The organism is Clostridium mediterraneense (genome assembly GCF_900091705.1).
In the GTDB taxonomy this organism is placed as follows: domain Bacteria; phylum Bacillota; class Clostridia; order Clostridiales; family Clostridiaceae; genus Sarcina; species Sarcina mediterraneense.
The window spans coordinates 1672357-1730027 of record NZ_LT594785.1 but is presented as its reverse complement, the minus strand read 5'-3'; the positions used below and the strand labels follow the sequence as shown (position 1 = coordinate 1730027).

The following is a 57671-nucleotide window of genomic DNA, read 5'->3' as shown; positions in this document are numbered from 1 at the left end:
GAAATCTATCGAAATTAATACCGAGTAAAGGTAGTCCAAAAAATATAATAACAAGTTGAAGTAATAAAGGAGTTCCTCTCATTATCCAAATATAAATTCCACTAAGCCAATTTATTATTTTTATACTAGAGATTCTGCAAAGAGCAGTTAATATTCCAAGAGGTATTGAAAATAATAGTGTAATTGCAAAAACCTTAAGGGTTATTATAAGACCTTCAATCATAGAAGGCATTAGTGTAGCTATATATTCCATAAAATTAACTCCTTTATTTTTTTATTTAAACCATTTATTTTTTATTTCATCAAATTCTCCATTAGATTTCATTTCATTTAATGTTGAATTTAATTCTTCTAAAAGTTTAGTATCATCTTTTCGAAGGCCTACGCAATATTCTTCATCACCAAGATTATCTTTTAAAATTTTATAATCTTCAGGATTTTTTTGTCCTATATAATATCTAGCTAAAATTTCATCAGCTACTAAAGCATCAACTCTTCCAGCTTCTAGATCCATAAAAGCTTCATTGAAAGTGTCAAATAAAATAGGCTGTCCATTTTTTAGACCTTCTATTAGGCCAGCTGTTTTTTCCATAGCTTCAAGAGAACTAGATGCAGTTTGGGTAGCAACAATTCTTCCTTTTAAATCATCTATAGTATTAATATCAGAATCTTTTAAAGTAATAATAGCTTGTGTATTTTTAAAGTAAGCATCTGTAAAAGCTACTTTTTCTTCTCTTGCAGGAGTTTTAGTATATCCATTCCAAATAGCATCTATAGTTTTATTATTTAGTTCACTTTCTTTCATATCCCAGTTTATTGGCTGAAATTTAACTTTATACCCCATTTTTGAAAAAGCTTTTTTAGCAACATCAACATCAAATCCAACAATTTCTCCATTTTCATCTTTAAATCCCATAGGAACGAAAGTATCATCAAGTCCAACTGTTATTGTCTTTTCTTGTTTTTGAGTTTCTTTAGAAGCTTTAGTATCTTTAGAAAAAATATTAGAAGAAAATAATAAAATAGCTCCGATAATTATAGCAGCAACAAGTACTAATAAAGGTTTAAATAAAGCTTTCATAAAAATACCCCCTAATTGGTAAAATTTTATAATTTAGTTATTTAATACTTTAACACGTTAAAGTATCAGGAGTCAATAGTCCCTTAAAATAAAAATAAAGTAATTAGTTTATAAAAAATAACTGTAATAATAAATAGATATGTGATAATAATTAATATATGACGAATATACGAAAAAGGAGAATAAAATTTTTGAGTTTTTATAAAGAGATAGATTTAAATAATATAGAAATTATTTCTGTACTTAGTGAAAATTTATTTTATAATACCCCAGAGAAGAATATTTCTAGAGGGAAGAAGGTACATATTAGAAATAAAAATGTAGAGTTAAATATAGAAAAGAAAAATACACTTATAGAGGTTGAGACTAAAATATTTTCAGAGCAGGGGTTTGGAAGATATAATGTTGACTTTATAATTCAAAGAAATACAAAGAAATTTTTAAAATCACAATGTTCTTGTATAGATTATAAAAAATATTCCTATAAAAAAGATTACCTATGTAAGCATTTAGTTGCAGCGGTATTTCGCTTTTTTGATATATTAGCTAGTAAAAATTATTTTAAGGAAGATAAAAAGGCAGATCAATTATTTTTAGAGATATTTAAGGATAAAGAAACTCATAAAAGAGAAAAAGTAAATCTAGAGACTATTTTAGAATTTAACCTTGATAATATGAGTCCTTATTTTGATTTAAGTTTTAAAATAGGAAAAGACAAGCTTTATATCTTAAAAGATATAAATGAATTTATAAAAGTAAGAAAGACTGAAGAAGATTATCCTTTAGGAAAACAATTTATATATAATATAAAAAATCAATATTTTTCAGAAAAAGCAGAAAATATTATAAGTTTTATAGAAGAACAGTTTGTTTTAACTGAAAGATTTAAAGCTTTATATCCTAGTAGAACTTCAAAAAATATAGGAGTAAAGGGTAAAACAATAAAGTTACCACTTGAAAATATAAAAGCAATCTTAAGATTATTAGATATAGATAATGCAACTATAATTATAAATGGAACTATTATGGATGAGATTAAAATACTATATGAAGATTTACCATTAAATTTTAAGATTAAGGAAGAAGAACAAATAATAATTAGAACAGATGAAGTTTTAACTATCTCAGAAGAATCAAGTGTATTTTTATATGACGGAAATATATATATACCAAGTTATGAGCAGTCAAGGTATTTTACAAAGATTAATAGGATTGTGGAAAGAGAAGGAGATATAAGACTTCCAAAAGATAAAGGAATGGAGTTATTTACTGAAATTATTCCAAGACTTAAGAGTATAAGCTCCAATCTTATTTTAGATGAAAGTATAAAAGAAAAGATTGAAGATGGAGATATTTTTGCTCAGTTCTTTGTTGATAGAGATAGAAAAAATATATTATTAGAAAGTAAGCTATCTTATGGAGAAACAGATATTAATACTAAAACTAATAAATATATAATAAGAGATTTTAATAAGGAAAAAGAAATAAATGATACTTTAAATGATTTAGGATTTATAAAAAACGAAGATTTTTATAAGTTTAATGGACATGATGAAGAGTTATTTGAGTTTTTAAATTCTGGAGTTAAAAAGCTTAAGAAATATGGTGAAGTATTTTATTCTGAAAACTTTAAGAAATATAAAATAGTATCTAAACCAAGTATTAAAGCTGAGATAAAAGAAAAAAGTGATTATTTAGATTTTAATTTTGATATTAGTGGAATAGAGAGTAAACAAGTTTTAGGAATTTTAGAGGCTTTTAAGGATAATAAGAAATTTTATAAGCTTGATGACGATAGTTTCTTAGATTTATCAAATAGAGAACTTTATAATTTTATTTCTCTTTTAGATAATGTAAACTCTATAAAAAATCTTAATGATAAAAATATAAAAATAGAGAAGAATAAAGTATTTTATTTAAATAATTATATAAGTGAAAAGAAACTAGACTTTATAAAGGGAAAAAATTATTTAGAAGATATTTCACAAAAGTTTAAGTCTATAAAGAATATGGAATTTGAAGTTCCTAAAAATCTAAAGGCTAATTTAAGAGAGTATCAGGTAGAAGGATATAAGTGGTTTAAGACACTTAGTCATTACGGATTTGCAGGTATATTAGCAGATGAGATGGGACTTGGTAAGACTATTCAAACAATAAGTTTTATTTTATCTGAACAAGGTAAGAAATCTCTAGTAGTAACTCCTACAGCTCTTATATATAATTGGAAAAGCGAGTTTGAAAAATTTGCTCCAAGTTTAAAAGTAGTGATTTTACATGGAACTAAAAGGGAAAGAGAAAAGATAATAGGTAATATAGATGAGTATGATGTTATTTTAACTACTTATGGGACTTTAAGAAATGATATAGAGAGTTATGAGAATATAAATTTAGATATTATGATTATTGATGAGGCTCAAAATATTAAAAATGTATCAGCAAGAACAACTTTAGCAGTTAAAAATATTAACTCTAAATTGAAATTTGCTTTAACAGGCACTCCAATAGAAAATAATCTTTTAGAGCTCTGGTCAATATTTGATTTTATAATGCCTAATTATCTTTATAGTAGAGCTAAATTTACTGATAAGTTTATAAATACTAATAGTGATTATGATGAACTTAAAAAAGCCATAGAGCCTTTTATTTTAAGAAGAGAGAAAAAGGAAGTAATAAAGGAATTACCAGATAAGATTGATAAAAAATTCTTTGTAGAGCTTTCAAAACAGCAAAAGAAATTATATGCAAGTTATGTTAAAGAACTAAAGAAAGAGATGAGTAGTAAAGATGAAAATAAGACTAAGATAGAAGTTTTTTCATATCTTATGAAGCTTAGACAATTATGCCTTGATCCATCAATAGTTATAGATAATTATGAGGGAGAAAATAGTAAGCTAGATATGGCTTTAGAGCTTATAGAGCAATATGTAAGTGAAGGACATAAGATTTTATTATTCTCACAATTTACAAAGGTACTTGCAGTATTGGAGAAAAATTTAAAAGAAAGAAATATAGATTATTCATATATAGATGGTTCGGTAAAAGCTAGTGATAGATTAGATTTAGTTAATGAATTTAATGAAAGTGAAAATAAAAAGGTATTTCTTATATCTTTAAAAGCTGGGGGAACAGGCTTAAATCTTACAGCAGCTGATATAGTTATACATTTTGACCCTTGGTGGAATCCTGCAGCAGAAAATCAAGCTACTGATAGAGCTCATAGAATAGGACAAAAGAATACAGTTGAAGTTATAAAGCTTATTTCAAAGGGGACAATAGAAGAGAAAATATTAAAATTACAGGAAAGTAAAAAGGATATTATAGATAAGGTTATGACAGGAAACCTAAGTAATGGAGGAATCCTATCAAACCTTTCAGAAGAGGAGCTTATAAATCTATTTGAATATAATTAATTTAAAATAGATTTAAGGCTTTCTATTAGAAGTTTATTTTCAGAAGGTTTCAAGACACAAACTCTAAAGTAATATTCTGAAAGTCCTTCAAAAGAAGCACAATCCCTTATTATTATTTTTTTTGCTATTAATTTTTCATAAAGCTCTCTTGCAGTTAAATCTTTATCTTTAAGTTTACATAAGATAAAGTTACCATAGCTATCAAACACTTTTATTTTAGAAAGAGATTTTAATTCTTTAAGAAGATAATCTCTTTCTTTTTTTATCTTTATTGAAGTATCTTCTATGTATTCATTATCAGAAAACATTATTTCACCCATTAAAGTAGCAAAAATATTTATATTCCAAAGATCTAATTTCTTGCTTATATTATTTAGTATATCTGCATTTGAAGTTAAGCCATAGCCAAGTCTTATACCGGGTGTTGAGAAAAATTTAGAAGTTCCTCTTATTACAAATAATTTTTCAAAATCATCCACAAGAGAAGTACTTGAGAAATAGTTCATATCTGTAAATTCTATATAAGTTTCATCAACCATTACAAATGTGTTTGTATTTTGAAGAAGTTTTTTTAATTCTTCTTTATTAAAAGCAAATCCAGTTGGGTTGTTTGGATTACATATTATTATAAGTTCAAACTTTTCTTTATTTATTTCTTTAATTAAATCATCTACATCTATTTTAAAATCTAATTCTTCTTTTGCAAAATATTTAGATATATCACAAGAAATTTTATTTAATTCTTTTTCATATTCAGAATAAGATGGAGAGAGAAGTAATGCTTTTTTAGGCTCTATAAAAGAAATAAATGATGATATAAGTTCTGTAGCACCACTTCCAAGTAAGATATTCTCTTTTTTACAAAGACAATATGAGCTAATACTTTCTTTTAATTTTTTATATTCAGGGTCAGGATATAAAGATACCATATCTATATTATTTACTATATAATTTTTTGCTTTTTCTGATGAGCCAAAAGGATTTATATTAGAACTGAAATCCATAAGCTCTTCTTTTTTAAATCCATATAATTCACAAAGTTCAAAAATATTTGCACCATGTTTAGTAGTCATGAGCTAACCTCCTAGATAAAATATTAACTTATATAAGTGTAACTCTAATAGTTCTATAAATCAAAAAATATTTAAGAATCTTATTAATAAAGATATATGTTATGTATTAAATTTTTATAAAAATAGAATTTTGAATGACAATAAGAGAAATTAATAGTTATAATAAATATATGTATAGGTTGTATGAAAGGAATTTAAGTTATATGGAGAAAAAATATTTAATGGCTTTAGACCAAGGAACGACAAGTTCTAGAGCTATAATTTTTGATAAAAGTGGTAAAGTAGTTGCATCTGCGCAGCAAGAATTTGAACAAATATATCCAAGAGCTGGATGGGTTGAACATAATCCTATGAAAATCTGGGGAAGTCAAAGTGGTGTTTTAAGAGAAGTAATAGAAAGTAATGGTATAGAGCCAGGAGAAATTGCTGCAATTGGTATTACAAATCAAAGAGAAACAACTATTGTTTGGGATAAAAATACTGGTAGACCTATATATAATGCTATTGTTTGGCAGTGTAGAAGAACAGCTGATATTTGTGAAAAATTAAAAGAAGATGGATATGAAGAAATAATAAAAGAAAAAACAGGACTTATAGTTGATGCATATTTTTCTGGGACAAAAATTAAATGGATTCTTGATAATGTAAAAGGTGCTAGAGAAAAAGCAAAAAGAGGAGAATTATTATTTGGAACAGTTGATACATGGCTTATTTGGAATTTAACTAGAGGTAAAGCTCATGTAACTGATTATAGTAATGCTTCAAGAACTATGATTTTTAATATAAATACTTTAGAGTGGGATAAAGAATTATTAGAAATTCTTGATATACCAATAGAAATGCTTCCAGAGGTAAAATCATCAAGTGAAGTATATGGAACAACAGATGAACATATGCTTGCTGGAGCTGAAATACCAATAGCAGGTTGTGCAGGAGATCAGCATGCTGCTTTATTTGGACAAAATTGTTTTGAAGAAGGTACAGCTAAAAATACTTATGGGACAGGCTGTTTTATGTTGATGAACACTGGAGAAAAAGCAGTAAAATCAAAGAATGGATTACTTACAACAATTGCTTGGGGAGTAGATGGAAAAGTTAAATATGCTTTAGAGGGAAGTATATTTATAGCTGGAGCAGCAATTCAATGGTTAAGAGATGAGCTTAAAATAATTTATGATTCTAAAGAGTCAGAATATCTTGCATGGAGTGTTAAAGATACTGATGGAGTTTATGTAGTTCCAGCATTTACAGGACTTGGAGCACCACATTGGGATATGTATGCTAGAGGTTGTGTTGTTGGTTTAACCAGAGGATCTAATAGAGAACATATAGTTAGAGCAACTCTTGAATCAATAGCCTATCAAACTAAAGATATTTTAGAAGCAATGCAAGAAGATTCAGGGATTGAGCTAATAAGTCTTAAAGTTGATGGTGGAGCTTCAGCTAATAATTTCTTAATGCAATTCCAGTCAGATATTTTAAATATCCCAATAATAAGACCTAGTGTTGTTGAAACAACAGCACTTGGAGCAGCATTTTTAGCTGGACTTGCAGTTGGATTCTATAAAGATAAAAATGAAATAAATAACTCTCTTAAAATAAATAAAAAGTTTAATCCTATAATGAGAGAAGAAAAAAGAAATCTTTTATATAAGGGATGGCTTAAGGCTGTAACTAGAGCTTATGATTGGGCAAGAGAGGATGAAGAGTTTAGGCAAGAACTCAAAAATATAAACAATAGTTGATAGAAAATTTATAAATCTGTATAATTAAGAACGAATAATAATACTGGAGTGATGTTTAAACATGAGAATGAGAAGAAAACCATGGGCTAGACCAGAATTAGAAGCAAGTAATTTCTTTGTTGCAAATCCTAGCCAAAATAAAGGTAAATGGAAAGATACATTTAAGGATAATAAAAAGCCTTTACATTTAGAGCTTGGAGCTGGTAAAGGAACATTTATGGCAGTTCTTGCAGCAGAAAATCAAGATGTAAATTACATGGCAATAGATATAAAAGATGAAGTTTTAGTTATTGCTAAAAGAAATATAGAAGAATCATTTAAAGAACATAATATTGAAAGTGTTGATAATGTTAAAATAATGGCTCAAGAAATTGCATTAATTGATGAAGCTATATCTAAAGATGATAGGATAGAAAGAATTTATATAAACTTCTGTAATCCTTGGCCAAAGGAAAGACATAAAAAGAGAAGACTTACACATCCAAGACAATTAGAAAAGTACAAACAATTTTTAGTTAAGGGTGGAGAAATAAGATTTAAAACTGATGATGATGAATTATTTGAAGAATCATTAGAATATTTTAAAGAATCAGGATTTGAAATAAACTATATAACTTATGATTTACATAATAGTGATTTTAAAGGAAATATAACAACAGAACATGAAGATATGTTTTCAGCAAAGGGAATTAATATAAAATTCCTTATAGCTAAGTATGTATAGTAAATATTATAGAATAAATTTGTAAAAATCATTTACAACAAAAGTTTATAGCTTTATAATATTAGTTGATAAATAAGAATAGTTAGAAACGTCGAGGGGCTATTGCTTAATAAGTTTAAGAAATATTATGAAATTGTAAATGGCAACCTTTCGTCCTGATTCTATGTTGGGATGGAAGGATTTTTTTTTATTTGAAAATAACTTTTAAATTAAAGAAATAAAAATTTCTTTAATAGATATAAAAGTGTTGAAAGGAAGATATAAATGAGTTTTGAAAAATTAGCAGAATTAATATTCCCAAATGTTGATAAAACACCAGAATATTATTTTGAAAAGTACCCAAAAAGAGAATTAAAGGAAGGTGCTAAAGTTTTAAGATATGCACCAAGTCCAACAGGATTCCAACATATCGGGGGAGTTTATGCTGCATTAATAAATGAAAGACTTGCTCACCAAAGTGAAGGTATTTTTTATTTAAGAATTGAAGATACTGATCAAAAAAGAGAAGTTGCAGGAGCTATAGATGATACTATAAAGACAATGCATAACTTTGGAATGGACTTTGATGAAGGTGTTACAGGAGAAAATAGTGAAAAAGGAATCTATGCTCCATATAAGCAAAGTCAAAGAGCTGAAATATATAATACATTTGTTAAGGACTTAATTAAAAAAGGTCTTGCATATCCTTGCTTTATGACAGCTGATGAACTTGCTGAATTAAGAGAAAAACAAATAGCAGAAAAAATAACACCAGGATGTTATGGAATCTATGCAAAATATAGAGATTTAGCACCAGAAGAAGCTATAAAGAAAATTGAAGCTGGTGAAGAATATGTTATAAGAATGAAATCTCCAGGAGATGAAGAAAAGAGAATTGAATTCAAGGATATGATAAAAGGAAAAGTTTCATTCCCTGAAAATGTTCAAGATACTGTTATCATCAAAGGAGATGGACTTCCAACATATCACTTTGCTCATGCAATAGATGACTATTTAATGGGAACAACTCATGTTATAAGAGGAGAAGAATGGTTATCATCACTTCCAATTCACCTTCAAATGTTTAGAATCCTTGGATTTAAGGCTCCTAAATATGCTCACGTTCCTACAATAATGAAGCTTGATGGAAGTTCAAAAAGAAAGCTTTCAAAGAGAAAAGACCCAGAAAGTGCTGTATCATACTATAGTGAACAAGGTTATCCAACAGCATCAGTTGTAGAATATTTATTAAATATAATAAACTCATCATTTGAAGATTGGAGAAAGGCTAATAAGACACTTTCATACAATGAATTCACAGTTGAATTAAATAAGATGAGTAAGAGCGGAGCATTATTTGATTTAGTTAAACTTCATGATGTAAGTAAAGAAGTTATTTCTAAGATGAAGGCTACAGAAGTTTATGATTTATATCAAGCTTGGGCTAAAGAGTATGACGAAGAAATGTTTAGATTAGTTTCAGAAAATAAAGATATTACTATAGCTATGATAAACATAGATAGAGAAGGTGCTAAGCCAAGAAAAGACTATGGTAACTGGAGTGAAGTAAGAGCAAATATCTTCTACTTATATGATGAATTATTTAATAAGGAAACAGCAGAAAATGTTGAACTTCCAAAAGGAATGGAACTTGAAGATGCTAAGAGCATTATAGAAGTTTATTCAAAAGTATATGACTTTAGTAAAGATGCTACAGCATGGTTTGAACAATTAAAAGAAGTTGCTGTAGAACTTGGATATGCAACAGATAGAAAAGCATATAAAGCTAATCCAGAATCATTTAAGGGAATGGTTTCAGATGTTGCAGGAGCAGTAAGAGCAGCTGTAACTCACAGAACTAATACACCAGACCTTTACACAATAATGCAAATACTTGGAGAAGAAAAAGTTAAGGAAAGATTTGAAGCTTTCTTAGCGCTATAATAGATAAAAAATGAGCTATCTCTTTTGAGTTAGCTCATTTTATTTATATTAGTTATCTTTAAATATTCTTTTATAATCTCTTGATATCATTATTGTTGCAACTAAGAATGAAACAAAATCAGAAATAGGAAAAGCAAGAAATATACCAAGCATACCTATGTTAAATAAATATGGTAATAATATTGCAACAGGTATAAATATTAAAAATCTTCTAAATAAAGATAATCTAAATGATTTTTTAGCTTGACCAAGAGATTGATAGAATCCTATTATAACAATGTATATACCAGTAAAAGGTCTGGCCATTATTATTATTTTTAAGAAATTACTACTTATATTAATTAAAGTTTCATTATTAGTAAAGATACTAAATATATAATGTGGGAAGAATATACCACCAAGAGTCATTAATAAAGCCATTATAAAAGATAAGATTAATGAAATTTTTAATGCTTCTTTTATTCTATTAAAGTTTTTAGCACCTAAATTATAACTAACTATTGGTTTCATTCCATTTGATATTCCAGATAGTGGAACTCTTATAAGTCCTGTAATTTTTGAAACTACACTATAAGCAGATATATCAAAATTAGATCCATAAATTAAAAGTAAGTGATTCATTAATATTGTTACTATACTTGCAGATCCTCTTCCAATAAAGCTAGATGAACCTATAGGTACAGCTTTAAAAGTATATTCTTTATTAAATTTCAGATATTTTAAACTTATTTTTAAAGATGATTTAAATTTAAAGTAATAAACAAAATATAAGAAACTACAGAATTCTGCAAGGGAAGTAGCATAACCAGCTCCGGATATACCCATTTTAAAAACTGCTATAAATATGTAACAAAAAAGTATATTTGTACTCATACCTATAAGTAAGGCGTACATAGAATATTTAGCATTTCCTTCAGCTCTTACAGTTGCATTTAAAGGAAATGTTATTGATAAGAATAAAAGTGAGAAGAACATAGACCTAGCATATTCTACTGCTAAAGATATTGAAACTGTATCAGCTCCAAATAAGAATAGAATTGGTCTTGCAAAGATAAAAACTAATACAGATGAAAATACAGCTATTATAAGAACTATAAATAGTAAATTTCCAAATAGATAATTAGCTTTTTTATGGTCTTTTTCTCCAAAAGATTTAGAAATTAATGTGGCAGTTCCCATGCCTATAAGTATAGTAAAAGCTATAATTATTTTTTGAATAGGAAGATAAATAGAAACTGATTCAAGGCCAATAGTTCCTATATACCTTCCTATAAAAATAGTATCTACTATGTTATAAAATACATTTGCAAATAAAGCTATGGCAGATGGAATACTTAGTTTTAAGAGAGCACTAAGCATATTCTCCTTCTCTAGTAAATAAGTTCTATTCATAATTTTTCTCCTTCGTTAATTCAAATATTTATTATATTTTAATAATAAAGAAATATCAACAACAGAAAAATATCAATAGATAAATTAATTATTCTTTTTGTTTTGTTGGAGCTATTACAACTTCTCTTAAACAGATATTTTGAGGCTGATTATATATATATGAAACCATATCAGCTATATTTTGAGCTTCAAGGCCACCACCCATTGATTTTTTCATTTGGATATAATCATTTTTTATTTCTGTATCAGTTGTATGAGTTAAAAGTCCAGTTTCAACAACCCCAGGAGCTATGACTGTAACTCTTACATTATGTTTTGAAAGTTCTTCTCTAATACTTTCAGAAATAGCATGAACAGCAAATTTTGTTCCTGAGTAAACAGCATGATTATCAAAAGTTTTTCTACCAGCTAAGGAGCTTATATTTATTATGGTTCCAGATTCAGATTCTTTCATAGTTTTTATTACAGTTTCTATTCCATTTAGAACACCTTTTATATTTATATCAATCATATTATTCCATTCAGAAATATTTTGAGTAGATGTTTTTCCAAGTAACATAATTCCTGCATTATTTACAAGTAAATCAGTCTTTCCATAAATACTTTCAGCTTCTGTAACTGCCTTTTTAAATTCAGTAAAATTAGTTACGTCTACAGATTTACATAGAGTATTTGGTAAGTTAAGTTCTTCTAAAAGATGTTTTCTTCTAGAGATAAGTAGAAGAGGGTGACCTTCACTGGAAAGTTTTATAGCAATAGCTTTTCCAATTCCAGAGCTAGCACCAGTTACAATAGCTAATTTTTTCAAGATAGATCATCTCCTTTAAATATAATATTAATTTTTAGTATTTCCTTATATGGTAGCTTTATTCTATTTCTTGGATATTAGGAAGGTATACATATTAAGGTAATATATTATATTTAAAGTTCAAATTTAATATTACATATTAATGATAAGTTTATATTTAAAATGATTTGCACCTTGTATAAATTACTATTATATCTTAAAATTAAGTGTATATAGTTATATTACATAATAGAGAATATTGAGATGTAGTTAGAAAGGTTGAATTTAGATGTTTTTAATAATAAAGAAAAGTTCAAAGTTAATAATGGGATTAGAAGCTGCAGATGCTACTCTTGCAGCAATGTATGCTTCAATTAAAGAAGCATATAAAGACTTAGATGTTGATATACAATTTAATGAACCAGATTGTATGATAATTAGTAATTTAGTTGAATTTGTTAGAAAAATGGATTCTATTTCAGAAAATTTAGAAGAGTTAAATATGGAAAGTAATGATTTAGACTTAGATTTAGATGAGGACGATGATATTGCTATAGAACAAGTAATTGAAGATGATTCAGATATCTATATGGAAGATGAATCAGAAGATATTGATTATAATATTGATTTAGATAGTAGTGATATTGAGTATAGTTATGATGATGAAGATGAGACAAGCGTAGAAGACACAATTGAAATGGAAGTTGAAGAAACTCAAGAAGAGCCAGTTAAGGAAGGAGTTCCAGAAGAACCAGCTGAAGAAGTAGTAGTAAGAAGAGCTACATCTCCAGCAGATAGAATGATGGAAGAATTAAAGCTTGCTCAAAAGAATGAAGGATTACCAGAACTTGAAGGTAATAAATTAAATACTTTAGCATATAAAGAATATTTATTAAATTATATGAAGATGGGATTTGCAGCTAATATTCTTAAGAAAAAAGCAAAAGATATTAAGGATAGCTCAGAACAATTAAAAGTTCTTGGATTCTGTAATCAAGTAGAAAAGAGAACTGATGAATATGAAAAGATCTTTAAAGAAATAGGACTTACAACTTCACAAGTACATACATTTAGAATGGAAGTTTTAAGAGAAGTAAAGAAATATAGTGATGATTCAATAAGAGAAATTTGTGATTATCTAAATAGTCTTTACAAAATAAGTGAAGAATTAATAGTAAAAATAAAATAATAATTTTGAACTTAGTTAGTTTTTAAAGTGTTGACAATAGTCAGCACTTTTTTATTTTTAAATATTTTATATAGCTTAGTGTAAATAAGATTTAAAAACTAATATTAAATTTAAAAAGGGATTAATGAGTTATAATAAAAGTATGGTATGATACTTATAGTATAAAATTTTAATAATGTCTATTAACATATGATAAATTTTAGATAATTTAGTTATTTGTTAGCTAAATGGAAAGGACTATTTTATGTATGTGCAAACACAATTAGACTTAACAGAACTTGATAATATAAAAGAAGAAATTAAAGAATATAGTGAAGATTTTATAGAACATAAATTAATAACTAATAATGAGGAAGGCAATTTTTTATCAGAGCTTAAAGAGGCTTTTAAGGGCTGTAAAAGCTTTTATTTTAGTGTAGCCTTTATAAATTTTTCAGGATTACAATTAATTTTAGAAGAGCTAAAAAAGATGCAGGAAAAAGGGGTTAAGGGAAATATAATAACTTCAACTTATTTAAATTTCACTCAGGCATCAGCATTAAAAAAGATAAAGCAATTTGAAAATATAGATTTAAGAATATTTATTACAGAAGAGGAGCTAAGAGGATTCCATACTAAAGCTTATATATTTGAGTATGAAGATAATTATAAAATATATATAGGTTCTTCTAACTTAACTCAGAGCGCTTTAAAGAGTAATGAAGAATGGAATGTAAGAATAGTAAGTAAGAAAGAGCATGATTTCTCTAATGATGTAATGGATGCTTATTATAAGCTTTTCAACCAATGTTATAATGTTGATAATCAGTTTATAAATGATTATGAAGTATTTTTAAAAGAAGTTAAGAAGGTATCTGTAAAGGATACAAATAAAAATATTTTATTAAAGTATGAAAAAATAAGACCTAATGATATGCAAAGTAAGGCTTTAGAAAATTTACATAGATTAAGAGAACATGATGGTAAAAAAAGTCTTGTTATAGCAGCTACTGGGACAGGAAAAACTTATATGTCTGCATTTGATGTTAGAGAGTTTAAACCTAAAAAGATGCTATTTATTGTACATAGAGAAGATATTCTTAGAAAAGCTATTACAGATTATAAAAAAATAATGCCTGAAAGAAGCTTTGGATTATTTACAGGAAATATAAAGGAAAGAGATAAAGATTATATTTTTGCGACTATACAAAGTATATCAGCTTACTGTAATGATTTTAAAGAGGATGAATTTGATTATATAGTTATAGATGAAGCTCATCATAGTGCATCACAAACTTATAGAAAAGTTATAGATTATTTTAAGCCTAAATTTTTACTTGGAATGACAGCAACTCCTGAAAGAACAGAAGGAACAGATATTTTTTCTATTTTTGATAATAATATTGCACTAGAAGTAAGATTAAATGAAGCCTTAGAAAAGAATCTAGTAGTTCCATTTCACTATTTTGGAATAACAGATATAGATTTAGTTGACTATAGAGGAATAAATATTAATGATATAGAAAAGCTTTCTAAACTTCTTGAAATCAATGAAAGAGTAGAGTTTATAATAGAAAAAATGAATTTCTATGGATTTGATGGAGATAAAAGAAAAGCTGTTGGATTCTGTGCAAGTGTTGAACATGCTGAGTATATGGCTAGAGAATTTAATGAGAGAGGTATAAAAAGTGTAGCTTTAACAGGTAGTGATTCAATTAGTAAAAGACAAAGTGAAATTGCAAAGTTAGAAGATGATAATGATGATTTAGAAGTGATTTTCACAGTAGATTTATTTAATGAAGGAATAGATATACCTGCTATAAATTTAGTATTAATGCTTAGACCAACTCAATCATCAATTATTTTTATACAACAGCTAGGAAGAGGACTTAGAAAATATAAAGAAAAAGAATTTTTAACAGTCCTAGATTTTATAGGAAATTATAATAAGGCATTTCAAATTGCTATAGCTTTAAACGGAGCTAAATATTATGATAAGGAAAGTCTAAAAGTTTCAATAAGAACAGATTTTTCTAATATACCTGGATGTACAAATATTCAAATGGATGAAATATCTAAGCAAAGAATCTTAGAACAAATAGATAGAGAAAACTTTAATGCAATGAAGTATTTAAAGGAAGAGTACAATGAATTTAAAAAAATTAATGGTGGAAAGGTAGTAAATTTATTAACCGATTATTTCCTTTTTGAAGCAGCACCAAATCCGCTTAAATTTATAGGAGCTGTACCTAGTAAAAGTTATCTTGCTTTCTTAGAAAAAGTTGAAAGTAATTTTGAAGATTTAAAATTATTAAAAGATGAGAAATTTAAATTAGTTTTAAAAGATATAACAGCAAAGTTACCATTAAAGAGACCTTTTGAATTTATAATACTTAGATATCTTATACAAAATGGTTCTGCAACAAGAAATGAGCTTAAGAATGATATAGAAAAATATATAGACTTTATAGATGAAGAAACTTTTTCTTATACAATAGAATGTTTAAGAGGAGATTATCATAGTAAAAAAGAAAGTAATTTTAATTTTATAGAAAATCTTGGAGAGCAGATAATTCTCGCTCCAGAAATTAAAGAAGTAGTTAAAAATGAAAGATTTAAATTATATATAGATGATTGTATAAATTATGGCTTATTAAGTTATGAAAGAGAATTTGGTACAGAAAATTATGGTATGCCTTTCCTTAAACTTTACAGTCAATATACAAGAGATGATGTTGTAAGAATGTCTAATGCTACAAAGAAATTTGGTGGCTATGGAATGGGTGGACTTAAAACTAACGGTAATGATTGGTATATGTTTGTTGGAATGGAAAAGGATGAGTTAATAAAAGAAAGTATGAATCATGAAAATGAATTTATAGGGAGAGATATTTTTGTATGGCAAAGTAGAAATACCACAACAATAGATTCTGAAGCAGGTCAAAAGCTTATAAATAATGTTAAGGAAAATATTAATATGCATTTGTTTGTAAGAAAGTATAGAGAAATTGATGGTGTAGTAGAACCATATATTTATATGGGAATGGGAGATACGGTTTATTATGAAGGGGAAAAGCCTATAACTGTACATCTTAAATTAAGAAATAAAGTACCTATGAAAATATATAATGAGTTAAAGTAAATAAAAAAACACTTCCAATTTAAAGGAAGTGTTTTTTTATTTTGATAGAAATAGTAGATAATTTATTAAAAGTTTTTATTTCTTTATATGTTTTAGAACTCAATATAAGGTCTAAACTTTATATATAATACTGCTATTAATTTAAAATAGTATAATGCTTGAATAGTTCACATATGGCAATTAATAGTATATAATTATTTAATATAAGTTCAAGAAAAATTAATAATATTAATATTTATAGCTTTTATTAATGGGGGGAAGGAGTGATTATAGTCTTATGAAAATTGGTTTAGTGCTTTCTGGTGGAGGTGGAAAGGGAGCATATGAATTAGGGGTTTGGAATGCTTTAGGTGATTTAGGTTTACATAAATATATAAAAGTTTTATCTGGAACTTCAATAGGAGCTTTTAATGCTGTTTTATTTGCTCAAGATGATCTTAAAAAAGCAGAAGGGCTTTGGGATGAGGTAACAATGGATAGTTTAGTTCCACTTTCAAAGTTTGAGCTTCTTAGAAAAGGTCTTATTTTAGCACTTGGTTCAAAAGCAATTAATTTTACTAAGAAACATGTTAAAAATAGATGGGATATAGGTAATGCTTCAAAAGAAGGAATAGTTAATATAACAGATAAATATTTAGATATTCAGAAAATGAAGGATTCAGGTAGAATATGCTATGCAGCATGTACAGAAATGCCTGAGTTTAAGCCAAGATATTTTAAACTTAATGATTATAGTGATGAGGATGCAAAAAATATAATACTAGCCTCTGCAACTCTTCCAGTAATATATAAAAGTTCAGAAGTAGAGGGAAAAAAATATTTAGACGGTGGATTATCAGATAATACTCCAATCCAACCTGTTTATGGAGAAGGTTGTGATTTCATTATAGTAGTTTTTCTTTCTAGTAGTGCTAAGGTTGATAGAAGTTTGTATCCTAATGCTCGAATAATAGAAATCTCACCTAAGGGTGGAGATGAAGGAATGATTGCTGGAACATTAAATCTTGATGCTGAAGCTAAAAGAAAGAGAATAAATCAAGGATATTCTGATACTAAAGAGCTTTTAGAGCCAATTTTAGAGATGGCAAAGCTTACTCATAGAATAGAATTTAAGGATAAACATCCAATAATATATAAAATCGTAAATTTCTTAGATGGATTTAGAGAAAAATAATTAGTAATATATTTGTATTAATTTAAGATTATTTTTTTGATTTTATTAATTATAAAAATATTTTATTGAGAAAATATGAAAAATATTAAATTTGATTGACTGAAATGTGTATATGTAACATAATAGATACATAAAGTGAATAACTAAGGTAGAGGTGCGAATTTAAAGAGTACTACTAGGGAGTGAAAGCAACGTTGAGCTAGTAAGAAAGGGAAATTTCGCCGAAGAGTATAAAATAGGCTTAAATTTTATATGTCTGGGATTGCATAAAATATATGTAATACTGTCACAATAATAATTGTGGGGTGCTATCATTAATATTATCTGAATTGAGATTTTTGTGCCCTAAACATTTTGTTTAGGGCTTTTTGATTTATTATTGATATTTCGCTTACTGTGTTATGAACTTATGGAATACCATAAGAGGAGGAACAAAAGATGGAAACGAATAATAATGAAGGATTGAAGAGGGGCTTAAAAGCTAGACATCTTTCAATGATAGCTTTAGGAGGTGCCATAGGTACTGGTATTTTCTTAGCTATGGGAGGAAGTATACATCAAGCTGGTGTTGGTGGAGCATTTGTTGCTTATTCAATAGTTGGTATAATGGTATATTTTCTTTGTACAGGGCTTGGTGAAATGGCTACATATATGCCAGAGACAGGTTCATTTAGTAGTTACTCTACTAAATTTATAGATCCAGCATTCGGATTTGCAATGGGATGGAATTATTGGTATAACTGGGCTATAACAATAGCAACAGAATTAGTTGCGGGAGCAATAGTTATGAAATTCTGGTTCCCTCATGTACCAGGAATTATATGGAGTTCAATATTTTTAGTTATAATAGTAGGTTTAAATTTATTATCTGCAAAAGCATATGGTGAATCAGAATTTTGGTTTGCAGCAGTTAAAGTTACAACAGTTATTATATTTTTAGCAGTTGGAGTATTAATGATTGCTGGTATTCTTGGAGGAAAAGCTGAAGGATTTACAAGATATTTTGAAAATGGTGGACCATTTATAGGTGGAAGTAAAGCTATATTTGGAGTATTTTTAATAGCAGGTTTCTCATTCCAAGGAACAGAATTAGTTGGACTTGCAGCTGGTGAAAGTGAAAATCCAGCAAAAGATGTACCTAGAGCGGTTAATACAATTTTCTGGAGAATAGTTTTATTCTATCTTGGAACTATATTAGTAATAGGTGCTTTAGTAAGTAGTACACAAACTAGTGTTAATACAAGTGCATTTACATTAGTGTTTGAAAGAGTAGGACTTGCAGGAGCAGCTGCCGTTATGAATGCAGTTATTTTAACATCTGTTTTATCAGCAGGTAATTCAGGAATGTATGCATCAAGTAGAATGCTTTTCTCTATGGGAAAAGAAGGAATGGCACCAAAATTCTTTGCTAAAACTAATAGAAGAGGTGTTCCAGTTTATGCAGTTATTGCTACAACTATAGTTGCATCAATCTGTTTCTTAACAGGAAGTTTTGGGGAAGGTACAGTTTATAATTGGCTTGTTTCAGCATCAGGTTTATCAGGATTTATAGCATGGCTTGGAATAGCAATGTGTCATTATAGATTTAGAAAAGCTTTTGTAGCTCAAGGAAAAGATTTAAGTCAATTAAAGTATAAAGCTAAATTATATCCAATTGGACCTATAATAGCATTTGTTTTATGTATAGTATCAGTTCTTGGTCAAGGTTATGCAAATATAGGACCAAACGGTGTAAATTGGCCAGAATTAATTGCTTCATATATAGGAATTCCATTATTCTTAATAATATATTTTGGATATAAGATTAAATATAAGACAAAGCTTATACCTTTAGATGAAGTAGATTTAACAGTAGAGGAAAAGTAATAAAAAAAGATAATTTCTATTAATTTAGAAATTATCTTTTTTTATTATTAGTTTATTTATAGATATTTTTAATTTAGATGGTATAATTATGTATAGTTTAAATAGTTAGGGGAATATGATTTGCTTAATATAAATAATTTTTTAGATTTTTTAAATACGTATAGTTATTTTGCAATTCCAATTAGTATAATTATAAGTATTATAATAGCACTATTAGGAGTTTTACCATCATTTTTTGTAACTGGAGCAAATATAATATTTTTTGGTCCAATAGAAGGTTTTATAATATCGCTTCTTGGAGAATTCATAGGAGCAATTATAAGTTTTTATTTATATAGATTTGGATTTAAGAAAAAGGTGGAAGGATTATCAAGATATAAGCTTATAAATTCAATAATTCATAGTAAAGGTAAAAAGGCAGCTTTTTTAATTTTTGAAGCTAGGTTAATTCCATTTATTCCTTCAGGTTTTGTTACACTTGCAGGAGCAGTTAGTGAGATAAGTATCGGTCCTTATGCTATAGCTACATTACTTGGAAAGATACCATCTATAGCTTTAGAAGCTATTTTAAGTTATGATCTTATAAATATAAATAGTAATTATATAAGGCTTATTATTACAGTAGTAGCAATGGTTTTAATATTACTTACTTTAAAGAAAACTAAAATTTCATGTGAATAATAAAAAATAGACTACCTTATAAGGTAGTCTATTTTTATTACTTACATTATTGGAGAAAGTAGTCTAAAAATAGCTTCAAAGAATCTAGTAATAATACTTCTTTCTCTAAATTTTTGTTTATCAAGTTTAATACAGTGCTCTAAATCAGTTTTAAATTGCTTTTCTAAATTTTGAGCTATATCTTCATCATAAAGAACTGCATTAGTCTCAAAATTTAATGAAAAGCTTCTAATATCCATATTAGCTGTACCTACACTAGCTATATTTGAATCAGCTACTATAGTTTTAGCATGTATAAAACCATTATTATATAAATAAATATTAACGCCATAATCAAGTAGAGTTTCTACATATTGATTTGATACCCAAGGCATAAAGAAATGATCTGGGTTACCAGGTAGCATTAAATTAACGTTTACTCCAGAGAGTGATGAAAGTTTTAATGAATCTAAGATGGAATCATCTGGAACAAAGTAAGGACTTTGTATATAAATACTCTCTTTGGCATTATTTATTATTTTCATATAAGTATTTTTTATATGATGCTGAATATGGTCAGGTCCTGATGAAACTATTTGAAGTGGTGTAGTTTTTAAATTATTATTTAATTTTTTAGATTTAAACATATATTTTTTATGAGAATCAGTTAACTCTTCTCCAACAGAGTAAGTCCAATCTAATAAAAATCTTTCTTCTAAATCATTTATGGCAGGCCCCTCAATTTTTAAATGAGTATCACGCCAATTTCCTATTGTACTTTTACCTAGATATTCATCACCAACATTAAAACCTCCTAAAAAAGAAGTTTGTCCATCAATAACTATTATTTTTCTATGATTTCTATAATTTAATCTAAGATTTAAAAAGTGTAAAACACTAGGGAAAAATATAGAAAATTTTACTCCGGCCATCTTTAGTTTCTTTACGTATTTTCTTTTAATAGAATTTCCCATAGCATCAACAAGAAGTTTAATTTCAACTCCTTCTTTAGCTTTTTCATAAAGAGCATCTAAGATTTTAGATCCTATAGAATCACTTCTAAATATATAAAATTCTATATGTATATATTCTTTAGCAGAATTTATGGCTTTTATAATATCATCAAATAAAGAATTTCCATCAAAATAGATTTCTACATTATTTTCTTCACTGTATATAGAATTAGAATTATTATAATTCATTAATATAACATCTTTATTTTTTATTGAGCTGATATCATATTGATTTTGTTCTTTAAGCTTTTTAAAATAATTATTTTTAGATGTATCATCTATTAATTTTTTATTAGAAAGTTTCTGCCTATTTAAGTTTAGTCCAAATAAAAGATAAAGAATAAAACCTATAATAGGTATAAATATTAAAATAAATAGCCAGGCCCATGTGGTAGAAGGGTTTTTTCTTTCAAAAAATATTAGAAAAATTACAAGTATAATATTAACTACAATTCCTAAGCTACCCATTGCAAACCATTGGTGTATTTCCATACTATACCCCCTTTAAAACAATAAGTTCATAATACATTATATCAATTTATAAAGTTTAAAAATATAGTAATATATTGAATAATATTATTATTATATTATTATTGAGAGAACTTGTGAACTTTTATTGTTTGGGTTTATTAAAATTTACTTTAAGTATAAAATATTATCTTAATTAAAACTAAGAATATATTAAAAAGTATTATTATACATTTTCAGTGCTGATAAGTAATAAAATTTATTGAAGAGTAAATTAAGAGGAGAATTATATGAAGTTCTTAGATTTAAAAAAATATTCTAGTAAGTACTTTAATTTCATATATAATGATAAAGATTTTCTGATATATACTACCTTAAGAGAGAGAACTAAAAAAAATTATTTTACTATTTGTATTTACTACATAGATAATAAAGTTGAAAAATTAGTTAAAGAATTTGAGATAGATAGAAGCAAGTACTATGATTATAGAGTGTTTTTACAAGATGATACTATATTTATAATTAATAAGGAAAATAAATTTTTAAATATTTTAACTATAACTGATTATAAGAAGAATAAAAATGAGGATAATATAATTTTAGAGCTAGAAGGAGAGTTAAGGCATGTAAATATATTAGACAAGACTAATTTAGTAGTATTTATAGAAAGGCCAGGCTTTCTTCCAAAAGAATATTCTAAATATAGAAGTAATATTAGCTTTAATTATAAATTTGCTTATCTAATTGATTTAGAGGAAATAAGGTCATATTTTATTAAAGATATTAAATTAGTTTTAGGGGGAAGAGATTATTTATATAAGACAAGCTTTAAAAAAAGGGAAGTTATATTTTTTGAAGAAGCATATAGAGAAGATTGGGAAAACGAGTTTTATTATTTTAAGGGTGTTTTTGATAAAAATGATAAGATTAAAAAAGTTAGTAGCTTAAATTTTTTAGAGTTTAAATCTTTTATAGAGAATATTAAGTCTGGAAAAGAACATTTAAAGTTTTATGTTATAGATCAAATTGATAAAGAAGGAATTGTAAAATATTTAGGTGAAGATTTAGAAAAAATTTATTATAGAAAGAAATTTTTTGAAACAGGGATTGAAAGAATTTATAGTTTAAATAAAAAACAAGGATATATTACTGAAGAAGATATAATTGAGCATAATAAGTATATAGGGGATTTTTATTATAATACAAGTAAGAGAAATATTTTCTATGAAGAGGAGATAGGAGAAAATAAGTGGTTATTAGGTGTATTTAACAGGGATTGCAATATTTTTTATGATAAAAGAATAGGAACAGTTGAAGATTTTATAGAAGATAGATATTTAATAACTTATTACTCAGAAGAATATGATGGAATAATTTCAGAATATGCTGTTATAAGAGATATTGTTGAAAAAAAAGAAGTTCAATATGAGGGACTTATTAGAGTTTTTAATAATTATGTTATCTTATATTAATAAATAAGTTATTAATATAAATAATTTTTGAACAAAATATTAACATTATATAGAATTACTGAAAAATATTTTTTTTATGATATAATACGTATTAATATATTTTATTTATAAGTTAATTTTATTAATAAATAATTTATATTTTAAGGTTATACAAGGGAGGAAAAGAGGATGAAAAAAGGAAATCCTTTTATTTTAAAAGGTTTAGATACTACAAAAGGAAAAGTAGATTCACAAGTTATGACTGTTGGTGGAACTGTAGTAAAATCATTAATATTAATGGTAGTATTAGCAGCTTCATTTTTATATAGCTTTGAAATGACAATATATAATTATAAACCAGCTTTAACTGGTGCTACATTAATAGGATTCTTTATTGCGATGGCTACAACATTTATGCCTAAGATTGCACAATATACAGCTATAATATATGCTGCATGTGAAGGTTTTGCATTAGGAGCTTTATCTAATTTATTAAATAATATATATCCAGGAATAGCAAGTCAAGCTGTACTTATGACTATAGTTGTTGCTATTGTTACTTTACTTATATATAGAGCAGTACCAACATTTGCTGAAAAAATCAGAAAAATGGTGTTTATAGGGATTATATCAGTTGCAGCTGTTAGCTTAATATCAGCTTTAATGTCACTATTCGGAGTTATGTCTCCTATATATGGTAATGGTGGAATTGGAATCGGATTTAGTTTAATAGTAATAGTTTTAGCAGCAATGTCATTAATGACTGATTTTGATAATATTACAAAGGCTGCAAGTTATGGAGCACCTAAGTACATGGAATGGTACTGTGCATTTGGACTTACAGTAACACTTATCTGGTTATATACAGAAATATTAAATTTACTTGCAAAAATATCATCAAGAGATTAAATATGATAATTATTTATGAGCTGTCTCAAAAGAGGCAGCTCTTTTAATTTTATTTAAACTTAATAAGACATTATATATTTTTTTCTAAATATAATTTTAATATAGAGATTAGAGGTGATATAGATGACGATTGAAGAGGATTTAATAAATAGAAAAAATGTTCTTGATGTGGATAATGATTTTAATCTTATAGAAAATTTATATTATCATAATGAGGGGTTAGGAGCTATATATAGAAAGAAAAAAACTATTTTTAAACTTTGGAGTCCAACAGCTGAAAAAGTTAGTTTAGTTTTATTTAGCAGTGATGATGAAAATGCTAAAAAGAAGTATCTAGATATGAAAAAATGTTTAGAGGGAGTTTGGTATATAGAGCTTAAAGGTGATTATCATAGACAATATTATAATTATAGAATAGAAAAAAATGATGAGGTATTTGAAGTTACAGATCCTTATTGTAGAGCTATTAATATTACTGGAGACAAATCAATGGTTATAAATTTAGATAAAACTAATCCTAAGAGATGGAAAAATAGTTTTTCTCCTAAAATGAGTAAAAATCCAATAATTTATGAATTGAGTATTAGGGATTTTACAATTGATGAAGCTTCAGGAGTTAGAGAAGAGGATAGAGGTAAGTATAAAGGATTAACATTTACTGATAATGAAGCAGAAATAAAAACAGGCTTAAATCATCTAGTAGAGCTTGGAGTAACACATGTTCAGTTAATGCCTATATATGATTTTAGTTCTTCTGATAAAAATGTTTTAAATGGAGAGTATAACTGGGGGTATAATCCTAGAAATTATAATGTTCCAGAAGGTATATATTCTACAAATCCTAAGGATGCTGTACTTAGAATAAGAGAACTTAAAGAGATGATAATGAAATTACATGATAATGGAATTAGAGTTATTATGGATGTTGTTTATAATCATACTGCAGAATCTATAAATTCAAGTTTTAATAAGATAGTTCCTAAATATTATTATAGATTTAATGAAAACGGTGAATATTCTAATGGTTCTGGATGTGGCAATGAAATTGCAACTGAAAGAAGAATGGCAAGAAAATTTATAATAGATTCTATGATTTATTGGGCTAAAGAATATAAAATTGATGGTTTTAGATTAGATTTAATGGGACTTTATGATATAGAAACTGTTGAAGAAATTAGAAAAGAGCTTGATAAGATAGATAAAGATATTCTTCTTTTAGGTGAAGGATGGAAAGGTGGGGAAAGTACTTTATCTAATGAAAATAGTATGATAAAAGATAATATAAGAAAAATAGAAAATAAAAGAATAGCTTGTTTTAATGATAATCTTAGGGATGCAATAAAGGGAAATGTATTTTCAGATAGTGATAGAGGATTTGTAAGTGGTAAGGCTAATTTAGAAGAAACAATTAAATTTGGAATAGTTGGAGCCATAGAACATAGGGATATAAATTATTCAAAGGTGATTTATAATAAATATCCATGGGCAAATGAATCTTTTCAAAGTATAAATTATGATTCTTGTCATGATAACTATACTTTGTGGGATAAATTATCTTTAGCAAATAAAGATGCTAGTAAAGAGGATTTAATAGATATGAATAAGCTTTCAGCTGCAATAGTTTTAACATCTCAAGGAATTCCATTTATAAATTCTGGAGAAGAATTATTAAGAACAAAGAAAAAAGAAAATGGAGAGTATGATGGTAATAGTTATAAGTCTTCAGATAGTGTAAATAAGATTTATTGGAATAGTAAAAAAGAAAATAAAGATATTTTTGATTATTATAGAGAATTAATATCATTAAGAAAAAATCATAGTGTTTTTAATATAGGCTCTAAGGAAAAGATAAATAAATATTTGAAGTTTATTGATGAAAATAAGTTTAGTGAAATAGGAAATTTAGTTGCTTATACTATAGAATGTGATGATATAGATAAATATTGGAGTAAAGTTTTAGTAGCTTTTAATGGTTCTAATATTGATAAATATATTGAACTAGATGATAAAGGTTGGGAAGTAATTTTAGATAAAGATAAGGTGCGAGAAAGTGGTATTGAATATATAGATGAAAGTAGAGTGAAAATTAAAAGGCTTGGGGCATTTATAGCAGTTAAATTTAAGAATAGAATTTAAATATATTTATAAATTAGTAATGGGATTTAGTTGGAAAATATAAAGTGTTATCAATAAATAATTTTAAAGCATAAGATAAGATATAATTAAATGATAAGAAGGTTGAGATTTGTGGGGAAAATAATTAATTATATCGGTAGTGGAAACACTGCAAGAGGATTTGCTCCTTTATATGATAGTATCTTTCAAGATACTAAAGAAGCCTATGTTTTAAAAGGTGGTAGTAATACTTATAAGACTAAGGTGCTAGAAAAATTAAAAAAACAATATGCTGCCTTATACGATGTAGAAGTAATTATTAGTAGTTTAGATACTGATGAAATAGAAGCTATAAAGATACCAGAGTTAGATTTAGCAATTTTTAATGGCAATCTTGTTCATGGAGGTAATATAGTTATCTCTAAAGCTAAGAATATAGAGATTAATTTAGATGGAGCTTTAGATTCAGATAAAATAAAGGCAAACTCAAAATATATAGATGATTTAAAAAATGCTATATATAGAAATTTAAATTCTTCTTATAAAGGTTATGAAAAAGCTTTAAAAATACATGATGTTTGGGAAGCTATATATATTAATCATATGGATCTTTCTAAGGCTAATAATTTAGCAGAAAGTTTAGTTAATAAACTTATTACAAGTAAAAAGGATTCTGATGGAAAAACTTTTCATAGATATTTAGGAGCGGCAACTCCAAAAGGTGGAGTTGATTTTGTACCTAATTTAATTGATGGACTTAAAAATTACTATATAAAAGGTAGAGCTGGTTCAGGTAAATCAACAGTATTAAAGAAAATTGCTAAGAAGGCTGAAGAAAATGGATTTACAGTGGAAGTATATCATTGTGGCTTTGATCCAAGTAGCTTAGATATGGTAATAGTAAGAGAACTTGGCTTTGCAATCTTTGATAGTACAGCTCCACATGAATATTTCCCAAGTTTAGATACAGATGAAATAGTAGATTTTTATAAGGAACTTTTTGATGAAGATGTAGATAGTATATATGCAGATGAAATTGAACAAGTTGAAAGTGAATATATTATAGCTAAAAAAGAAGCTTCAAATTATTTAAAGAAGGCAGGAGAAAATAAGGCTAAATTAGATAGTATTTATGATGAGGCTTTTGACGAAGAAAAAGCAGATAAGATAGTGGGAGATAAATTAGCTATTAATTAATATAATATATTTCTCAAGACATGAGGTAATTCTCATGTCTTTTTTATTTTAATAAGGAATTGGTAAAAAACTTTGTAGTGAATTAGATTTATGGGCTGGGGAAAATGAAATATTAAGACTAGAGTTAACTGTAATGTGTCCTAATAATATTGCAAAAAAAATTATATGAGAGAAATGGTTTTGAAATCGAAGGAATAAAAAGAAAATCAATATTTATGGATGGAGAATATATTGATGAATATATTGATGAATATTATATGGCTAAAATATATAAATAATAAGAGTTAAAGTATATTAATATTTTTTATAGATTTTTTACGTTAGTAAATTACGAAAATTCTTCTAAAATAGAATATTAGATATTTACTTATGTAAAAATATATATGATAAAATAATAAATATAATATTTTCAATATATAAAGGTGGTGAAGTAAGTGAAGAATACAATTAGTATTTTTCACTAGAAATTATGAGTAAATTTATAGAAGAGGTAAGTAAGATAGATTTTATTAATGAGGTAGAGATAAAAATTAGTGATATAGAGGCAGGGCTTAAAAAATATAAAAGCAAGATACTTAGTATACATAATAAGAAATTAACTGTTGAAGAGGAAAAAAGCTTTGCTATAAATGAAATTGGTATGCTTAATTCTAAGGAAGAAAATAAATTTATAGATTTCATGCAAAAAGCGTATGAGTTAAATAATGATAAGGGAACAATAATAGATTTTTATATAAATAGATTAGATGATAATTCTATTTCTAATATAGCAGAAAGACTTGAAGGTAGGTCAAGAGAATTATTTTTAGAAATAATAAAAGAAATGAGGGGAGATACAGTATATTTTAAAGCATTAGATAAAGAGATAATTGAACTTATAACTAAACTAAATACTAGAGAGTTATTTTTCTGTACAGTATATTTCTTAGATACTCCTTTAACTGTATGGGGAAATTATAATTTGGAGTTTCCTATATTTTATAAAGATGAAGAGGGACTTGAGACTTATAAAGAGTTAATAGATAAAAGTGGATTATATTATCATAATGTTTAATAAAAAAGCTTCTAAATGTATAAGATTTAGAAGCTTTTTGTTGTCTTAATAAGATTATTTAATTTTATATTTAGGTAAAAATATAAAATTAAAAGTTTCTAAAAAGTATTTGTAAAATATTATAAATATATCTTGATATTTCTATTCGCTTGTTCTATTATATATATAACAGGTATAAAAGGAGGAACAGTATGATACTAGAATTAGATTTTGAAAGTGAAGTACCTATTTATCTTCAATTAAAAAATGAAATTATAAAAGCTGTTGCAAAGGGGGAGTTAATAGAAAATAATTCTCTTCCGTCAGTTCGTAATCTAGCTGCTGACTTAGATATTAATATGCATACTGTAAATAAGGCGTATAATTTTTTAAAAGAAGATGGCTATATAAAAATGGATAGAAGAAAAGGTGCTTTAATAAGTTATGATTATAGAGAAAAGAATAAAGAATTTAATATAACTTTAGATAAAGAATTAGAGATATATGTTGCAGAATGCGTTGCAAGGGGAATTGGTAAGGAACTAATGATTGATAAATTAAATAATATTTTTCTAAGTTATAAAGGAGAGTAATTTATATGGATAATAGTGTTTTATTTAAAAGCTTCGTTATTTTTATACCAATCTTTGTTATTTTATTTATGGGAGCTTTCTATATTAATGACTTTAGAGGTGGGGGAAGTGTTCTTTTTGGAATTAGGATACCTAAAGAATATGTAAGTGATGAAAGATTATTAAATATTAAGAAAAAATATAAAAGAAATATAGCTATAATATGTTCAATATTATTTATTATATTTTGTATTCTTTTAATATCAACAAGTGTTGTACTAGGAGTACTAATCTCAGTATTAGGTTTTATACTTCTATCAGGGATGTTTTATTATTCATCTTATAAAAAAGTATTAGAGATTAAGAATACAGAAAATTGGACAATGCTTTCATCAAAGAAGGTTATTCTAGATATTTCGGTTGAAAGAGAAAATATCATGCTTAGTCTTTGGTGGTATGTGATTCCTTTTGCAATAGCGATAATAGGATTTCTTATAGTGTTATTTAATATAAATGATTTACCAAATCAAGTAGCACTTCATTTTGGATTTAATGGGCCTGATGAATTTGGAGCTGGAAATGATATTGGTACAAAACTTCAAGTTTTATTTCTTCCTCTTTTAAGTATAATGGTTTTATGTATTGTATTCTTTAGTGTAAAAGGGATGAAAAATAAATCACAAAGAATTAATGGTGGTTCAGTGGAGGAAGTAAAAGCTAGAAATACAAATAATAAAAAATATACTTCAATAATGATGTTAATTATAGCTTTAATTATTTCAATATGGATGCTTCTTCTTTCACTTATAACACTTGAGTTTATACCATATAGCACAGAATTAATGTTTATACCAATGGTTAATCTTTTAGGAATTATGCTAGTATTTATGATTTTATATATTAAGGATAATAAGAAAAAAGAAAATATAGATAATGAAGAGATTTATATAGATGATGATAATCCGTATAAATTAGGAGGATTATTTTATTATAGCAAAACAGATCCACGTGTATGGGTTGAAAAAAGAAGTGGACTTGGGTATACAGTTAATAATGCCACAGTAGGTGGAAAAATATTTTGGATAATTATTTTAATTATAATACTATTACCTGCATTACTTTAATAAAAAGCTGTATTAGGGTGATTAAAAATCACTCTAGATACAGCCTTTTCTATTATTTATATAATGTTTTATTTTAGTCAATTTTAAAAATCCATCCTTTTGGTGCTTCTATATCTCCAAATTGAATTCCATATAAAGTATCATATAATTTTTTAGTTATAGGTCCTACCTTAGTTGTACTATGGAAAACATGTAGCTTATTTTTATATTCTATTCCACCTATTGGTGTTATAACAGCAGCAGTACCACAAGCTCCAGCTTCTTTAAATTCATCTATATTATCTATAAATACATCTCTTTCATATACATCAAGATTTAGATATTCTTTTGCTATATACATTAATGAGTATTTAGTTATACTAGGGAGAATTGATGGGGATTTTGGTGTTATAAATTCATTATTATGTGTTATACCAAAGAAATTGGCAGCTCCAACTTCTTCAATTTTAGTATTAGTAGCAGGATCAAGATAAATACAATCTGCAAAACCATGCTCAACTGCTATTAAATGAGATTTAAGACTTGCAGCATAATTACCACCAACTTTAATTCCACCAGTTCCACGAGGTGCAGCTCTGTCATAATCAGCTATCATAAAATTAACAGGGGAAAGCCCATCTTTAAAGTATGCTCCAACTGGTGTGCAAAATACTGAAAAAATATATTCATCAGCAGGTTTTACTCCAATATTGTCACCTACACCTATAACAAAGGGTCTAATATATAGAGTAGCTCCACTTTCATAAGGAGGAACATAATCTTTATTAGCTTTTACAACCTCTATACAAGCTTTAATAAATTTTTCTTCTGGAATTTCAGGCATAATTAATTGATTTAAGCTTTTATTCATTCTTTTAGCATTTTCATCAACTCTAAATAATTGAATATTACCATTTTTAGTTCTATATGCTTTAAGACCTTCAAAACATTGTTGACCATAATGAAGACATGGAGAGCCTTCACTTAATGTAATTGTATTATCTTTTGTGAGTTTTCCTTCGTCCCATTTTCCATTTTTCCATATAGATATATAGCGAAAATCTGTTTTTATATAATTAAAACCTAAATTATCCCAATCTATATTTTTTTGCATGAAAACCACCTCTATTATAAAAATGTTTTAATACAATTCTATCATAGTGAAAAAATAAAATCCATTAAATGTAAATTTTACTTTTTTATTAAAAAGTGTATAATAGGAAAGTATTTTAAATTAAATTAAGCTAAGGAGAAAAGTTAAATGAGTGTACCAAAGTTTTTTTCTATGTTTACAGAAAAGAGATTAACAAAAGACCAATTTATCCAAAGTATTAAAGCAGGGATAGGAGTAGCTATTATTTCTTTACCACTTTCAATAGCTTTAGGAATATCATCAGGAGTTACACCTCAAGCTGGTATGATAACAGCAATAGTTGCTGGAATAATAGTATCAATATTAAGTGGAACTTCTGTACAAATAGGAGGACCTACAGGAGCATTTGTTGTTGTTGTTTTAGGTATAGTACAAAAGTATGGATTAGAAGGACTTATACTTTCGACTTTTATAGGAGGAATAATTTTAATTTTACTAGGTTTATTTAGGCTAGGTTCATTAATTAAATATATATCATATCCTATAACTGTTGGATTTGCAGCTGGAGTAGCAATGATACTTGTTACTACAGAAGTTAAGGATTTTTTAGGACTTAAAATAGATAAGATACCTTCAGATTTTATAAATAAATGGATTACATATATAACGCATTTAAATACTATAAATTACATAACATTTACAATAGGAATTATATCTATACTAATTATAGTAATTTCACCTAAGATAAATAAATCTATACCAGGAACATTACTTGCATTAATAATAGCAACACTTGTAGTTAAATTCTTTAATTTAGATGTTGCAACTATAGGAAGTACATTTGGAAATATTTCAGGAAATATTCCTATGCCAAAGTTACCAGTGTTTAGTTTGGATATGATTAAACAACTTATAAATCCAGCAATAACAATTGCATTATTATGTGCAATATCATCATTATTATCAGCTGTTATTTCAGATGAAATAATTGGTGAAAAACATGATTCAAATACTGAACTTATAGCACAAGGTTTTGCTAATATGGGTTCAGCATTATTTGGTGGTATTCCAGCGGCTGGAGTTGTAGCTAGAACAACAGCAAATATGAAAGCAGGTGGAAGAACTCCAATAGGTGGTATAGTAAATGGACTAGTTCTTTTAATAATAATGTTAGTATTAATGCCAATAGCAGAATATATACCTTTAACAACTCTTGGAGCTATATTACTTGTAGTTGCTTATAGAATGAGTAAATTAAATGTAATTAGAGCGATGTTTAAAGGTCCAAAAGATGATTTATTACTTTTAATAGTTACTTTTATTTTAACAGTTATATTTAATGTTGTTATAGCAGTTACTGTAGGAGTAGTTATATCAGCAGTTATCTTTATGTGGAAAATGTCTAATAAAATAAAAATAGATAATTTAGAATCAACTAAGATAATCAAAGAAGAAGTTAATAGTAATAAAATTTCTGTTTATAAGGTAGCAGGTCCTTTATTCTTTGGATCAGCTAGTATTTTAAGAGATATTATAAGAGAAAATGAAGATAAGAAATTAGAAGCACTTATTTTAAGTACTAATAATATAGCAGATTTAGATGCTACTATTCTTAATATGTTTGAACATATGTCTATCATGTGTAAAGGGAATAATTCTAAGTTTATAATAACAGGACTAAATGAAAAAAATAAAAAAATACTTAATAAATCAATAAAGGAAGAAATAGAGCTGTATCCTTCTTTAGATGAAGTTAAAATAGGTAACTTTAGTTTGAAATCTAGTTAGTTCTTTTTATATAATTTCGATAAATTTAGTAAAAAAGATTATTGATTATATCTATACTTTAAGTAATATAACATTTAAATGTTATATTACTTTTTTTATATTTTTAAATAAATGTTAGAGATAGCTAAGGAATTTATTTGTAATTTTAAAAATACTGATAGTAAAGTTTTTAGAACTATTAAGATAAGTTAATGAATTAGTACAATATAATGAGATTATTAACAATATTATAGGCAGTTATTTTGTGTTATACTTATAAATATTTATATACAAATTTATACTTTAATGCAATTATTTAAATATTTTAATGGGAAGGGGATAAAATTAAATGTTTAGCACAAATGTAGACTTATTGAAAGGGAAGATATTAAAATCTCTTATTATATTTGCAATTCCAATTTTTATATCTAGTTTATTTCAGCAATTATACAATACAGTAGATATAATGATTGTAGGAAATTATTTAGGAGATAAATCTTTAGCAGCTATAGGAGCATGTGCAGCTGTATATGAACTTTTAGTTGGATTTGCTTTAGGAGTTGGTAATGGTCTTAGTATTGTTACATCAAGAGGATATGGAGCAGAAGATGAAGTATTAATAAAGAAATCTGTCGCTGGATCTTTGGTTATTGGATTAGGAATAACAATTGCAATAATGGGAATTTCAGCATTATTTTTATATCCATTATTAGAAGTTATAAATACTCCAGCTAATATTATAGAAGAATCATATTCTTATATTTTTATAGTATCTATGTTTGTTGGAGTTATGTTCTTATATAATTTATGTTCAGGATTTTTAAGAGCTATAGGAAATAGTGTTATGCCTTTAGTATTTCTTATTATATCATCTATTATTAATATTGGATTAGATATATTATTTATTACTCAATTTAATATGGGAATTAAGGGAGCAGCCTTTGCAACAGTTATATCACAAGGGATTTCAGGAGTATTATGTATTATTTATATTTTTGTAAAATGCCCTATTTTAATTCCTAAGAAAGAACATTTTAAATTAGATAAGGCTTTATATAAGGATTTATTAGGACAAGGTTTATCAATGGGAATTATGCTTTTAATTGTTTCTACAGGAACAGTGATATTACAGACAAGTATTAATGGCTTTGGACATTTAATTATAGCTGGTCATACAGCAGCGCGTAAAATTGGTAGTTTTGCAATGATACCAATTGGTGCAATATCTATGAGTCTATCTACTTTTGTTTCACAAAATAAAGGAGCAAATCAGGGAGCAAGAATAAGAAAAGCTGTATTTTTTGCAAATGGGATGTCAATTGTATGGAGCATTATTATTACTATAATATTGGTATTTGGATCATCTATATTAATGAGATTATTATCAGGTTCTAGTCAAGAGGAAATTATTTATAATGGAAGCAGATATTTAATATTCAATGCACCTTTTTATGCTGTTCTTGGAATATTATTAAACTTAAGAAATGCACTTCAAGGTATGGGAGAAAAATTATTACCTCTTGTTTCTAGTGTTATTGAATTCTTTGGTAAGATAGTCTTTGTAATATTATTTATTCCAGCTCTTAAATATTTTGGAGTAATTATTTGTGAGCCTGTTATTTGGGGATTTATGTGTATACAACTTGCTTATTCATTTTATAAAAATCCATATATTAAAGAACATAAAATTAATAAACGTGATTTAATTACATTAGATTAAAAATATAAGAAAGCTATCTATTTTTTAGATAGCTTTTTTATTGTTTGTATTTATTATAAATTATACTTGTGATTTGATAGTAGGCATATATTTGTTGATAAATTAATAATAATTTACAGAATGTAGAATTAAATTGATAATATATATGAAATATATTGAAAAATATTTTAAAATTGTTCGTGTGATGGTATAATTAGTTTATAAAATTAATTTTAATTAGGAGGGGAAATTAGAATGAATGCAACTGAATACATCAATAATCTAATTGAAGATTTAAAGAAGAATAATCCTGGAGAAAAAGAATTTCATGCTGCTGCGTATGAAGTTTTAATATCTTTAATACCTGTTATAGAAAAAAATCCAGTTTATATGGAAGAAGGTATTCTAGAAAGACTTGTTGAGCCAGAAAGAGTGTTAATGTTTAGAGTTCCATGGATTGATGATAATGGTAAAGTTCAAGTAAATAAAGGTTATAGAGTTCAATACAATGGAGCTATAGGACCTTATAAGGGAGGGCTAAGATTTCATCCTTCAGTAAACTTAAGCATTATTAAATTTTTAGGATTTGAGCAAATATTTAAAAATTCATTAACAACTCTTCCTATAGGTGGAGGAAAAGGTGGTTCAAACTTTGATCCAAAAGGAAAATCAGATAGAGAAGTTATGAGATTTTGTCAAAGTTTTATGACAGAACTTTGTAAACATATAGGACCAGATATTGATGTTCCAGCTGGAGATATAGGTGTTGGAGCTAGAGAAATAGGATATATGTATGGGCAATATAAGAGAATTAAAAATACTTTTGAAAATGGAGTATTAACAGGTAAGGGATTAACATATGGTGGAAGCCTTGCTAGAAAAGAAGCGACAGGATACGGACTTGTTTACTTTATGAATGAAATGCTTATTGATAATGGACAAAGCTTAGATGGTAAAAAAGTAGTTATTTCTGGTTCAGGAAATGTTGCTATATATGCTACAGAAAAAGCAACACAACTTGGTGCAAAAGTAGTTGCTCTTTCAGATTCATCAGGATATATTTATGATGAAAATGGAATTGATTTAGATATTATAAAAGAAATAAAAGAAGTTAAGAGAGCTAGAATTAAGGAATATATAAATTATAAACCAGATGCAGTTTATAAAGAAGGTTGTAGAGGAATATGGTCAATAAAATGTGATATAGCTCTTCCTTGTGCAACACAAAATGAAATTAATGAAGATGAAGCTAGAATGCTTATTGATAATGGAGTTATAGCAGTTGGAGAAGGAGCAAATATGCCTTCAACACTTGAAGCCCAAAAATTATTTATAGATTCTAAGATTATGTTTGCACCAGCTAAAGCTGCTAATGCAGGTGGGGTAGCAACTTCAGCTCTTGAAATGAGTCAAAATAGTTTAAGAATGTCATGGACATTTGAAGAAGTTGATGAAAAACTTAAAAATATAATGACTAATATATATAAGAATTCAAAAAATGCAGCAAAAGAATATGGATATGAAGGTAATTTAGTAGTTGGTGCTAATATTGCTGGATTTATAAAAGTTGCAGATACTATGCTTGCAGAAGGTGTAATTTAATAAATTTTAAGAGATAGTCTATAAAGGCTATCTCTTTTTATATTTAAATTTAATAATATAAAATAAAAATATTGAAATATTAATAATAGTATTTATAATATAAAAGAAAGAAATTTTTTTATTTTGATTAAATTAATTAATATAGATTTTAGGAAAGAGGAATATAGATGGGCAAAAAAACAAGTAGAAATGATGACTTTTTATTTGCATGTAAAAATGAGATTTTATCACCAAAGGTATATGATATTATTGTAGACCTTGTAAATGAAGGCAAAGAAAAAGAAGCTAAAAGTGTAGCTAATATAGATTATTTACTTGATTATCTAGTAACAGCAATTAAGGCTAGAGATAGATTTTCTATAAAGGAAACTTCAGAAAGAATCAATATGAGATTTAAAGAACTTGAGAAAAAAGGAATAGAAGTTCCAATATTAAAAGAATCTTTTGAAAAGATAATTAAGACAAATAAGGTAAAATTATAAAAGCATAAATAATCCTTATTAGAAAACAATAAGAACATAATGTTTTCTAAGGAGGGTTATTTTTTTATGAAAAAGGTATTATATATTTCTGTAAATTCTAAAAAGGAAGCTGATTCAGCAAGTAAAAGAGTTGCTAGAAAGCTTATAGATGAGCTAGTTAGAAATTCAAAAGAAATGCAAAAGAGTTCTAATAAACAATATGCTAGTAGTAATGAAAATTCAGCATTTAAGCAAACTATGGATATTAAAGATGATTTAATGAACGGAGTAAAAGATAATGTCAATGAGATGAAAGATAATTTCAATGAAATGAAAGACAATATGAAGGACAGCATGAAAGATTTAAAAGACAATATGAAGAACAATATGAAAGATTTAAAAGATGATATGCAAGAGGGAATGACAAGTGTTAAAGATATGGTAAAAGAAGTTGCTTCTGATATGTCTAAACATTCTATGAAGCAAAGTAATGAATATATAGCTAGTGTTAAAGATAAATTTGAGGAAATTGCTAGTAAGAATGATGAAAAGAAGAACACATCAGATAGTAATTCTAATAATGAAAATAAATCTAGTCAAAATAGTAATAATGGAAGTTCTAATAATTCAGGTTTCACTCCACAGTTTAGTGATAATATAAGCCAAAATAATAATTCAAGTTCTGGAGAACTTATAGTTGAAGAAATAGATTTATATGAAGATTATATACCTCTTTTAAGAGCAGAATTCTTTAGTAAGAGAGATACACTTGCTTCAGGAGAAGCATATGAAGCCTTAAGTTTAGAAGATAGAAAGGATATTGATAGAATTAATGAGCTTGTAGATCAATTTAGATCAGCTGATATATATGTTATAGCTGCTCCAATGTGGAATATGTTATTCCCAGCACCTTTAAAACAATATATAGATTGTATTGTTTGTAATGAAAGAACTGTTAAGATAAATGAAAATGAAGTTCAAGGTCTTTTAGGTGATAAGGTAAGAAAGATGGTATTTGTACAATCTTGTGGAGGAGAATTACCTTTAATATTTAAGCCAAAATTAGATCATAGTGCAACATATTTAAAAGATTTATTTAAATTTATGGGAATATCTAAGTTTATGGAACTTTTAGTTGATGGAACAGGTTATACAGAATATGAAAAAGAAACTGCAATAGCTGAAGCGTGTGAAGATGTACCATATTTTATAAAAACTCTATTGAAATAATATATAATAATATCATTAATTATGATACAATTAATAAAAGAGCTTACTAAGTTTTTCTTAGTAAGCTTTTTTTATGGAAATAAAACTTTATTAGAAGTGTTTATATAAGGAGATAGTGATGAAGGATTTTAATGAACTTAGTTTAAATGATGATTTAGTGAAAGCTTTAGAGAAACAAGGAATAACTAAAGCTACAAAAATACAAGAGATAGCAATTCCTTTAGCTTTAGAAGGTAAAAATATAATGGCTAGATCTGAAACCGGAACAGGGAAAACATTAGCATATCTTATTCCAATTATAGAAAGAATAGATACAAGTAAAAGAGAAAATCAAGTAATAATACTTGCTCCAACTCATGAGCTTGCAGTTCAAATTAATAATACAATTGCAGATATTAATAAAGAACTTGATAGAGATATAACATCAACTACTTTAGTTGGTAGTGGGAATATAAAAAGACAAATGGAAAAGCTTAAAAATAAGCCACATATAATAGTTGGTTCAAGTGGTAGAATTTTAGAACTTATAACTAAAAAGAAAATTACAGCTCATACAATTAAAATGTTTGTAATGGATGAGGGAGATAAACTTTTACATTTTAAGAGCATAGAAGAGGTAAATTCTATTAGAAAGACAATGCAAAGAGATGTTCAAAAATTATTATTCTCAGCAACTCTTACTGAAGAAACTATAAATGTTGCAAATAAAATAATAGAAGATTATGAGCTTTTACAAGTTGAAGAAAGTAATAAAGTTAATGAAGATATTGAACATGCTTATTTTGTAGTTGATTCAAGAGATAAGGATGATACTTTAAGAAAATTAATTCATGCTTCAAAGACTAAAAAGGCTTTAGTTTTTGTAAATAGAAATTATGATTTAAAGATAACTTTAGAAAAGCTTAGATATCATAAAATAAAAGTTGAAGCATTACATGGTGAGAATAGTAAGGAAAGTAGAAAAAATGCTTTAGAAGCTTTTAGAAATGGAAAGGTGCAAGTGCTTATAGCTTCAGATGTTGCTGCTAGAGGACTTGATATAAAGGGATTAACTCATATTATTAATTTAGATATTCCAGAAGATTCTAAGAATTATTTACATAGAGCAGGAAGAGTTGGTAGAGCTGGAGAGCATGGATATGCATACTCAATAGTAGATAAAAGAGAAGAGTATTTAATAGAAAGATATGAAAAGAATTTTGGTATAGAAATAGAAAAGAAATATATTTATGATGGAGAAATAGTTGATAAGATAATTAAAAAGCCTTATACAAAGAAGAAAACAAAATTATCAAATTCAACAAGAAACCCCAATAAAAAATCAACTAAAAAGACAAAGAAGAATTCAAAGAAAGTTAACTTGAGAACTAGATAGTCAGGTAATATAATTTATTTGAGTTATTTGAAGTTGTATTTTTAGGGGGATATTATGAAAAGAATATTTGTAAGTATTTTAACAGCTATATTAATTGGGGGAACTTTAGTTAGTTGTGGTGAAGCAAAACAAAAGGAAAATATTAATGTACAAGAAGTTACAAATATAAATACTAGTGATTTAGCATCTAAAATAGAACAAGAACTTGGAATGGTTAAACCAGGAGAAGTTACAAAGGAAGAACTTAAAGAAATTTATGGAGTTAATACTGATAATATAGAAGAATATTCAATGAAGCAGGCTATGATTATGCCAGGAATAGATGTATTAGGTATTTTTAAGGCTAAGAATGGTAAAATAGATGAATTGAAATCTGATATGCAAAAGATTATTGATGCAAAAAAAGATCAAGCATATACACCTATTTTACAAGATGCTTTAAAAGAGGCTAAAGTAGTTACACATGGTAATTATTTAGGAATATTTATTCTTCAAGGTGAATTAGATTCAGAAGGTACAAATTCTGATAAAGCAGTAGAGATATTTAATTCTAGCTTTAAATAAAAAAGGCACCCAAGTAGGGTGTCTTTTTTGGAAAGGAAATAAAAAGTGGTATTTAGTAGTATTTTATTTATATTTAGATTTTTACCTCTTTCTCTTGCTTTATACTATATTACTCCAAATAGATTTAAGAATTTTATTTTATTTCTTTTAAGTTTATCTTTTTACTTTTGGGGTGAAGCTAAATATTTTATAGTAATTATAGCTTCTATAGTTATTGATTATACTATTGGTATTTTAATAGAGAAATATAGGAGCAATAAATTAAGCATAAAGGTATTTCTAGGGATATCTATATTTTTTAATCTAGGAATTTTGGTATTTTTTAAATATTCTAATTTTTTTATAGATAATATTAATTATATTTTTTCATCAGATATAAGAAATTTAAATCTTAGCCTTCCACTTGGAATAAGTTTTTATACTTTTCAAACAATGTCTTATAGTATAGATGTTTACAGGCAAAAAATTAAAGCAGAAAGAAATATAATTAATTTTGCAAGCTTTGTAGTATTATTTCCTCAACTTATAGCAGGACCTATAGTTAAATATAAAGATATTAAGAATGAAATTAAAGTTAAGAATTTAAGCTTTTCAAAAATTGAAGAAGGTATAAGACTTTTTATTTTAGGACTTTCAAGAAAAGTTTTAATAGCTAATAATGTAGGTCTGCTTTGGGAGGATATTAAAAGTATAGGGTATGAAAATATAAGTACAAGCCTTGCATGGCTTGGTATTTTAGCTTTCACCATACAGATATATTTTGATTTTAGTGGATATTCATTAATGGCAAGAGGTCTTGGTGCAATGTTTGGGTTTACTTTTCCTAAGAATTTTGATTATCCTTTTATATCAAGAAGTGTTTCAGAGTTTTGGAGGAGATGGCATAAGACTTTAGGAGATTTCTTTAAAGAATATGTATATATTCCTCTTGGAGGAAATAGAAAAGGTGTTTTAAGATTATTTTTAAATTTATTTATAGTATGGTTTTTAACAGGTTTTTGGCATGGAGCAAGTTATAATTTTATTTTATGGGGCTTATATTTCTTTTTATTAATAGGTATTGAAAAGATTATTTTAAATAAATTATTAGAGAAGAATAAATTATTATCACATATTTATTTGATTATAGCTATATTAATTAGCTTTGTTTTCTTTGGAATATCAAATTTTAAGATGATAAAGATATATTTATTTAAATTATTCTATATTCAAGGGGGAGTATCTTCTATTTATTATTTAAGTAATTACTTTATGATAATAGTTATAGCTATATTATTTAGTACTCCATATGTAAATAATATTTACAACAAGTATATTAAAAATAAAAGTTATTTAGATATTTTTATCTTAATGATATTATTTATTGTTTCAATAGCTTATTTAGTAGATTTAAGTTATAATCCATTTTTATATTTTAGATTTTAGGGGGATATATGAAGAAAAAAGCTTTAGTATATGTATTTTTCTTGTTTATAGCTACTGTATCCATTATAGATATTTTAAATGATAATAAAATTTTTTCTGAAATTGAAAATAGGTATCTAAAAAGGAAACCTAAAATAAATAAGGAGTCTATTTTTTCAGGAGAATATTTTAAGGCGTATGAGGAGTATATAAATGATCAATTTTTAGCTAGAGATAAATTTATAGATATAAAGTCTATAAGTGAAGATATTTTAATGAAGAAAGAAAATAATGGTGTGATTTATGGAAAATATAATTATATGTTTGATAAATTTAATAAAATAGACTCTAAGATTTTAAATAAAAATATTTTGGCTATAAGCGAATTTGTTAATAAGAATAATAATGTAGATATAATGTTAGCACCTTATTCAGCTAGTATATTAAAAGATTATCTTCCAAAGGGAGTAGACTTGATAGATGAGTTAGATATTATAAATAAAATAGAGAGTTATATAAATAGGGCTAATATAGTAAAAGTAACAGATATTTTATTAGAAAATAAAAATGAAGAAATATATTACAAAACTGACCATCATTGGACAAGTCATGGAGCATATTTAGCTTATAAAGAGTATTGTATAAAGAATAACTTAGAAAATGTTGATATTAATATTTTAAGAAAAAATGAAGTGAAAGATTTTTATGGAACATATTATTCAAAATCTAAGCTTTATAATGCAAAATCAGATACTATTATTTATTATGATATGAATAATTTATCAATGACTATAGAGGATAAAACTTATAAAGGTATATATAATAAGGAAAGTATCTATAAAAGAGATAAATATGAGCTTTTTTTAAATGGAAATAATAATAAAACTATAATTAAAAATTCAGATAAAAGAGTAAAAGGAAAAAAACTTTTAGTTTTTAAAGATTCCTTTGCAAATACTATATTACCTTTTATAGCAAATCATTATGAAGAAACTCATGTTATTGATTTAAGACATTATAATTATAGTATTAGTGATTATATAGAAGAGAATGATTTTGATAGAACTTTGATTTTATATAGCTTACAAAGTTTAAATAAAGATGTTAGCATAGTAAAAATAAAATTATAACAAATAAACATTTACAAATATTTCATAAATAATTTATTTGATATCGGTATTATAATGTTAAAATTAAGGAAATTAATGTAAAATGGAGGACCTATGAAAAATTTTGCTGATAAACTTATAGAGCAAAAACATATGAAAAAAGTTTTACTTATAGCTATATGGCTTGTGGTATCCCTTATATTAACTTTCTTAATGGAGATATTAACTAGAGAAGACCTAGAGAGTTTTAAATTATTTGTAGAAAAGAGATTTAGTTTATTCTTATTAAATTATGCAATAATACTTATTATAATGATTCCTATGATTTTATTTAATAAAGTTATAGCTGCAACTATATTACCTATTTTACTTCTAGGATGTTTAACTATAGCAGCAAAATTATTAAATGATAAAAGAGGTGTTCCTTTTACAGGAGCAGATATTTATTCAGTAAAATATGGGATAGATATGATATTTAAATATTTCAGTAAAGGATTTTTAATAGCTATAATACTTGGAATAGTAACTTTTATTGCTGGGTATATATTTTTACTTATAAAAGAAAAAAGTAAGAGAATATTTCATTGGTATCCTAAATTAATTATATCTATTATAGCTATTGGTGGGCTGCTGGCAGTTTATAATTATAATAATAAAAATAATCTTATAAATAAGCAGTTATGGAATCTTACATATTCATATAAAGAGAATGGTTTTTTATTTTCATTTATAGATTCTTTTAATTCTTTGAAAATAGACAAGCCTAAAAGTTATAGTAAAGCCTATATAGATGATTTAAATAAGGGGAGTACAGAAGTTTTAGTTAGTAATAAAAATAAGCCACAAAATATAATTTTAATTCAATTAGAGTCATTTATAGATGTAAATAAACTTTCAAATATCGATCTTATAGAAAATCCGATCCCTTTTATTAGTGAAATGAAAAAAAGTAATAATGGGGCTAGTTTAAAAGTGCCAACTTATGGAGCAGGTACTGTAAGAACAGAGTTTGAAGTTCTTACAGGATATAATATGGATTTTTTAGGAGCAGGGGAAGTTCCTAATAATAGTATATTGAAAATGAAGCCAGTTGAAAGTTTAGGGCATATTCTTAGAAATGAAGGATATGAAGCAAGTTTTATACATAATTATGTAGGTAATTTTTATCATAGAGATATTGTATATTCAAATTATGGATTTGATAATTTTATTTCTAAGGAATATATGACTGGACTTGGTTATAATGGTGGTTACCCTAAGGACATTAATAATTTAAAGGTTGTTTCACAACTTGTAGAAAAGGAAGAGCCACAATTTATTTTTAATGTAGCTGTTGAAAGTCATGGGCCATATTCACCTAAAGAAGGACAAAAAGAATATATAAGAGAAAATAATACAATGACTAAAGTACAGAAAGATGAATTTGATTATTTCCTAAATAGATTAAATGGTGTAGATAATTATGTTAAAGAGCTTATTAAGTATCTAAGCTCTATAGAGGAAGAAACTTTAGTATTATTTTATAGTGACCATCTACCTGCAATTGATGTCTTTAGTAGAAATCTACTTATAAATGAAGCAGAAAAATATACAACAGAATATTTTGTTTGGAGTAATTATGATATAGGCAAGATAGAGTATATGCCTTTAGAATCTTATGAAATTTCAACAAAGTTATTAGATTTAGCATCTATAAATTCAGGAATAGTTCCAAATTTTCATAGGATTTATAAAGATGATAAGGACTATCTAGAAAAATTTCAAAACCTTCAGTATGATCAACTTTATGGAGAAAATTATTTAAAATCAAATTATAAAAGTACAGATTTAAAGCTTGGAATAAATGATATAAATATAAAAAATATTTATAGTGAGGGTGATAAAATAATTTTTGAAGGAGATTATTTTACTGAATCAAGTAAGATTTATATAAATGGTAAGGAATATGAAACTACTGTTCATAATTCAAATAAATTATCTACAAATGCAAAAATGGTAAGTGGAGAGTATAGTGTTATTCAAAAAGGAATGAATAATAAGATATTAAGTGAAAGTAATAAAATTAAAAAATAATATAAGTTAAATTTAAAAACTTATTTAATAAAAGAGGGACTATATATAAAGAGGATTTTTATTCTACTTTAATATAGTCCCTTTAATTATTTATTATTTTAACATATCTAATATTTCTTCTTCTGAAGTTGAAGAGTCACAACGAACTTCTATTTTTCCATTTTTACTGATAATAAGTCCAGGTACAGTTACGATGTTATATTGTTCTCTAAATGAGCTAATTCCTTCATCAGAAAAATTATCACTCTCTACATAATAAATAGGTGTAGCAATTTTATTAGCTAATCCACTTAAAGTTTTAGAAAACTTACGACAGTATGGACATGTTGATCTACCAATATAAACAACAGCTAATTCTTCATTAGATAATAATTCATTTGCTTCAGTAGAAAGTACTTTTTTAAATAACTTTATATTTTCTTCGTAGTTATTTTGTTCAAACATCTTTGATTCCTCCTAGTTTTTTTGATTATTATATCAAAACAAGATTACAACATCAAATTTATTATTCATTATGCAGTTTTAGTATCAGCTTTTTTTGTAGCATCTAAGACTGCTTGAGATTGTCCTTGATTAGAATCTGTTTTTACATCATTTAGAGGTAAATCATTAAATGAGTTAGCAGGTGCATTTTTTATAACCATAAATTTATAGCCATGTTCTTTAAAGAATTTAATTACATCTGGTAGACCTTCTACTGTATCACGTTTTGCACCAGCATCATGCATTAAAATTACATCTTGAGGCATTTCTTCATATCCAAGAGTACAGTGATAAAGCATTTGAGCAGGTGAAATTTGTTTTGTTGTTGCAGCAACACCTGAATCAGCTGTCCAGTCAATAGCTGTGAAATGACCTTTATCTAGAGCTGCATTAAATGCAGGTAAATTAGGATCATTATAGTGAACTCTTGACATATATCCACCTGGAAGTCTTACAACTTTAGTATCAAAGTTAGGTCCTAAAATTGCTTGTTCCATATCTTCACATTCATTAATTTGCTTCATAAATTCATTAACATCTATTTTATTGTTGGGATATAATTGTGAAAGTACATGAGTATAAGTATGGTCACCAATAGCATTTCCGTCCATAATTTCTTCTCTAACTAGATTTTGAACTTGAGGATTATTTTGCATATGGTCACCTATTAAACAGAATGTAGCGTGAACGCCATATTCTTTTAAGATATTTAATATATCTTGTGTATTTTGTATACTTGGACCATCATCAAATGTTAGAAACACTTCTTTTTGTTTTATGTTTGAATTACCTGCAACCATATCAGCTATTTCATTAGCAGGAACTGCATAACTTAATGCAGATTTAATTAAATTTTCTCCAGGAACTATTTCACTAGGATTATACCAACTTGGTATTGGTGATATATTACCTAAAGCTCCATCATTAAATCCAGCTTTCATTTTTGCAAGAACAGCTGGTGTAACTTTATTTCCATCATCTTGTGTAGTGTTTGAAGAACTATCAGTAGCTGGTTTTTCTGTATTACTTTTTAATACTTGTGTAGTAGATGGTTTTGTATCTTTTTTATGTAATCCGTAATATGCTCCAAATCCTATTCCTGCAATAACTATGATTCCTACAGTCCATGCAAGTGCGGGACTTACTTTACCTTTTTTTCTTTTGTTAAATCTTAAAATGCTCATGATTATCTCCTTCGTTTAAAAATAAATATCTAAATGCGAGTCATTCTTATTTGTTAATTTAAATTAATTATATTGTTTATAAATATGAATTATGTAACAAATAAATGGAATAAATATTTAAAAAATATTGAGAAAAAATTACTAAAAATATATAAATGTATAATTTTAGTAACAATAATATTGGAGGAGTTAGAAAGATTTATAGTGGTTAAGAAAGTATTTAAAAATATTCTTTTATTAGAAATAATAAGCTTCCTTAAATTTCATTAAGAGTTAAAAGGTATTTTTAAATAAGTTAAGTTACTTATGATATAATTATTTAAAAGTTTAACAAAGGATGATTAAAATGAAGATAAATAAAGAAGCGAGTAAAAAGTTTGAAACTTTATTAGTAAATGTTTTAAAACTACCAGGAGTTAAAGTAAATAGAGATGATTTTTTATATAAAACTTTTTTAAAAGATATAGATAATCCAGAGCAGATGTCTATGATTATAAAAGAAAATCCTATTAAGGCAGGGATTGACGCAAGTACCTTAGATAAAATAGCTAAAGATCTTATAAGCAAAAGAACTAATCAAACATCTAGTGCATCATTTGCAGCAGGGTTACCAGGAGGATTAGCTATGCTAGCAACAGTTCCAGCAGACAGTGCTCAATTTTTTGCAGTAACTTTAAGACTTGCACAAGAATTAGCTTATTTATATGGCTTTGAAGATTTATGGAATGGAAATGATATAGATGATGCAAGAGTAAAGAATGAGCTTATATTATTCTTAGGAGTAATGTTTGGAGTTGGAGGTTCAGCTTCAGCAGTTAGAATGATAAGCTCAAGATTTTCAGATGATATATTCAAAATATTTCCAGGAAAGAGTTTATTAAATACTATATTGGTACCAGTTATAACAAGTATATCTTCTGTTATAGGTCTTAAACTTACAAAAGATACAGTAGCTAAGAGTATGGGAAAAGTTGTTCCATTACTTGGTGGTGTTATATCAGGTACACTTACATATGTATCAATGAAACCTATGGGAAATAGGCTAAATAAAACTTTACAAGAGTCAATATTCTATAATAAAAATGATTTAATTAATGATATTAAAATATTACAAAAGGATATTCCTCAATTAGAATCTAAATCTATTGAGAAGCTTTTAATAGATTAAGATATATAAGATATGTTAATTTTTTTAGTACATATAATTATTTAATATAAAAAAATTAGCTAGACAATTAAATTTATAGAGTTTAAAGAAGTTTTACAATTTATTATATTTTAATACAAAGATTGACATTAGTTTCATATTGTGAAAAAATTACTTTATTAGTAATTATTTAAGGAGTAAGTATGAAATTTAGTTTTTTTAAAAAAATAGCTATATTATTTGGGGGAATAATTATAGCTATAAATTTTTCTAGTATTAAAGTATTAGCAAGTAATATTAATGCTTATTTAAATTTTAATAATATTACTACTAATCATGGATTGTCACAAGGTACAGTAGAGGATATATACCAAGATAGTGATGGCTATATGTGGTTTGCAACAAATGATGGGCTGAATAGATATGATGGAGAGGAATTTAGGATTTTAAAGGGAGATCCAAGTGATAAACAGACCTTATGGCCAGGGCTTGTTAATGGAATAGTAGAAGATAAAGATGGTTATCTTTGGGTGGGAACTAGTAGTGGACTTAATAAAATAGATAGAAAGACACTAGGAGTAGAAAGAATAGAATCAGGTAAAAGTGATAATCTGAAAATTTCCAATCATAATATTTGGTCAATTTTTAAAGATTCAAATGAAACTATTTGGATTGGAACAGAAGACGGTTTAAATGAATACAATTATGAAACAAAACAGTTTAAGAAATATATGTATGATAAAGATAAAAGAGATAGTAGCAAGACATTAGGGATAACTTCTATTATAGAAGATGAAGGTGGAAATATATTAGTAGGAACTGTTAAAGGGTTAAGAATTGTAGATAGAAAAGAAGGAATGTTGAAAAAAACTAGTATTAAAAATTCAGATATTTTAGATGATGAATATATTAAAGATATATTTATGGATTCTCAAAAAAATATTTGGTTTGGTACTATAAAAAAAGGAGTTAAATTTTATAATAATTCAAAAAAACGAATAGAGAGTATAAATTTAAATGAATTAGATAAATTACATATAACATCTATTAATGAGGACCTTGAAAAGAATATATGGATAGGTAGTACTCAGGGTTTAATAAGATATTCTAAAAAAGAAAATAAAGTAGTTGAATATGTAAATAAGATGTATAATTCTCAAAGTTTAGTTAATAATTTAGTTCTACATATATTTAGAGATAAGTCAGGACTTATGTGGATAGGAACTTATAATGGTATAAGTATTATTAATCCAGAACAGAAATTTATAAATTATCAAAAGGAATCAGGAGAGTTAAATACTCTTAGTGGCAGTTCTATAAGTGGTATATATGAAGATAATAATAGAAATCTATGGATTGGAACTAATGCAAATGGATTAAATATGTTAAATAGAGAAACAGGTAAATATACTCATTTTAAATATGATCAATCTGATCCAAATTCTATCCCTACAAATACTATTTGGCAGGTTACTGGAGATGATAAAGGGTATATATGGGTTGCAACACAAGCAGGACTTGTAAAAATTAATTCTGAAACTAAAGATATTAAAGTTTATAATCATATAAATGGAAAGAATTCTTTGGTTAATGATGATGTAAGAGAAGTATTTATAGATGATAAAGGATTTATTTGGATAGGCACAAGACATGGAATAGATATTTTTGATCCACAAAGTGAGACATTTATTAATTTAGATCATTTAATATTAAATTCAGGTGTAGAAGAATTATTTGTAAGAAGGATATTCCAAGATTCAGTTGGAGATTATTGGTTAGCAGTAGGTTGGAATAGTGGAGTTGTAAAATTAGATATAAAAAATAATAAGATAATAAATTATAAGTATGATTTAGGAAAAAAGAATTCACTTAGCGATAACTTAGTTATGAATATAAAAGAAGACTTAAATGGTGATATCTGGATTGCTACTAGTAATGGAATAAATAAGTTAAATAAAGTTACTGGAGAAATAGTAATTTATAAAGAAAAGCAAGGTCTTGTAAATAACTATGTTTATGGAATACTTATAGATGAAAAGAATAATATATGGTTTAGTACTAATGGTGGAATTTCTAAATTTGATACTAAAAAAAATGAGTTTGACAATTATACTTTTGGTGATGGGCTTCAAAGTAATGAGTTTAATGTAACTTCAGAATTTAAAAGTAAAAGTGGAGAGATGTTTTTTGGTGGTGTAAATGGTATAAGTTCATTTATGCCAAATCAGATGAATCAGAATAGTGTTAATTTACTACCAGTAATCATAAAAAATTTTAGTGTTTATAATAATGAAAATATTACTTATTCTGATAAGATTAATTTAAAATATAATGAGAATAGTTTTACTGTAGATTTTGTTTTACCCGATTATAGAGACTCTAATAGTATAATTTATGAATATACTTTAGAAGGATTTGATAATGAGTGGAGATATTCAGGGACTAATAAACAAGCTATATATACTAATATTCCTTCAGGCGATTATACCTTTAAAGTTAGAGCAAGACTAAAGGGAGGGATTTTAAGCGAGGTTAAATACTTTAATATAAATATAGAAAAACCTTGGTATTTATCAACTCCTGCAATATTTATATATATAACAATAATTATATTAGTTATAGTAATTGTTATTAATTACGTTAAGATATTAGACAGTTTAATTAAACAAAAAACTATTCAATTACATTCTGAACTTATAGCTAAAGATTCACTTATAGAAGAAAAGCAAAAACTTTATGAAGAAAAAGAGAAGCTTTATAAAGATCTCCTTAAATATGAGAAGTTTAGAAATACTTATTTAGTTAATTTATCTCATGAATTAAGAACACCTTTAAATATAGTTTTATCAAGTGAACATCTTATAAGTTCATTGAATAAAGAAGAAAAGGGAATAAGTAGAGAGAATTTAGATAAATATATGAAAATAATAAAGACAAATTCTAAGACTCTTCTTCAGGTTATAAATGATCTTATAGATAGTTCAAAAATAAAATCTGGAGCTTATAAAATAAAAACTGATGAATTTGATATAGTAAGCATAGTAGAGGATACTGCTTTATCTATGAAGACATATATAGAAGAATCAGGACTTGAACTTATAATTGATCCAGATATAGAAGAAAAAATAATTGAATGTGATAAGGTTGAAATAGAGAGATGTATTATTAATCTTGTATCTAATGCTATAAAATTTAATACAGAAGGTGGAACTATATTTGTAGGAGTAAAAGATTTAGATGATTCTGTTGAGATTATAGTTAAAGATAGTGGCATTGGGATTTCAGAGGAATATCAAAGTATAATTTTTGATAGATTTACTCAAATAGAAACAGGGGTATCTAGCAAACATTTCAGTAGCGGCATAGGACTTAATTTAGTTAAAGATTTAGTAGAGCTACATAATGGAACTATAAGAATAGTTAGTAAGCTAGGAGAGGGAAGTGAGTTTATTATAAAACTTCCTGTAAAAATAAATTTTAAATAATATATAGATTTTAGTATAAAAAAAGGATGTCCAATTTAGGACATCCCTTTTTTATTTATATTATTTTATATATTAGAACCAACCGTCATCATAATCATCACGATCACGATCTCCTTCAAAAATATCACCTATTAAATCACCAGCAACATCTCCAACAACATCACCGATAACATTAGCAGCAATTATGTCTCCCATTCCAAGACCACCGCCACCAAAGCCAGTTCCTCTATTATACATTCTATTTTGCATCATACGATCTTCGTACATTCTATCTTGCATTAAACGGTCTTGCATCATTCTATCTTGCATCATATGATCCTGCATCATTCTATCTTGATACATTCTATCTTGGTCAGCTCTTTGTCTTTGCATTCTTAATTGATCATAAAGTCTTTGTTGAACCATATGTCTTTCTTCAAGAGTTAAAGGACGTCCCATTTTCTTTTCTTGCATCATGATTTGCTCTTGAACCATACGTTCTTCTTGATATCTTCTTTCTTGATCAAGACGTTCTTGTTCATAACGTCTTTCTTGCATCATTCTATCTTGCATCATACGATCTTCATACATTCTATCTTGCATCATACGATCTTGCATCATTCTATCATTATTATACATTGCATTTCTATCTAACTGTCTTTGCATCATTTTTCCTTCGATTGTACCTTCAATAGCACCACCGATTAAATCTTCTGCTATATCTTCAAAAAATCCCATTCTCATAACCTCCTAAAAGTGATTTATAACCTAGGATATTAAAATCTAATATCCTAGATTTTTTATCATTAGTAAATTATTAACAAAATATAGATTATATTAATATAATATTAAGTTATCTATATTTGTAAGTATTATATCACTTAAATATCTATATATCAATAAATTTATATGACAATAAAATTAAATTAAAGAAAGTAATTAAGAGATATAATTACTTGATCAATTTAGAATAAGCTAAGTTAACTACCATGGAATTATTCTCTCTTATTATAGAGTTGATATTTTTATTTTTAAGACTGCTATTTCTTAAAAAGAGCTTCTCATTAGTTAAAGCCAATATAATAAGTAAAGAATGTGCTGTATTATAAGATTTTATATTTTTCTTGGGTGTTTTATTATATTTACATAATTCTTCGATAAAGACTTCATCAAAATAAAGAATTTGAGATAATAGAATTTTTATACCATCTTCTATTTTAGAAGGAAATAAAAATTTATTTGCAAGAAATATAATAATAACTGCAAGTAATACAAGACCAATTCTATATAGTGCAATTCTGCCAAAACCAGTACTTATAGATGCTGCTGAAATAGATGCAAGTGTTGTAAATGTAGAAAGCTTATAGTATTCTTTGAATCCATAAGTTAGGTATAAGGAAATTACTAAAGTTATTATAGCTACAACTTCAGAATCTATTAAAAATATTATAATTGCAAAAGAAAAAATACCTATAAGATTACCAATTATCCTTTCTTTACTTTTATTAATTGTATCTTCATAGTAAATCTGCATTACAGACATTATTGTAATTGTCACCCAGATAACTTTATATAAACTAAAAATATGTCCTAAAAATAGAGTTATAGTAAGACAAAAGGAAAGTCTTAAAGCAAAATTAAGTCTTATAGAACCTTTATAAGTAGATCTTTTAGTTATTGATTTTAAGGTATCTAAATCACTTCTCATCCAATTTCTATATGGTTTATTTATTTCAATATCGGAAAGTGAGTTTAATCCATTTAAAGTATTTCTTAAGCTATTTAGTATTTCTATAAATTCTAATAAGTTTTGAACATTAGAATACTTTTTATTATTTTGAATTATATTATCTAGATTTTTTATTAAAGTTTTTAAGTTATATGAGGTATTTTGAGAAGTAGTAAATGTATTTGTATTTTTATATAAATCTATGAAAAATCTTTCTTCCGTCTTATTAAAAGGCATAGTAATTAAATTATTTTCATCTTTATGAGTGGATTTATTTAAGCAAAATTCATCTAAGGTAATATTAAATTTTTCTAATATAAGATAAAGTTCTAGCTGATAGCGACCTTTATTGCTAGTAAGATATTTTTTAAATCTAGATTGATAAACGCTATATGCAAGAGCTCTCATTTCTTTAGAAATTTTTTCATTAATAGATACATCGTATTTTTTATTTGATAAATTTTCAAATTGCTTATTAAATAAAATTAGAGTTTGAGATAAAGAATCAATAAAAACTTTTTTCTTTTGGTTTATATTAAGTAATACAGTGGAGATAATTACTAAAAGTACTCCTATTATAGTAGCTTCAAGTTTATTTAAAAGGCCATATAAATTATCATGAGAAAAACTTGTAAAAATAAATAACATTAAAAAAGGTTTATAGATTTTAGGGTTATAATTAAAGGTTAAGAAATATGATATTAAAAATATTACTGAAAAATTTATAAATATACCAAGATATATATTTCTTGTAGCTATATAAGACAATATAACTAAAGTACAATCAAATAATATTAGATATAAAGTTTTACTAAATGTTTTAACATGGATATTTTCAAGTGATAGTGCAACTGCTGTTAGAGCTATAGGGAAAGCAAGCATTAAATTTGACTTACCAAAAAACAAAGCTATTATTAGCATAGTAAAAGAAGCGATTGAACCATATTTTAACATAGAAGAAATATTTAAGTTTGTTTTAGTTATTATATTTTCAAATATTTTTATTATTCTTTTCATTTTAGAACTTCCTTTAAATTAATTTTTTAAGATAAACTTAGTATTTGCAATATTTATTCTTTTAAAACTTAATAAAATAATAATAAAAACTTTAATATATTAATAGTTTTATAATATATAGTATTATCATTTAATAAACATATAAAATATAGGGTTTTAATAGAAGTATTTTTAATAAATAAAATATTACATATAAATCTTAGTAAAAAATTAAGGGGGTATAAATTTGGAAAAAAGAGAGAAGTTTTCAAGCAGTATTGGCTTTATTTTATCCTGTGTTGGGGCAGCAATAGGACTAGGCAATATTTGGATGTTTCCTTATAGAATGGGAAAGAATGGTGGGGCGGTCTTTTTGATTCCTTATTTATTTTTTGTTATAGTTCTTGGAACTGTTGGTCTTGTATCAGAAATTTCTTTTGGTAGATTATATCAAAGTGGAAGTCTTGAGAGTACAATAAAAGCTTTTAAAGAAAAAAATATTAGATTTGGGAAGTTAGTTGGATTTATTCCTGTTATAGTCCTCTTTGGAATCTTTATGTTTTATAACGTAGTGCTTGGATGGATAATAAAATATTTAAGTATAGGAGTAACAGATAAAATTAAGGAAATAGAGTTTGTAAGCTATTTTAATAATTTTACTGGAAGTTCTCAAACTATATTTTGGAATGCTTTAGCAATAATTATTACTTTAATTATTGTTTATACTGGAGTAGTTAAGGGGATTGAAAAAATAAATACTATAATTATGCCTGTTATGTTTGTTATTCTTTGTTTGCTTATTGTTAGATCACTTACTTTACCTGGAGCAATTGAAGGAGTAAAATTCTTGTTAGTTCCTGATTGGTCATATCTTTTCAAAGTAAATACTTGGATTAATGCTCTGGGACAAGCTTTTTTTAGTGTTTCAATTACTGGATGTTGTATAGTTGCATATGGAAGTTATACTAAAAAAGATGTGAATGTACCTAAGGTTGCTATATGTACTGTTTGTTTTGATACCCTAGCAGCATTATTATCAGCGTTTGTAATTATGCCAGCTGTATTTGCTTGTGGCCTAGATCCTCTTGCAGGTCCTCCACTATTATTTATAACAATACCTAGTATATTTTCAACTATTCCTGGTTCTCAGATACTTTCAATTTTATTTTTCTTTAGTGTTCTTTTAGCTGCAATAAGTTCATCAATAGCAATGCTTGAAGGACCAACGGAAGCACTTATGTCTCAAACAAAAATTAGTAGAAAAAAAGCAGCTATTTTACTTGGAATTATTGGGTTTTTATTATCTATTCCTTTAAATTTAAATATGAATACTTTTGATAATTTTACAAATCTTATTACCATAGTGTTATCACCACTTTCTGCACTTATAACTATGATAGTATTTTATTATGTTGTGAGTAAGAAGAAAGTTTTGGATGAGGTAAATCAAGGTTCGACAATTAAACTAGGAGATAAGTTTTATAATTTTGCGAAGTATATTTTTATTCCGATTATTGGAATTATAATAATACTTGGAATAGCTTTAGGGGGAATAGGATAATTATTTGAATTTTAAGGGTGTCTATTTTAAGACACCCTTTTTTAATTATTTAATATAATATTATATAAAGTTTTTATACAAAGTAAAAATATATGTTAAAATTTTCAAAATATAGTTAAATATTTGGGATATTCTTTTAATAAATTCCATGAAGTGATATTATATATAGGTCAGGAATAAAAAATATATAAGATTTGATAGAAATATATAATAAAATAGTATAAAAAGTGGATAAATGTATAGTTTATAATAAATAAAAATAAATTAGTGAATTTAAAATAGTATACGTTTAAAAGGTATTTTTAGGAGGAAGTTTATAATAATGGATAACAAATATAATTTTAAAAAAATTGTAACAAAATTTAAATTTGAAGGAAAGTTTATAGATTCTAATAATAATCCTTCAGGACATATAAATGATACATATATTTTAGATTTTGAAAAACAAGATGGGACTATAATTAAATATGTTCTTCAAAAAATTAATTTGGGCATATTTGGTGATGCAGAAAGATTGATGGAGAATATAACAGCAGTAACTAAACATATAGCAGAGAAGGTTAGATTAGAAGGTGGAAATCCATTAAGAGAAACGCTAAATGTTATTCAAACAATAGATGGAAAGAATTTTTATGAAGATGAAAAGGGACAATGTTTTAGGGCTTTTCATTTCATAGATAATGCAAAAACTTATCAAATGGTAGAAGAACCAAAGCATATGTATACAACAGGTAAAGCATTAGGTAAATTCCAAAAGCAATTAAATGATTTTCCGGCTGAAAAGCTTTATGAGACTATAGCTGATTTTCATAATACTGCTAAAAGATATGAAACTTTCTTAGAAGCTGTAAAACTTGATAAGGCTGGAAGAGTAAAGGATGTTAAAGAAGAAATTGATTTTATTATGGATAGACATAATGAAATGAGTATTTTAAATGATATGCTAGAGAAAAATGAATTACCTCTTAGAGTTACTCATAATGATACTAAATTTAATAATATAATGATTGATATAAATACAGGTGAAGGAGTAGCTTTAGTTGATTTAGATACAGTTATGCCAGGCTTATCTTTATATGATTTTGGTGATGCTGTAAGATCAGGAACAACAACAGCTCTTGAAGATGAAGTAGATTTATCAAAAGTATCATTTGACATAAATCTATTTGAGCAATTTACTAAAGGATATTTAGAAGAAATGAAAGAACTTTTAACTGAAAATGAAATTAAGAATTTAGCTTTTTCAGGAAAGTTAATTACTTTAGAGCTTGCAATGAGATTTTTAACAGATTATATAGATGGAGATTTATATTTTAAAATAGATAGAGTTAACCATAATTTAGATAGAGCTAGAAATCAATTAAAGTTAACAAAAGAAATAGAAAATAGCATGGATAAAATGAATGAAATAGTGAAAAAATATATATAAAAAAATAGGGCTTATCTTAGTTTTGGGAAGATAAGTCCTATTTTTTTATAGATTTCCATCTACTACAACGTCTAATTTACCTGTTTTTGGATCTATTATAAGACCATGTACTCTTACATCTTTAGGTATTAATGGGTGGTGCTTAACAGTTGCAACACTTTCTTTAACAGAATCAGTAACTGATGAGAAGCCCTTTAACCATTTAGTTAAATCTATTCCTGAGTATTTAACAGTATTTAATGTATCTTCTGAAATTCCTCTTTCATTCATTTTCTTTAGAGTTTCTTCAGGATTTATTCCACTCATTCCACAACCATGGTGAGCAACTATAAATATATCTTTAGCATCAAATTCATAGATAGCTACTATTATACTTCTTAAAGCACTACCAAAAGGATGTACTATATGAGCCCCTGCATTTTTAATTATTTTAGCATCTCCATTTTTTATATTTAAAGCCTTTGGTAATAATTCAGTAAGTCTTGTATCCATACAAGAAACTATAACAGCTTGCTTATTTGGAAGCTTAGATGATATATAAGGTTCATATTCTTTATTTTCAACAAAATGAGCATTAAACTCAAGTATTTCTTCTAGTGTATTCATAACAAATACGCACTCCTTTTCTTTGGAAAAAAATTGTAATACTAACGCAACACTAAATTGTTAAGATTATACCACAATTAGATTTGCTAATCAATTAATTAAAATACTTTACTAAATCATTAATTTATGCAATTATAGAAATATAAATTTTATGTAAAAGAAAATCGAAAGGGGATTATACAATATGGCGAAAGAAATATTTTTAAGTATAATTACACCTATGTATAACGCTAGTAAAACTATTATTAAGATGCTTGAATCAGTAAAAAATCAAACAGATAAGGATTTAGAATTAATAATAATAGATGATGGCTCAACTGATGATTCTTATGAAATAGCAAAGAAATATTTAGAAGAAAGTGATTTAAAATATATTATTTATAAAGATGAAAATAGAGGACAAAGTGCCGCAAGAAATATAGGAATAGGTAAAGCAAGTGGAGAATATATATTATTCCTAGATTCTGATGATTACATAGAAAGCACACTTGTAGAGGTGGTCAAAAAGGAAGTTCTAAGAAGTAATCCTGAAATTTTAGTTTATGATTATAAGAGAGTAAATGAGGATTATACTGTTAGAGAAAATGCTCCACAAGAATATACATTTTTCAATACAATATCTCCTGGAATGGATGTTTTTGAAGCTTATAGATTAAATAAATTAAGGCTTTGGACATCAGCTCTAATAT

General features: G+C 26.2%; 44 protein-coding genes and 1 riboswitch (1 of these 45 running past the window's edge). Of the genes, 32 read left to right on the top strand and 12 right to left on the bottom strand.

Going from position 1 to position 57671, the window contains the following annotated elements; genetic code table 11:
* Window positions 1–253: the 5' end (the start) of an amino acid ABC transporter permease gene (locus BN8917_RS10235; RefSeq protein ID WP_066874085.1), read on the bottom strand. 389 nt of this gene lie to the left of the window's left edge; 253 of the gene's 642 nt are visible here — the first part of the coding sequence; the start codon lies at window positions 251–253; its stop codon lies beyond the left edge, outside the window.
* 21 nt (window positions 254–274) lie between these two features.
* The gene (locus BN8917_RS10230; protein ID WP_084748591.1) at window positions 275–1081 is read right to left on the bottom strand and encodes an amino acid ABC transporter substrate-binding protein; all 807 of its coding nucleotides are present in this window, start codon (window positions 1079–1081) and stop codon (window positions 275–277) included.
* A 191-nt stretch (window positions 1082–1272) separates the two neighbouring features.
* Here BN8917_RS10230 and BN8917_RS10225 point away from each other — a divergent pair, with 191 nt between their 5' ends.
* Window positions 1273–4491: a DEAD/DEAH box helicase gene (locus BN8917_RS10225; RefSeq protein ID WP_159426738.1), complete on the top strand. Its 3219-nt coding sequence runs from the start codon at window positions 1273–1275 to the stop codon at window positions 4489–4491.
* Here the strand turns inward: BN8917_RS10225 and BN8917_RS10220 are convergent.
* On the bottom strand, window positions 4488–5564 hold the full coding sequence (locus tag BN8917_RS10220) for a pyridoxal phosphate-dependent aminotransferase (protein WP_066874081.1): 1077 nt from the start codon (window positions 5562–5564) through the stop codon (window positions 4488–4490). The genes BN8917_RS10225 and BN8917_RS10220 overlap by 4 nt on opposite strands.
* A 203-nt stretch (window positions 5565–5767) precedes the next feature.
* Between BN8917_RS10220 and glpK the strand changes: the two genes are divergently transcribed.
* The 3 genes from glpK to gltX all read left to right on the top strand — a co-directional run bounded on the left by glpK (window position 5768) and on the right by gltX (window position 9956).
* A complete protein-coding gene (gene glpK, locus BN8917_RS10215) occupies window positions 5768–7309 on the top strand; it encodes a glycerol kinase GlpK (RefSeq protein WP_066874079.1) in 1542 nt (513 codons plus the stop codon).
* A gap of 61 nt (window positions 7310–7370) precedes the next feature.
* On the top strand, window positions 7371–8033 hold the full coding sequence (gene trmB / locus BN8917_RS10210; protein WP_066874077.1) for a tRNA (guanosine(46)-N7)-methyltransferase TrmB: 663 nt from the start codon (window positions 7371–7373) through the stop codon (window positions 8031–8033).
* Between the two features lie 264 nt (window positions 8034–8297).
* The gene (gene gltX, locus BN8917_RS10205; RefSeq protein WP_066874075.1) at window positions 8298–9956 is read left to right on the top strand and encodes a glutamate--tRNA ligase; all 1659 of its coding nucleotides are present in this window, start codon (window positions 8298–8300) and stop codon (window positions 9954–9956) included.
* Between the two features lie 48 nt (window positions 9957–10004).
* Here the strand turns inward: gltX and BN8917_RS10200 are convergent, their stop codons facing one another.
* Together BN8917_RS10200 and BN8917_RS10195 are read right to left on the bottom strand one after the other, a co-directional pair.
* Window positions 10005–11348 carry an MATE family efflux transporter gene (locus BN8917_RS10200; RefSeq protein ID WP_066874073.1) on the bottom strand — a complete coding sequence of 448 codons (1344 nt, stop codon included), beginning with the start codon at window positions 11346–11348 and terminating at the stop codon, window positions 10005–10007.
* A gap of 88 nt (window positions 11349–11436) precedes the next feature.
* Entirely contained in the window at window positions 11437–12156 is a 720-nt protein-coding gene (locus BN8917_RS10195; protein ID WP_066874071.1) for an SDR family oxidoreductase, read from the bottom strand.
* A 268-nt stretch (window positions 12157–12424) separates the two neighbouring features.
* Here BN8917_RS10195 and BN8917_RS10190 point away from each other — a divergent pair, with 268 nt between their 5' ends.
* From BN8917_RS10190 to BN8917_RS10170, 5 genes are all read left to right on the top strand, one after another.
* The gene (locus tag BN8917_RS10190; RefSeq protein WP_066874069.1) at window positions 12425–13324 is read left to right on the top strand and encodes a hypothetical protein; all 900 of its coding nucleotides are present in this window, start codon (window positions 12425–12427) and stop codon (window positions 13322–13324) included.
* A gap of 244 nt (window positions 13325–13568) precedes the next feature.
* Window positions 13569–16445 carry a DEAD/DEAH box helicase gene (locus BN8917_RS10185; RefSeq protein ID WP_066874067.1) on the top strand — a complete coding sequence of 959 codons (2877 nt, stop codon included), beginning with the start codon at window positions 13569–13571 and terminating at the stop codon, window positions 16443–16445.
* A gap of 277 nt (window positions 16446–16722) precedes the next feature.
* The gene (locus BN8917_RS10180; protein ID WP_066874065.1) at window positions 16723–17619 is read left to right on the top strand and encodes a patatin-like phospholipase family protein; all 897 of its coding nucleotides are present in this window, start codon (window positions 16723–16725) and stop codon (window positions 17617–17619) included.
* A gap of 141 nt (window positions 17620–17760) precedes the next feature.
* A riboswitch (Lysine riboswitch) is annotated at window positions 17761–17938 on the top strand.
* Between the two features lie 119 nt (window positions 17939–18057).
* A complete protein-coding gene (locus BN8917_RS10175; RefSeq protein WP_066874063.1) occupies window positions 18058–19485 on the top strand; it encodes an amino acid permease in 1428 nt (475 codons plus the stop codon).
* A gap of 120 nt (window positions 19486–19605) precedes the next feature.
* A complete protein-coding gene (locus BN8917_RS10170) occupies window positions 19606–20166 on the top strand; it encodes a TVP38/TMEM64 family protein (RefSeq protein ID WP_066874062.1) in 561 nt (186 codons plus the stop codon).
* Window positions 20167–20207: 41 nt separating this feature from the next.
* Here BN8917_RS10170 and cls read toward each other — a convergent pair whose 3' ends face one another.
* Window positions 20208–21650, bottom strand: coding sequence for a cardiolipin synthase (gene cls, locus BN8917_RS10165; RefSeq protein ID WP_066874060.1), 1443 nt, complete (start codon window positions 21648–21650; stop codon window positions 20208–20210).
* A 266-nt stretch (window positions 21651–21916) separates the two neighbouring features.
* Here cls and BN8917_RS10160 point away from each other — a divergent pair, with 266 nt between their 5' ends.
* The 8 genes from BN8917_RS10160 (at window position 21917) to BN8917_RS10130 (ending at window position 30027) form a co-directional block, all read left to right on the top strand.
* The gene (locus BN8917_RS10160) at window positions 21917–23098 is read left to right on the top strand and encodes a hypothetical protein (RefSeq protein ID WP_066874057.1); all 1182 of its coding nucleotides are present in this window, start codon (window positions 21917–21919) and stop codon (window positions 23096–23098) included.
* 168 nt (window positions 23099–23266) lie between these two features.
* Complete coding sequence (locus tag BN8917_RS10155) at window positions 23267–23986, top strand: Bax inhibitor-1/YccA family protein (RefSeq protein WP_066874055.1); 720 nt, start codon at window positions 23267–23269, stop codon at window positions 23984–23986.
* A gap of 123 nt (window positions 23987–24109) precedes the next feature.
* Window positions 24110–26122: a type I pullulanase gene (gene pulA / locus BN8917_RS10150; protein WP_084748589.1), complete on the top strand. Its 2013-nt coding sequence runs from the start codon at window positions 24110–24112 to the stop codon at window positions 26120–26122.
* A gap of 111 nt (window positions 26123–26233) precedes the next feature.
* Window positions 26234–27298, top strand: a complete 1065-nt coding sequence (locus BN8917_RS10145) for a hypothetical protein (protein ID WP_084748587.1) — start codon at window positions 26234–26236, stop codon at window positions 27296–27298.
* Window positions 27299–27447: 149 nt separating this feature from the next.
* On the top strand, window positions 27448–27576 hold the full coding sequence (locus BN8917_RS14830) for a GNAT family N-acetyltransferase (protein WP_341472958.1): 129 nt from the start codon (window positions 27448–27450) through the stop codon (window positions 27574–27576).
* Window positions 27577–27767: 191 nt separating this feature from the next.
* Window positions 27768–28352, top strand: coding sequence for a hypothetical protein (locus BN8917_RS10140; RefSeq protein WP_066874051.1), 585 nt, complete (start codon window positions 27768–27770; stop codon window positions 28350–28352).
* 191 nt (window positions 28353–28543) lie between these two features.
* A complete protein-coding gene (locus BN8917_RS10135) occupies window positions 28544–28924 on the top strand; it encodes a GntR family transcriptional regulator (protein ID WP_066874049.1) in 381 nt (126 codons plus the stop codon).
* Window positions 28925–28929: 5 nt separating this feature from the next.
* Complete coding sequence (locus tag BN8917_RS10130) at window positions 28930–30027, top strand: DUF5808 domain-containing protein (protein ID WP_066874047.1); 1098 nt, start codon at window positions 28930–28932, stop codon at window positions 30025–30027.
* A gap of 73 nt (window positions 30028–30100) precedes the next feature.
* Here BN8917_RS10130 and BN8917_RS10125 read toward each other — a convergent pair whose 3' ends face one another.
* On the bottom strand, window positions 30101–31120 hold the full coding sequence (locus tag BN8917_RS10125) for a branched-chain amino acid aminotransferase (RefSeq protein ID WP_066874045.1): 1020 nt from the start codon (window positions 31118–31120) through the stop codon (window positions 30101–30103).
* A gap of 147 nt (window positions 31121–31267) precedes the next feature.
* Here BN8917_RS10125 and BN8917_RS10120 point away from each other — a divergent pair, with 147 nt between their 5' ends.
* The 10 genes from BN8917_RS10120 (at window position 31268) to BN8917_RS10075 (ending at window position 44383) form a co-directional block, all read left to right on the top strand.
* Window positions 31268–32887, top strand: coding sequence for a SulP family inorganic anion transporter (locus BN8917_RS10120; RefSeq protein ID WP_066874043.1), 1620 nt, complete (start codon window positions 31268–31270; stop codon window positions 32885–32887).
* Window positions 32888–33215: 328 nt separating this feature from the next.
* Window positions 33216–34586: an MATE family efflux transporter gene (locus tag BN8917_RS10115; protein ID WP_066874041.1), complete on the top strand. Its 1371-nt coding sequence runs from the start codon at window positions 33216–33218 to the stop codon at window positions 34584–34586.
* A gap of 234 nt (window positions 34587–34820) precedes the next feature.
* Window positions 34821–36167: an NADP-specific glutamate dehydrogenase gene (gene gdhA, locus BN8917_RS10110; RefSeq protein WP_066874039.1), complete on the top strand. Its 1347-nt coding sequence runs from the start codon at window positions 34821–34823 to the stop codon at window positions 36165–36167.
* 167 nt (window positions 36168–36334) lie between these two features.
* Window positions 36335–36649, top strand: a complete 315-nt coding sequence (locus tag BN8917_RS10105) for a hypothetical protein (RefSeq protein ID WP_066874037.1) — start codon at window positions 36335–36337, stop codon at window positions 36647–36649.
* Window positions 36650–36715: 66 nt separating this feature from the next.
* Window positions 36716–37858 carry an NAD(P)H-dependent oxidoreductase gene (locus BN8917_RS10100; protein ID WP_066874035.1) on the top strand — a complete coding sequence of 381 codons (1143 nt, stop codon included), beginning with the start codon at window positions 36716–36718 and terminating at the stop codon, window positions 37856–37858.
* 118 nt (window positions 37859–37976) lie between these two features.
* Window positions 37977–39233 carry a DEAD/DEAH box helicase gene (locus BN8917_RS10095; protein WP_066874033.1) on the top strand — a complete coding sequence of 419 codons (1257 nt, stop codon included), beginning with the start codon at window positions 37977–37979 and terminating at the stop codon, window positions 39231–39233.
* A 54-nt stretch (window positions 39234–39287) separates the two neighbouring features.
* Window positions 39288–39797 carry a DUF4358 domain-containing protein gene (locus tag BN8917_RS10090; protein WP_066874031.1) on the top strand — a complete coding sequence of 170 codons (510 nt, stop codon included), beginning with the start codon at window positions 39288–39290 and terminating at the stop codon, window positions 39795–39797.
* Window positions 39798–39842: 45 nt separating this feature from the next.
* The gene (locus tag BN8917_RS10085) at window positions 39843–41222 is read left to right on the top strand and encodes an MBOAT family O-acyltransferase (RefSeq protein WP_066874029.1); all 1380 of its coding nucleotides are present in this window, start codon (window positions 39843–39845) and stop codon (window positions 41220–41222) included.
* A gap of 8 nt (window positions 41223–41230) precedes the next feature.
* Window positions 41231–42331, top strand: coding sequence for a DHHW family protein (locus BN8917_RS10080; protein ID WP_066874027.1), 1101 nt, complete (start codon window positions 41231–41233; stop codon window positions 42329–42331).
* 93 nt (window positions 42332–42424) lie between these two features.
* A complete protein-coding gene (locus tag BN8917_RS10075; RefSeq protein ID WP_066874025.1) occupies window positions 42425–44383 on the top strand; it encodes an LTA synthase family protein in 1959 nt (652 codons plus the stop codon).
* Between the two features lie 93 nt (window positions 44384–44476).
* Here the strand turns inward: BN8917_RS10075 and traF are convergent, their stop codons facing one another.
* Together traF and BN8917_RS10065 are read right to left on the bottom strand one after the other, a co-directional pair.
* Window positions 44477–44827, bottom strand: coding sequence for a DUF6568 family protein (gene traF / locus BN8917_RS10070; RefSeq protein ID WP_066874023.1), 351 nt, complete (start codon window positions 44825–44827; stop codon window positions 44477–44479).
* A 68-nt stretch (window positions 44828–44895) separates the two neighbouring features.
* The gene (locus tag BN8917_RS10065; RefSeq protein ID WP_066874021.1) at window positions 44896–46050 is read right to left on the bottom strand and encodes a polysaccharide deacetylase family protein; all 1155 of its coding nucleotides are present in this window, start codon (window positions 46048–46050) and stop codon (window positions 44896–44898) included.
* A gap of 346 nt (window positions 46051–46396) precedes the next feature.
* Here BN8917_RS10065 and BN8917_RS10060 point away from each other — a divergent pair, with 346 nt between their 5' ends.
* A complete protein-coding gene (locus BN8917_RS10060; RefSeq protein WP_066874019.1) occupies window positions 46397–47218 on the top strand; it encodes a hypothetical protein in 822 nt (273 codons plus the stop codon).
* A 182-nt stretch (window positions 47219–47400) separates the two neighbouring features.
* A complete protein-coding gene (locus BN8917_RS10055; protein WP_066874017.1) occupies window positions 47401–50682 on the top strand; it encodes a ligand-binding sensor domain-containing protein in 3282 nt (1093 codons plus the stop codon).
* Window positions 50683–50754: 72 nt separating this feature from the next.
* Here BN8917_RS10055 and BN8917_RS10050 read toward each other — a convergent pair whose 3' ends face one another.
* Window positions 50755–51399 carry a hypothetical protein gene (locus BN8917_RS10050; RefSeq protein WP_066874015.1) on the bottom strand — a complete coding sequence of 215 codons (645 nt, stop codon included), beginning with the start codon at window positions 51397–51399 and terminating at the stop codon, window positions 50755–50757.
* A gap of 214 nt (window positions 51400–51613) precedes the next feature.
* Entirely contained in the window at window positions 51614–53407 is a 1794-nt protein-coding gene (locus BN8917_RS10045; RefSeq protein WP_066874013.1) for an FUSC family protein, read from the bottom strand.
* Window positions 53408–53633: 226 nt separating this feature from the next.
* Between BN8917_RS10045 and BN8917_RS10040 the strand changes: the two genes are divergently transcribed.
* Together BN8917_RS10040 and BN8917_RS10035 are read left to right on the top strand one after the other, a co-directional pair.
* Window positions 53634–54947, top strand: coding sequence for a sodium-dependent transporter (locus BN8917_RS10040; protein ID WP_066874011.1), 1314 nt, complete (start codon window positions 53634–53636; stop codon window positions 54945–54947).
* 322 nt (window positions 54948–55269) lie between these two features.
* Window positions 55270–56376, top strand: coding sequence for a phosphotransferase enzyme family protein (locus tag BN8917_RS10035; RefSeq protein WP_066874009.1), 1107 nt, complete (start codon window positions 55270–55272; stop codon window positions 56374–56376).
* Between the two features lie 45 nt (window positions 56377–56421).
* Here the strand turns inward: BN8917_RS10035 and BN8917_RS10030 are convergent, their stop codons facing one another.
* The gene (locus BN8917_RS10030; RefSeq protein WP_066874007.1) at window positions 56422–56982 is read right to left on the bottom strand and encodes a beta-class carbonic anhydrase; all 561 of its coding nucleotides are present in this window, start codon (window positions 56980–56982) and stop codon (window positions 56422–56424) included.
* Between the two features lie 184 nt (window positions 56983–57166).
* On the opposite strand from BN8917_RS10030, the gene BN8917_RS10025 reads away from it, so the two are divergent.
* Window positions 57167–57671, top strand: a 505-nt coding sequence (locus BN8917_RS10025; protein ID WP_141668675.1) for a glycosyltransferase family 2 protein, incomplete at its 3' end; no start/stop codon positions are given.

Coding starts and splice junctions, on each gene's coding strand:
- BN8917_RS10230 (WP_084748591.1), bottom strand. CDS start 1,081: ATGAAAGCTTTATTTAAACCTTTATTAGTACTTGTTGCTGCTATAATT.
- BN8917_RS10220 (WP_066874081.1), bottom strand. CDS start 5,564: ATGACTACTAAACATGGTGCAAATATTTTTGAACTTTGTGAATTATAT.
- glpK (WP_066874079.1), top strand. CDS start 5,768: ATGGAGAAAAAATATTTAATGGCTTTAGACCAAGGAACGACAAGTTCT.
- trmB (WP_066874077.1), top strand. CDS start 7,371: ATGAGAATGAGAAGAAAACCATGGGCTAGACCAGAATTAGAAGCAAGT.
- gltX (WP_066874075.1), top strand. CDS start 8,298: ATGAGTTTTGAAAAATTAGCAGAATTAATATTCCCAAATGTTGATAAA.
- BN8917_RS10200 (WP_066874073.1), bottom strand. CDS start 11,348: ATGAATAGAACTTATTTACTAGAGAAGGAGAATATGCTTAGTGCTCTC.
- BN8917_RS10190 (WP_066874069.1), top strand. CDS start 12,425: ATGTTTTTAATAATAAAGAAAAGTTCAAAGTTAATAATGGGATTAGAA.
- BN8917_RS10185 (WP_066874067.1), top strand. CDS start 13,569: ATGTATGTGCAAACACAATTAGACTTAACAGAACTTGATAATATAAAA.
- BN8917_RS10180 (WP_066874065.1), top strand. CDS start 16,723: ATGAAAATTGGTTTAGTGCTTTCTGGTGGAGGTGGAAAGGGAGCATAT.
- BN8917_RS10175 (WP_066874063.1), top strand. CDS start 18,058: ATGGAAACGAATAATAATGAAGGATTGAAGAGGGGCTTAAAAGCTAGA.
- cls (WP_066874060.1), bottom strand. CDS start 21,650: ATGGAAATACACCAATGGTTTGCAATGGGTAGCTTAGGAATTGTAGTT.
- BN8917_RS10160 (WP_066874057.1), top strand. CDS start 21,917: ATGAAGTTCTTAGATTTAAAAAAATATTCTAGTAAGTACTTTAATTTC.
- BN8917_RS10155 (WP_066874055.1), top strand. CDS start 23,267: ATGAAAAAAGGAAATCCTTTTATTTTAAAAGGTTTAGATACTACAAAA.
- pulA (WP_084748589.1), top strand. CDS start 24,110: ATGACGATTGAAGAGGATTTAATAAATAGAAAAAATGTTCTTGATGTG.
- BN8917_RS10140 (WP_066874051.1), top strand. CDS start 27,768: ATGAGTAAATTTATAGAAGAGGTAAGTAAGATAGATTTTATTAATGAG.
- BN8917_RS10135 (WP_066874049.1), top strand. CDS start 28,544: ATGATACTAGAATTAGATTTTGAAAGTGAAGTACCTATTTATCTTCAA.
- BN8917_RS10130 (WP_066874047.1), top strand. CDS start 28,930: ATGGATAATAGTGTTTTATTTAAAAGCTTCGTTATTTTTATACCAATC.
- BN8917_RS10125 (WP_066874045.1), bottom strand. CDS start 31,120: ATGCAAAAAAATATAGATTGGGATAATTTAGGTTTTAATTATATAAAA.
- BN8917_RS10120 (WP_066874043.1), top strand. CDS start 31,268: ATGAGTGTACCAAAGTTTTTTTCTATGTTTACAGAAAAGAGATTAACA.
- BN8917_RS10115 (WP_066874041.1), top strand. CDS start 33,216: ATGTTTAGCACAAATGTAGACTTATTGAAAGGGAAGATATTAAAATCT.
- gdhA (WP_066874039.1), top strand. CDS start 34,821: ATGAATGCAACTGAATACATCAATAATCTAATTGAAGATTTAAAGAAG.
- BN8917_RS10105 (WP_066874037.1), top strand. CDS start 36,335: ATGGGCAAAAAAACAAGTAGAAATGATGACTTTTTATTTGCATGTAAA.
- BN8917_RS10100 (WP_066874035.1), top strand. CDS start 36,716: ATGAAAAAGGTATTATATATTTCTGTAAATTCTAAAAAGGAAGCTGAT.
- BN8917_RS10095 (WP_066874033.1), top strand. CDS start 37,977: ATGAAGGATTTTAATGAACTTAGTTTAAATGATGATTTAGTGAAAGCT.
- BN8917_RS10090 (WP_066874031.1), top strand. CDS start 39,288: ATGAAAAGAATATTTGTAAGTATTTTAACAGCTATATTAATTGGGGGA.
- BN8917_RS10080 (WP_066874027.1), top strand. CDS start 41,231: ATGAAGAAAAAAGCTTTAGTATATGTATTTTTCTTGTTTATAGCTACT.
- BN8917_RS10075 (WP_066874025.1), top strand. CDS start 42,425: ATGAAAAATTTTGCTGATAAACTTATAGAGCAAAAACATATGAAAAAA.
- traF (WP_066874023.1), bottom strand. CDS start 44,827: ATGTTTGAACAAAATAACTACGAAGAAAATATAAAGTTATTTAAAAAA.
- BN8917_RS10065 (WP_066874021.1), bottom strand. CDS start 46,050: ATGAGCATTTTAAGATTTAACAAAAGAAAAAAAGGTAAAGTAAGTCCC.
- BN8917_RS10060 (WP_066874019.1), top strand. CDS start 46,397: ATGAAGATAAATAAAGAAGCGAGTAAAAAGTTTGAAACTTTATTAGTA.
- BN8917_RS10055 (WP_066874017.1), top strand. CDS start 47,401: ATGAAATTTAGTTTTTTTAAAAAAATAGCTATATTATTTGGGGGAATA.
- BN8917_RS10050 (WP_066874015.1), bottom strand. CDS start 51,399: ATGGGATTTTTTGAAGATATAGCAGAAGATTTAATCGGTGGTGCTATT.
- BN8917_RS10045 (WP_066874013.1), bottom strand. CDS start 53,407: ATGAAAAGAATAATAAAAATATTTGAAAATATAATAACTAAAACAAAC.
- BN8917_RS10035 (WP_066874009.1), top strand. CDS start 55,270: ATGGATAACAAATATAATTTTAAAAAAATTGTAACAAAATTTAAATTT.
- BN8917_RS10030 (WP_066874007.1), bottom strand. CDS start 56,982: ATGAATACACTAGAAGAAATACTTGAGTTTAATGCTCATTTTGTTGAA.